This is a genomic window from Paraburkholderia sp. FT54 (assembly GCF_031585635.1).
Lineage (GTDB): Bacteria > Pseudomonadota > Gammaproteobacteria > Burkholderiales > Burkholderiaceae > Paraburkholderia.
The window spans coordinates 395,917-452,697 of the sequence record NZ_CP134196.1; the positions used below are offsets into that span (position 1 = coordinate 395,917).

General features: G+C 63.1%; 55 protein-coding genes (2 of these 55 cut by a window edge). 29 read left to right on the forward strand and 26 right to left on the reverse strand.

What is annotated here, in order from left to right; translation table 11 throughout:
* From RI103_RS21260 to RI103_RS21270, 3 genes are all read right to left on the reverse strand, one after another.
* Positions 1-963, reverse strand: the 5' portion of a protein-coding gene (locus tag RI103_RS21260; RefSeq protein ID WP_310818529.1) for an MFS transporter. 546 nt of this gene lie to the left of the window's left edge; 963 of the gene's 1,509 nt are visible here — the first part of the coding sequence; its start codon is at positions 961-963; its stop codon lies off the left edge, out of view.
* A gap of 313 nt (positions 964-1,276) precedes the next feature.
* On the reverse strand, positions 1,277-1,732 hold the full coding sequence (locus RI103_RS21265; RefSeq protein ID WP_310817408.1) for a type II 3-dehydroquinate dehydratase: 456 nt from the start codon (positions 1,730-1,732) through the stop codon (positions 1,277-1,279).
* Positions 1,733-1,808: 76 nt separating this feature from the next.
* On the reverse strand, positions 1,809-3,185 hold the full coding sequence (locus RI103_RS21270; RefSeq protein ID WP_310817410.1) for an MFS transporter: 1,377 nt from the start codon (positions 3,183-3,185) through the stop codon (positions 1,809-1,811).
* A gap of 235 nt (positions 3,186-3,420) precedes the next feature.
* On the opposite strand from RI103_RS21270, the gene RI103_RS21275 reads away from it, so the two are divergent.
* Entirely contained in the window at positions 3,421-4,203 is a 783-nt protein-coding gene (locus RI103_RS21275; RefSeq protein WP_132378724.1) for an IclR family transcriptional regulator, read from the forward strand.
* Here the strand turns inward: RI103_RS21275 and RI103_RS21280 are convergent.
* Both RI103_RS21280 and RI103_RS21285 read right to left on the reverse strand, forming a co-directional pair.
* Entirely contained in the window at positions 4,177-5,283 is a 1,107-nt protein-coding gene (locus RI103_RS21280; RefSeq protein WP_310817411.1) for an SDR family oxidoreductase, read from the reverse strand. The two genes, RI103_RS21275 and RI103_RS21280, sit on opposite strands and share 27 nt — an antisense overlap.
* Before the next feature lie 257 nt (positions 5,284-5,540).
* Positions 5,541-6,419 (reverse strand): NmrA family NAD(P)-binding protein, encoded by an 879-nt coding sequence (locus RI103_RS21285; protein WP_310817413.1) that lies wholly within the window; start codon positions 6,417-6,419, stop codon positions 5,541-5,543.
* A 116-nt stretch (positions 6,420-6,535) separates the two neighbouring features.
* Between RI103_RS21285 and RI103_RS21290 the strand changes: the two genes are divergently transcribed.
* The 3 genes from RI103_RS21290 to RI103_RS21300 all read left to right on the forward strand — a co-directional run bounded on the left by RI103_RS21290 (position 6,536) and on the right by RI103_RS21300 (position 8,235).
* Positions 6,536-7,432, forward strand: coding sequence for a LysR substrate-binding domain-containing protein (locus RI103_RS21290; RefSeq protein WP_310817414.1), 897 nt, complete (start codon positions 6,536-6,538; stop codon positions 7,430-7,432).
* A gap of 221 nt (positions 7,433-7,653) precedes the next feature.
* Positions 7,654-7,782, forward strand: coding sequence for a hypothetical protein (locus tag RI103_RS21295; protein ID WP_310817416.1), 129 nt, complete (start codon positions 7,654-7,656; stop codon positions 7,780-7,782).
* Between the two features lie 57 nt (positions 7,783-7,839).
* On the forward strand, positions 7,840-8,235 hold the full coding sequence (locus RI103_RS21300) for a hypothetical protein (RefSeq protein ID WP_310817418.1): 396 nt from the start codon (positions 7,840-7,842) through the stop codon (positions 8,233-8,235).
* A gap of 100 nt (positions 8,236-8,335) precedes the next feature.
* On the opposite strand, the gene RI103_RS21305 is transcribed toward RI103_RS21300, so the two are convergent.
* Together RI103_RS21305 and RI103_RS21310 are read right to left on the reverse strand one after the other, a co-directional pair.
* A complete protein-coding gene (locus tag RI103_RS21305) occupies positions 8,336-8,968 on the reverse strand; it encodes a DUF5074 domain-containing protein (RefSeq protein ID WP_310817420.1) in 633 nt (210 codons plus the stop codon).
* Positions 8,969-9,000: 32 nt separating this feature from the next.
* On the reverse strand, positions 9,001-10,221 hold the full coding sequence (locus RI103_RS21310) for a helix-turn-helix domain-containing protein (RefSeq protein WP_310817421.1): 1,221 nt from the start codon (positions 10,219-10,221) through the stop codon (positions 9,001-9,003).
* A gap of 107 nt (positions 10,222-10,328) precedes the next feature.
* Between RI103_RS21310 and RI103_RS21315 the strand changes: the two genes are divergently transcribed.
* The 3 genes from RI103_RS21315 (at position 10,329) to RI103_RS21325 (ending at position 14,259) form a co-directional block, all read left to right on the forward strand.
* Positions 10,329-11,096, forward strand: coding sequence for a DUF899 domain-containing protein (locus RI103_RS21315; RefSeq protein ID WP_310817423.1), 768 nt, complete (start codon positions 10,329-10,331; stop codon positions 11,094-11,096).
* A 209-nt stretch (positions 11,097-11,305) separates the two neighbouring features.
* The gene (locus tag RI103_RS21320; RefSeq protein WP_310817424.1) at positions 11,306-12,943 is read left to right on the forward strand and encodes a methyl-accepting chemotaxis protein; all 1,638 of its coding nucleotides are present in this window, start codon (positions 11,306-11,308) and stop codon (positions 12,941-12,943) included.
* A gap of 257 nt (positions 12,944-13,200) precedes the next feature.
* Positions 13,201-14,259 (forward strand): porin, encoded by a 1,059-nt coding sequence (locus RI103_RS21325; RefSeq protein ID WP_310817425.1) that lies wholly within the window; start codon positions 13,201-13,203, stop codon positions 14,257-14,259.
* Between the two features lie 57 nt (positions 14,260-14,316).
* On the opposite strand, the gene RI103_RS21330 is transcribed toward RI103_RS21325, so the two are convergent.
* On the reverse strand, positions 14,317-15,663 hold the full coding sequence (locus RI103_RS21330; protein ID WP_310817426.1) for a sorbosone dehydrogenase family protein: 1,347 nt from the start codon (positions 15,661-15,663) through the stop codon (positions 14,317-14,319).
* A gap of 330 nt (positions 15,664-15,993) precedes the next feature.
* On the opposite strand from RI103_RS21330, the gene RI103_RS21335 reads away from it, so the two are divergent.
* The 5 genes from RI103_RS21335 to RI103_RS21355 all read left to right on the forward strand — a co-directional run bounded on the left by RI103_RS21335 (position 15,994) and on the right by RI103_RS21355 (position 21,931).
* Positions 15,994-16,701: a dienelactone hydrolase family protein gene (locus RI103_RS21335; RefSeq protein WP_310817428.1), complete on the forward strand. Its 708-nt coding sequence runs from the start codon at positions 15,994-15,996 to the stop codon at positions 16,699-16,701.
* Positions 16,702-17,083: 382 nt separating this feature from the next.
* The gene (locus RI103_RS21340) at positions 17,084-18,670 is read left to right on the forward strand and encodes an alpha/beta hydrolase (RefSeq protein WP_310817429.1); all 1,587 of its coding nucleotides are present in this window, start codon (positions 17,084-17,086) and stop codon (positions 18,668-18,670) included.
* 87 nt (positions 18,671-18,757) lie between these two features.
* On the forward strand, positions 18,758-19,750 hold the full coding sequence (locus RI103_RS21345) for a helix-turn-helix domain-containing protein (protein WP_310817430.1): 993 nt from the start codon (positions 18,758-18,760) through the stop codon (positions 19,748-19,750).
* A gap of 76 nt (positions 19,751-19,826) precedes the next feature.
* Positions 19,827-21,068, forward strand: a complete 1,242-nt coding sequence (locus RI103_RS21350) for a Zn-dependent hydrolase (RefSeq protein ID WP_310817431.1) — start codon at positions 19,827-19,829, stop codon at positions 21,066-21,068.
* Entirely contained in the window at positions 21,050-21,931 is an 882-nt protein-coding gene (locus tag RI103_RS21355; protein WP_310817432.1) for a GNAT family N-acetyltransferase, read from the forward strand. The genes RI103_RS21350 and RI103_RS21355 overlap by 19 nt, the downstream gene beginning before the upstream one ends.
* A 72-nt stretch (positions 21,932-22,003) precedes the next feature.
* Here the strand turns inward: RI103_RS21355 and RI103_RS21360 are convergent, their stop codons facing one another.
* Positions 22,004-22,309 carry a panthothenate synthetase gene (locus RI103_RS21360; RefSeq protein WP_310818530.1) on the reverse strand — a complete coding sequence of 102 codons (306 nt, stop codon included), beginning with the start codon at positions 22,307-22,309 and terminating at the stop codon, positions 22,004-22,006.
* 128 nt (positions 22,310-22,437) lie between these two features.
* The gene (locus RI103_RS21365; RefSeq protein ID WP_310817433.1) at positions 22,438-23,070 is read right to left on the reverse strand and encodes a methylated-DNA--[protein]-cysteine S-methyltransferase; all 633 of its coding nucleotides are present in this window, start codon (positions 23,068-23,070) and stop codon (positions 22,438-22,440) included.
* A gap of 279 nt (positions 23,071-23,349) precedes the next feature.
* Between RI103_RS21365 and RI103_RS21370 the strand changes: the two genes are divergently transcribed.
* Positions 23,350-24,684, forward strand: a complete 1,335-nt coding sequence (locus RI103_RS21370) for a leucine-rich repeat-containing protein kinase family protein (RefSeq protein WP_310817434.1) — start codon at positions 23,350-23,352, stop codon at positions 24,682-24,684.
* 82 nt (positions 24,685-24,766) lie between these two features.
* Entirely contained in the window at positions 24,767-25,756 is a 990-nt protein-coding gene (locus RI103_RS21375; protein ID WP_310817435.1) for a substrate-binding domain-containing protein, read from the forward strand.
* Positions 25,757-25,825: 69 nt separating this feature from the next.
* Here RI103_RS21375 and RI103_RS21380 read toward each other — a convergent pair whose 3' ends face one another.
* The gene (locus RI103_RS21380; RefSeq protein WP_310817437.1) at positions 25,826-26,257 is read right to left on the reverse strand and encodes a PRC-barrel domain-containing protein; all 432 of its coding nucleotides are present in this window, start codon (positions 26,255-26,257) and stop codon (positions 25,826-25,828) included.
* A gap of 282 nt (positions 26,258-26,539) precedes the next feature.
* Positions 26,540-27,082 (reverse strand): hypothetical protein, encoded by a 543-nt coding sequence (locus RI103_RS21385; RefSeq protein ID WP_310817438.1) that lies wholly within the window; start codon positions 27,080-27,082, stop codon positions 26,540-26,542.
* 721 nt (positions 27,083-27,803) lie between these two features.
* On the opposite strand from RI103_RS21385, the gene RI103_RS21390 reads away from it, so the two are divergent.
* Entirely contained in the window at positions 27,804-28,976 is a 1,173-nt protein-coding gene (locus RI103_RS21390; protein ID WP_310817440.1) for a glycosyltransferase family 9 protein, read from the forward strand.
* 153 nt (positions 28,977-29,129) lie between these two features.
* Positions 29,130-29,534, forward strand: coding sequence for an ester cyclase (locus tag RI103_RS21395; protein ID WP_310817442.1), 405 nt, complete (start codon positions 29,130-29,132; stop codon positions 29,532-29,534).
* Between the two features lie 139 nt (positions 29,535-29,673).
* Here the strand turns inward: RI103_RS21395 and RI103_RS21400 are convergent, their stop codons facing one another.
* On the reverse strand, positions 29,674-30,900 hold the full coding sequence (locus RI103_RS21400) for an FAD-dependent oxidoreductase (protein WP_310817444.1): 1,227 nt from the start codon (positions 30,898-30,900) through the stop codon (positions 29,674-29,676).
* Positions 30,901-31,205: 305 nt separating this feature from the next.
* Here RI103_RS21400 and RI103_RS21405 point away from each other — a divergent pair, with 305 nt between their 5' ends.
* A complete protein-coding gene (locus RI103_RS21405; protein WP_310817446.1) occupies positions 31,206-31,667 on the forward strand; it encodes a MarR family transcriptional regulator in 462 nt (153 codons plus the stop codon).
* Positions 31,668-31,809: 142 nt separating this feature from the next.
* Here RI103_RS21405 and msrA read toward each other — a convergent pair whose 3' ends face one another.
* From msrA to RI103_RS21420, 3 genes are all read right to left on the reverse strand, one after another.
* Positions 31,810-32,316, reverse strand: a complete 507-nt coding sequence (gene msrA / locus RI103_RS21410) for a peptide-methionine (S)-S-oxide reductase MsrA (protein WP_310817448.1) — start codon at positions 32,314-32,316, stop codon at positions 31,810-31,812.
* Between the two features lie 180 nt (positions 32,317-32,496).
* Positions 32,497-32,769, reverse strand: coding sequence for a hypothetical protein (locus tag RI103_RS21415; RefSeq protein ID WP_310817449.1), 273 nt, complete (start codon positions 32,767-32,769; stop codon positions 32,497-32,499).
* 87 nt (positions 32,770-32,856) lie between these two features.
* Complete coding sequence (locus RI103_RS21420; protein ID WP_310817451.1) at positions 32,857-33,282, reverse strand: Ohr family peroxiredoxin; 426 nt, start codon at positions 33,280-33,282, stop codon at positions 32,857-32,859.
* 279 nt (positions 33,283-33,561) lie between these two features.
* Between RI103_RS21420 and RI103_RS21425 the strand changes: the two genes are divergently transcribed.
* Positions 33,562-34,710, forward strand: coding sequence for an FUSC family protein (locus RI103_RS21425; RefSeq protein ID WP_310817453.1), 1,149 nt, complete (start codon positions 33,562-33,564; stop codon positions 34,708-34,710).
* 38 nt (positions 34,711-34,748) lie between these two features.
* Here the strand turns inward: RI103_RS21425 and RI103_RS21430 are convergent, their stop codons facing one another.
* Positions 34,749-35,660, reverse strand: a complete 912-nt coding sequence (locus RI103_RS21430; RefSeq protein ID WP_310817455.1) for a LysR substrate-binding domain-containing protein — start codon at positions 35,658-35,660, stop codon at positions 34,749-34,751.
* Positions 35,661-35,751: 91 nt separating this feature from the next.
* Between RI103_RS21430 and RI103_RS21435 the strand changes: the two genes are divergently transcribed.
* Positions 35,752-36,852, forward strand: a complete 1,101-nt coding sequence (locus RI103_RS21435; protein WP_310817456.1) for a nitronate monooxygenase — start codon at positions 35,752-35,754, stop codon at positions 36,850-36,852.
* Between the two features lie 51 nt (positions 36,853-36,903).
* On the opposite strand, the gene RI103_RS21440 is transcribed toward RI103_RS21435, so the two are convergent.
* The 6 genes from RI103_RS21440 to RI103_RS21465 all read right to left on the reverse strand — a co-directional run bounded on the left by RI103_RS21440 (position 36,904) and on the right by RI103_RS21465 (position 41,557).
* A complete protein-coding gene (locus RI103_RS21440) occupies positions 36,904-37,140 on the reverse strand; it encodes a 4-oxalocrotonate tautomerase family protein (RefSeq protein ID WP_310817458.1) in 237 nt (78 codons plus the stop codon).
* A gap of 60 nt (positions 37,141-37,200) precedes the next feature.
* The gene (locus RI103_RS21445) at positions 37,201-37,911 is read right to left on the reverse strand and encodes an SDR family oxidoreductase (protein WP_310817460.1); all 711 of its coding nucleotides are present in this window, start codon (positions 37,909-37,911) and stop codon (positions 37,201-37,203) included.
* A 214-nt stretch (positions 37,912-38,125) separates the two neighbouring features.
* Positions 38,126-39,289 (reverse strand): patatin-like phospholipase family protein, encoded by a 1,164-nt coding sequence (locus tag RI103_RS21450; RefSeq protein WP_310817462.1) that lies wholly within the window; start codon positions 39,287-39,289, stop codon positions 38,126-38,128.
* Between the two features lie 312 nt (positions 39,290-39,601).
* A complete protein-coding gene (locus RI103_RS21455; protein ID WP_310817463.1) occupies positions 39,602-39,985 on the reverse strand; it encodes a hypothetical protein in 384 nt (127 codons plus the stop codon).
* 73 nt (positions 39,986-40,058) lie between these two features.
* A complete protein-coding gene (locus tag RI103_RS21460; protein WP_310817465.1) occupies positions 40,059-40,502 on the reverse strand; it encodes a hypothetical protein in 444 nt (147 codons plus the stop codon).
* A gap of 230 nt (positions 40,503-40,732) precedes the next feature.
* Positions 40,733-41,557 (reverse strand): isocitrate lyase/phosphoenolpyruvate mutase family protein, encoded by an 825-nt coding sequence (locus tag RI103_RS21465; protein WP_310817466.1) that lies wholly within the window; start codon positions 41,555-41,557, stop codon positions 40,733-40,735.
* A gap of 421 nt (positions 41,558-41,978) precedes the next feature.
* Here RI103_RS21465 and RI103_RS21470 point away from each other — a divergent pair, with 421 nt between their 5' ends.
* The gene (locus tag RI103_RS21470) at positions 41,979-43,016 is read left to right on the forward strand and encodes a LacI family DNA-binding transcriptional regulator (protein ID WP_310817467.1); all 1,038 of its coding nucleotides are present in this window, start codon (positions 41,979-41,981) and stop codon (positions 43,014-43,016) included.
* A gap of 10 nt (positions 43,017-43,026) precedes the next feature.
* Here the strand turns inward: RI103_RS21470 and RI103_RS21475 are convergent, their stop codons facing one another.
* Positions 43,027-43,371, reverse strand: a complete 345-nt coding sequence (locus RI103_RS21475) for a non-heme iron oxygenase ferredoxin subunit (RefSeq protein ID WP_310817468.1) — start codon at positions 43,369-43,371, stop codon at positions 43,027-43,029.
* Between the two features lie 33 nt (positions 43,372-43,404).
* A complete protein-coding gene (locus RI103_RS21480; protein WP_310817469.1) occupies positions 43,405-44,481 on the reverse strand; it encodes a fatty acid desaturase in 1,077 nt (358 codons plus the stop codon).
* A 497-nt stretch (positions 44,482-44,978) separates the two neighbouring features.
* Between RI103_RS21480 and RI103_RS21485 the strand changes: the two genes are divergently transcribed.
* Positions 44,979-45,833: a phytanoyl-CoA dioxygenase family protein gene (locus tag RI103_RS21485; RefSeq protein ID WP_310817470.1), complete on the forward strand. Its 855-nt coding sequence runs from the start codon at positions 44,979-44,981 to the stop codon at positions 45,831-45,833.
* Positions 45,834-46,099: 266 nt separating this feature from the next.
* On the opposite strand, the gene RI103_RS21490 is transcribed toward RI103_RS21485, so the two are convergent.
* Positions 46,100-46,972 (reverse strand): LysR family transcriptional regulator, encoded by an 873-nt coding sequence (locus RI103_RS21490; protein WP_310817471.1) that lies wholly within the window; start codon positions 46,970-46,972, stop codon positions 46,100-46,102.
* Between the two features lie 194 nt (positions 46,973-47,166).
* On the opposite strand from RI103_RS21490, the gene RI103_RS21495 reads away from it, so the two are divergent.
* From RI103_RS21495 to RI103_RS21530, 8 genes are all read left to right on the forward strand, one after another.
* Positions 47,167-48,132 (forward strand): sugar ABC transporter substrate-binding protein, encoded by a 966-nt coding sequence (locus RI103_RS21495; RefSeq protein WP_310817472.1) that lies wholly within the window; start codon positions 47,167-47,169, stop codon positions 48,130-48,132.
* A 71-nt stretch (positions 48,133-48,203) separates the two neighbouring features.
* Positions 48,204-49,817, forward strand: coding sequence for a sugar ABC transporter ATP-binding protein (locus tag RI103_RS21500; RefSeq protein WP_310817474.1), 1,614 nt, complete (start codon positions 48,204-48,206; stop codon positions 49,815-49,817).
* Positions 49,818-49,819: 2 nt separating this feature from the next.
* On the forward strand, positions 49,820-50,821 hold the full coding sequence (locus tag RI103_RS21505) for an ABC transporter permease (RefSeq protein WP_310817475.1): 1,002 nt from the start codon (positions 49,820-49,822) through the stop codon (positions 50,819-50,821).
* A 235-nt stretch (positions 50,822-51,056) separates the two neighbouring features.
* On the forward strand, positions 51,057-51,989 hold the full coding sequence (gene rbsK / locus RI103_RS21510; protein ID WP_409077031.1) for a ribokinase: 933 nt from the start codon (positions 51,057-51,059) through the stop codon (positions 51,987-51,989).
* Positions 51,990-52,111: 122 nt separating this feature from the next.
* Positions 52,112-53,215: a nucleoside hydrolase gene (locus RI103_RS21515; RefSeq protein WP_310817478.1), complete on the forward strand. Its 1,104-nt coding sequence runs from the start codon at positions 52,112-52,114 to the stop codon at positions 53,213-53,215.
* A 571-nt stretch (positions 53,216-53,786) separates the two neighbouring features.
* Positions 53,787-55,505 carry a CHASE2 domain-containing protein gene (locus RI103_RS21520; RefSeq protein WP_310817480.1) on the forward strand — a complete coding sequence of 573 codons (1,719 nt, stop codon included), beginning with the start codon at positions 53,787-53,789 and terminating at the stop codon, positions 55,503-55,505.
* Positions 55,502-55,885, forward strand: a complete 384-nt coding sequence (locus RI103_RS21525) for a hypothetical protein (RefSeq protein ID WP_310817481.1) — start codon at positions 55,502-55,504, stop codon at positions 55,883-55,885. Before RI103_RS21520 ends, RI103_RS21525 begins: the two co-directional genes overlap by 4 nt.
* Before the next feature lie 74 nt (positions 55,886-55,959).
* Positions 55,960-56,781: the 5' portion of a M48 family metallopeptidase gene (locus RI103_RS21530; protein WP_310817482.1), read on the forward strand. The gene runs 813 nt beyond the window's last position; only the first 822 of its 1,635 coding nucleotides appear in the window; the start codon lies at positions 55,960-55,962; its stop codon lies off the right edge, out of view.

Here is a 56,781-nt window from a genome sequence, read left to right on the forward strand (position 1 = left end):
AGTCTGCGTGGGCTTCTTCATGTGAATCACGATGCGCGTATTCACCAGACTGCCCAGCGCGATACAGGCGGCGATCGGCGTGGCGAGCAGCCCGGCCTGTTGCGGCGACAGTCCGAAGCCGCCTTGCAGCAGCAGCGGCGCGAAGAAGATCAGTGAGAACATCACGAAGCCCGACAGCATGCCGAGCGTGAACAGCGTGACGAGTTGCGGGTCCTTGAACAGGTCGAGCGGAATGATCGGATGCGTGGCGCGCTTCTCGCAGATCAGCAGTGCAATCGCGCCCACGACCACGCAGGCGGCCAGCATGAGATTGCCGGCGGTCAGGCCGTTTTTCGGCACTGCTTCGATGAAAGCCTGCAGACCGCCGAGCACGGCCGCGACCAGCGCCGCGCCGAGCCAGTCGATCTTCACGTCGCCTTCATGCGGACGCCGGAAGCTCGGCAGATGCGCCCAGATGAAATAGAGCGCTGCCGCGCCAACCGGCAAGTTGATCAGGAAGGTCGAGCGCCAGCCCCAGTGTTCGCTCATCCAGCCGCCGAGCGAGGGTCCGCCCGCGGTGCCGATGCCGTACGCGGCCGCCATCACCACTTGCCAGCGCACCCGCGCGCGCGGATCGGGAAACAGATCGGGAATCGACGCGAACGCCGTGCCGACCATCATCCCGCCGCCGACGCCTTGCAAGCCGCGCGCGATCACGAGAAACAGCATGTCGTTGGCGGCGCCGCAGAGCACCGACGCCACCGTGAACGTGATGACCGCGGCAATCACGAAACGCTTGCGGCCGAAGTAGTCGCCGAGCCGCCCGAACACCGGCACCGTCACCACGGAAGCCAGCAGATACGCGCTGGCGATCCACGCGTAGTACTCGAAACCATGCAATTCGGCGACGATGGAAGGCAGCGCGGTGCTGACGACCGTCTGGTCGAGTGCGACCAGCATATTGACGAGGCCGATGCCGAGCATGGCGAACAGGGCGTTTCGGAACGGCAGGGCAGTGGCAGTCGGATTCACGGATCTGAGGGAAAGCTTTGCAAAGTGGACGCTGCGCGGCCGGCGCAGGTCAGGGTCTTGACAACGGGTGGCCCTCTAGTTGTCTGACCTCTTGGGGAAAGGATTATACGGGTTTCCCCTTATTCGAAACTATTCTCTGGACTCTCCGGCAAAAAAAATGCCGTGCGCAGCCGGCACGGCATGATTGGGGGGCGAGGCGGCAAGCCGCGTTCGGTTTGCGCGCGCGGGCCGGTCGGCCCGCGCCCTGCAGCCTCGGCAAGCAGCCTTAGCCGAAGCTCGGACTTTTGCCGAGCGCCATCGCCATCGCTTGCAGCGCGACGAGATAGCCATTGGCGCCGAGTCCGCAGATCACGCCGGTCGCCGCGCGCGAGATCAGCGAGTGGCGATAGGTTTCATCGCGCTTGTGGATGTTGGTGATGTGCAGCTCGATCAACGGTCGCTCGATCAGCTTCACCGCGTCGAAGACCGGCACCGACGCGAACGAAAAGCCCGCCGGATTGATGATCACCGCGGCGTCACGCTCGAACGCTTCCTGCAGCCAGTCGACCATGGTGGCCTCGCTGTTGGTCTGGCGGAACTCGCATGTGAGTTCGAGTCGGGTCGCGAGCGCTTCCACCTGCTGCTGGATTTGCGCCAGCGTGGTCGTCCCATACAGATGCGGCTCACGCTTGCCGAGCATGTTCAGGTTCGAGCCATTCAGTACGTATACGAGTTCAGTCATTGTTCAGTCGCCTGTTTGCAAAAATTCGGTGATTCAGCGTCACGCCGCGGCGTCGCGTGTCTTACGTGCGATGGCATTACGTGCGATGGCTGTTGCCCACGCCCGCAGACGCGAAGTTCGCCTCACCCGTGACGGCCGCCGTCGAGTCGGTGCGGTTCATGTCGATGCCGAGGGTTTCGCGTGCCGTCAGGATCATCACCAGCGAAATCACGTTGAAGACCACGCACACGGCGACGACGCCCCACGGCGAGCCGTTGCACACGGCAAAGAGCCACACGGCCAGCACCGGCATCGGGCCGCCCGCCACCAGGTTCGCGCCGGTGTAAGCGAGCGCGGAGCCGGAGTAGCGCACATTGGTCGGGAACGCTTCGGCGAACGCGACCGGCTGAATGCCGCTTTGAAACTGCGTGAAGCCGAGGAAGAAGCCCATCGCCGCGAGCATCGGTACAAAGTTTTTGGTGTCGAGAATCTGGAAGTACACGAAGAGCATCAGCAAGGTCGCGGTCGAGCCGATCGCGAGCGCCTTCTTGCGGCCGATCCTGTCGCTCAGCATGCCGCCGGCGAGCGCACCGACGATCGCGCAGACATTGGCGCCCATCAGCAGCAGAAAGCCGGTTTGCTTGGGGATGGCGAGCGTCTTCGTGATGTAGCTGAGCGAGAACACCACGATCAGATAGAAGATCGCCGCGGGTCCGCAGAAGAACAGCATCCAGCGCAGAACGGTTCTCCAGTGCAGGCGCAGTGCATCGCGCAGCGGGCTGCCCACGTGCACGACTTCCGTTTTACGCAGTGCGACGAAGGCGGGCGTTTCGCTGACTCGCAAGCGTATATACACGCCGACGATCACGAGAATGAAGCTCAGTATGAAAGGGATACGCCAGCCGTACGAGTCGAATGCCTGCGCCGACATCGTGGACGACAGCAGAAGCAGCACGCCGTTGGCCATGATCTGACTCAGCGGCGAGCACAGGCCCAGCAGCCCGGAGTACTTGCCGCGTCGGTCGGCGCTGGCGTGTTCGATTGCCATCAGCTGCGCGCCGGTCGACTCGCCGCCCAGCGCGAAGCCTTGCAGAATGCGCAGCAGCACCAGCAGGACCGGCGCCCATACGCCAATGCTCGCGTAGGTCGGCAGCAGACCCATCAGCATCGAGGCGAGGCCCATCACCGTGACGGTGCCGAGCATGAGGTTGCGCCGCCCGAGTTTGTCGCCCAAATGGCCGCAGATGATCGCGCCAAGCGGCCGCGCGGCGAGCCCCACGCCGAAGGTCGCGAGCGAGGCGAGCAGGGCGGACGTCGAGTCCATCGAGGGGAAAAACAGTTTGGGCAAAACCGTGGCGGCCAATGCGCCGTAAAGCGTGAAGTCGAACCACTCGAGCGCGGTGCCGACGGCCGCCGCCGTGACCGCTCGCGTGCGCATCGCGGCATGCGTGCCTTGTTGCGTTTCCTGAATCATGTTGTCTCCTTAACCGTCGCCGCACGGGATGCAGGCCGCGCGCGATGATCGCCGCCAACCGTTCCCCGCTCTCTTGTCTGACCGATGAATTCGGGGCGCTTTTGCCTCGCTGTGAGCCTCGCGCCGCCTTGAGACCAAGGTTATCACCCCTGGGTGGGATGCCGTTCCAGGGTGGAATTTGATCTCATAATGTGCAAAACTGCCAGGCGAACATCTGGAAAAGACGGAGACCGATATGCCCGGCGTCACGGAGCGCACCCTCGCGGTACTCGAATTTCTCGCCACGCAAATGGAGGGAACGCCGCTCGCGATGATCGCGGATGAGCTCGATATTCCGCGCAGCGCATGCCATCGCCTGCTCGTCGATCTGAAGCAATGCGGTTATGTGCGGCAGTTGCGGGAGCATGGCGATTACGTGCTCACCACCAAGCTCGTCGGCTTGGGGCTGGGTTTTCTTGCGACGTCCGGCATCGTCGACATTGCGCAGACCATGCTCGACCGGCTCGCCGAGACATCCGGCGAACTGGTGCGGCTGGCGATCGTGGACGGTGACCGGCTGACGTGGGTCGCCAAGGCGCAGGGCGCGCTGAAGGGTTTGCGCTACGACCCGGATATGGGCATGGACACGATTCTCTCGTGCAGCGCCACGGGCCACGCATGGATGATGACCATGACCGACGAACGCGCGCTCGAACTCGTATCGCGCCAAGGTTTCGGTCAACCGAAGCAATACGGTCCCAACGCGCCGACCACGATCAGCGGACTGCTGAAGTTCGTGCACGCCGCGCGTGAACGAGGCTACGCGACGATCAACGAAGTCTTTGCCCCCGGCATGACGGCAATGGCCGCGCCCGTGCAGCGGCGCGGCTATCCCGCCATGGGCGTGATCAGCATTGCCGGGCCGCTCGTGCGGCTCGACGAAAAACGCATGGCGAGTCTCGGCTCGACACTGCTCGCGGCCGCTTCGGAACTCGCCGCCGCGAGCCACGCGTCACCGCTGTTCAATCGAGGCCGCTAGCCGCGTGCGCGTATCACTGGGAATGATGCGTTCCGCCTTCAACCGGTCGAAAAGTTCGAAGAAGGCGTCGGGCGTGCTTTGATAATCGAGGAAGCCTGCCTGGCGGCTCTTGGTCATGTCCGTGAGTACTTCCATCGGACGGCCGAGGTCCGCGTCCGTGTGCCACCACGAGACGAGCTTGCCGACGTCGGCCTCCTTCAGATCGAAGCGCGCGGCGATATCGGACCATGCGTTGCTCGCATTCTGCATGCGGCCTTCCAGCGGACGTGCTTCGCCATCGAACGGTACCGCTTCGACACCGAAGTAGCCGGCGATTTGCGACCACATCCATTTCCAGCGAAACACGTCGCCGTTGACCACGTTGAAGTCTTCATTGCGCGCGTTTTTGGACGTGGCGGCCCACTCGAGATGGCGCGCGAGCAGGCGCGCGTCGGTCATGTCGGTGAGGCTGTTCCATTGCGCCTCAGAGCCGGGGAAGATGAATGGCTGGCCGGTCTGCTTGCACAGCGTCGCGTAGACGGCGAGCGTCACGCCCATGTTCATTGCGTTGCCGAGCGCGAAGCCGATGATCGTGTGCGGGCGATGCACGCTCCAATTGAAATCGTAGCGCTGCGCGGCGTCGAATAAACGGTCTTCCTGCTCGTAGTAAAAGTTGTCGACGGGTTGGCGGCCTTGCTCTTCGCGAAACGGTGTGATGGGCACCGCGCCGGTTGCATACGCTTCGAACGGGCCGAGGTAATGCTTGAGTCCTGTCACGAGCGCGGCATGTTCGAGCGTGCCTGATGGACCCACGGCGTCCATCACGTGACGCACCATCGCGCCGTTCACGCGAATGTTGTCTTTCTCCGTGGCCTGGCGCGACCACGCGGTGAGGAACAGGTGACTGAATGCTTTGCCGGCCAGTGCCTCGCTGACGGAGTCGGCCGATTGCAGGTCGGCCGTAATCGATTCGATGGCCGGCGACACCGCTGTGCGTCCGCGCGAAAGTCCGGCGACATGCCAGCCATTCGAAAGCAACTGGTCCGCAAGATTGCCGCCGACAATGCCGCTTGCGCCGATGATGAGTGCTCGTTTTTCCATGAGAGTAAAGCTCGGTGAGTGATGGTGGCGGTGACAGGAAAGTGACCCGCGTCACGCGCGTGCAGATGCCGCACGAGGCTCGTGACGATGGTTTTCAGTCGCTCGCCGCTGGCGTGCGCGTGGCCGCCAGAACCGCGTCGGTGATCGTGTTCTCGTCGAGATTGCGCGTGACCGTGGCGTCTGCTTCCTGTCGGTCATGCGATTATCGGCTTGTTTGGAAGCGGGCGCAGGCGAGTGAATTGCGCTGCGCGCGTCGTTCAACTCTTCGCCCAGGCCGCCGCCATCTCCATCGCGAAGTCCCGATAGGATCGCGGCTGCCGGCCGAGCAACGTCGCGAGGCGATCGATTTGCGCTTGCGATGCCACCGCGCCGTCCTGCTGATAGCGACTCATCATCAGACGCATGTCGTAAGCGAGCCAGCCTGGTGCGGCCGCCTTCAGACGCTGTTCCAGCACATCGAGGTCATCGCCGCCGTAGCGCACCGTGCGTCCCAGCGCTTCGGCCCAAATCGACACCACGGTTTCCGACGTGATCGCGTCAGGGCCGACCAGTTCATACGTTTCGCGCGGCAGGCGGCTTGCGGCACGCTCCCGGCGCAGCAGTTCGCGCGCGGCGGCCTCGCCGATATCGCGCACATCGACCATGGAAATACCTTTGGCGCCGATCGGCATGCCGTACACACCGTGCGTGTGCAATGGCTCTTTCTGGCGCACATCGTTCTGGATGAAATACGCGGGACGCAGCACGGTGGCCGGCAGATCGCAGTGTTCGATCATGCGCTCGACCGTATGCTTGCCGGTGAAGTGCGGCACGTCGACATACTCGGCGCCCTTGAACACCGATAGATACACCACGCCTTTCACACCGGCTTCGCGCGCAACGCTCAGGGTCTGCAGCGCTTGTGTCAGTTCGTCCGGGGCATTGGGTGCGAGCAAGAACAGCGTGCTGACGCCGTTCATCGCGCGGCGCAATCCGTCCACTTCGGACAGGTCGCCCTGGACAGCGGTGACGCCATCCGGGAATTGCGCTTTTTCCGGCGTGCGAGTCAACGCGCGGACTTGCGCGCCGCTGCCGCTCAAATGCTCGAGAACCTGCTTGCCGACTACGCCTGTGCTGCCGGTTACGAGGATCGCCATGACTTTCTCCTTGGGTTGGGTGGGCTGGAAGCCAGCCCGTAGACACACAATAGATGTTCCATTTGAGCAGCGAAAGTGCAAAAATTCAGACGCCTCGTCTCATATTTGGAACGAACATGGATTTGACATCGCTTGCCGATTTCAATGCCGTTGCGCTGCACGGCGGCTTCGGCCCGGCCAGCCGGGCGCTCGACCGCCCCAAGGCCACGCTGTCGCGACGCGTGGCGGAACTGGAGGAATCGCTTGGCGTGCGGTTGATCGAGCGGGGTTCGCGCATCTTGCGGCTAACGGAAGAAGGTCTCGTGCTGCACGAGCGCACGCGGGGGCTGATGGCGGAGATTCAGGAGGCAGGTGAAGCAGTGGCGTCGCGCGCGCCGGTGCCGCGCGGGCGATTGCGGATCAGCGCGCCGGTCGTGTTCGCGCACGTGGTGCTGGTTCGGATCGCGACGCGTTTTGCGTTGGCCTATCCGCAGGTCGAACTCGAGGTGATTGCGGAGGACCGCGTCGTCGATCCGGTGGAGGACGGCTATGACCTGGTCATCCGCATCGATCCGCCGCGTGACGAGCAGCTCGTCGGGCGGCGCATTCTCGGCGACGAACGGCTCGTGGTGGCGGCGCCCACAGTGTCGATACCGTCTGGGCCTGCCGGTGAGGCTGGCTCGTTGGCGTTGGCGGTGCCCGCGGTCGTGCTGGCTGCGGCATCGACGGACGCGATCTGGAGCGTGCGCACGGAAGATGGCCTGAGAGCGCTCGCGCCGGTGCCGGTGCTGCGGCTCTCATCGCTGCTGATGGTGCGCGACGCCGTGCTCGACGGGGTGGGCGCGGCGCGCTTGCCCCGGTTGCTGGTCGAGCAGGATGTGGCGGCGGGACGGCTCGTTTGCTGGGGAGCGGAGGATGGGCCGCCGGTTGAGATCTGGGCGCTCTATCATTCGCGGCGTCTGTTGAGCGCCAAGGTGCGGGCGTTCATGGATCTGTTGCAGGACTTGGCGGGGCGGGAGGGGAAGCTGGGTTGATGGAGGCGTCGATCACGGCTTGGTCATGGATGACCGGCGAGCCCGTGCGTGACCGATGACGCACGTTGTCGGAATCGCGTGCGATAGTCGGCAAGGAAATGATCATGAACACCGTCGCCGATATCAGGACGTAGCTCGCCCGTGGTTGGCGTGGTATCCCAAAAACATGAATCAGTGACTTCCTGCTAGCTTTACGCCGTCGTAAGCGACAGGACTTGGTGATGGGCGGCATTGAACTGAAAACAGATTCGTTGCAACGGTGGATGATGTACAGCAAGGACGCCTGCGGCAGTGGGCGAATTTTTCCGACTACTGAGCAGAAGCAGGCGCGATTTTCGCCGCTGCCCTGATAACCAGGCTCTACGACGAGCCAGCCAGCAATCGCACCTATACCGATCCTTGCGCTCATGAAAACAAAACACAACTATCACGATGCCGAACTCGTCGGCTGCGCCTACTCGCGCACCGATTCCGCCCTCCTGCTCAGTTTCGAATGCACTGACGGCACGACACCGAAACTACTGTTTTCTGGCGTTACCTCAATGCGCGCCAACGATTTCAGTCAACAGAACGTGGTGTCCCGTCTCCTGATTTCGCCGACGTATGAGTTCACGCCGGTGGAATCGCGGGCCTATGTAAACTGGGCGAACAGCCGGCACGACTATCAAGCGGCGATGACGGACGAAAAAGCGCGGACGATCGCCGCAGACATTGCCACGAACAGGTCTGTCCTGTTTGTACTGGAGCCGTCCGTCGGAGCGGAGGTCGTTGCGCTATGCACAGGCATGCAGGAGATCGACTGAACTGCGTCGGGCTTGAGTTGCATGCGAGCCGTTGATAACGAAAGGAGCGTGCGAGCCTGCATCAAAGAATGAGCGCCGAATCGGCGCCCACCCCACACCCTCACTTGGGCCGCCGCACCGCCCGCACCTTGCCGCTGCTCCCGCCGCCGCAAAAGAACCGGTCGCCGCCATCGGATTCAAGTCCCGACACGCTGACGCCGGACGGCATCTCCAGCCGCTCCCGAACCTCACCGTTGCGCGGATCGATTCGCCGCAATTCACTTTGATCGCCTTCCCACGTGCCGTGCCAGAGTTCGCCGTCGACCCACGTGACGCCGGTCACGAACCGATTGGACTCGATGGTGCGAAGAATCGCGCCCGTCTGCGGATCGACTTGATGGATCTTGCGCTCCCGATACTGCCCGACCCACAGTGTCCCTTCGGCCCATGCGAGCCCGGAGTCACCGCCGCCGCCCGGCGCGGGAATCGTGGCGAGCACATCGCCGGTCCTGGGGTCGATCTTCTGGATACGGTCTTCGGCGATCTGGAACAGGTGCTCGCCGTCGAAGGCAGTTCCCGCGTGCGCAGCGACGTCGAGCGAGCGGACCGTTTTGCCGCTTTCCGGATCGAGCGCGTTCAACGCGTCGCCGGTCGCGAACCAGACGTGCTGGCCGTCGTAGGTGACGCCATGCACCCGGTCTATCCCCGGAAAGGGCCCGTACTCGTTGATGATTTCGGCGGCCGATTGTTTCATGGTTTATCCCTCGTGGTTATCGTGTGGACATCCTAATCAATCGGCAATGGAGCGGGGAGTAACAAGGTCGTCGTGAATCCAGGCATGGGCGGCGTCATCCAGCGACGCGCCCGTCCTCGTCCGAGCGACTGCACCTTGTCTTGAGCCGCGAGCGTATCGAGGCTTCGCTGCACGGTGCGCTGGCTCGCGCCAAGCGCGAGCGCGAGGGCCGAGCTCGACCACGACTCACCGTCGGCGAGCAAGGCAAGCACGGGCGCATGTTTGTCCTCGACAGGCCGCGCCAGCACGACCACCTCGTGCGCGTGCCGCGGCACCAGCGCGAACCCGCGCGGCGTCGCGCTCACGCCGGCCACCGTGCGAAGCACCGAACGCAGCCGCCCAAGTTCGACCCGCAGGCGCGCGCGATGCGATTCATCGGCGGCCTTGGCCCGGAAGGCTCGCGCAACGAGCTCGTCGCGCGACACGTCCTCCGGCCACGCTTCGGCCAGCACGCGTGCAAGCACGAACAACACCGGACGGCCGGCCAGCGAGATCGCCGCGCCCGCGTCGCGCACGACGTGGCGGCACGCGTCCACGATCAATGCCTTCGATGCCAGCAGCGCTTCCACCTCGTCGAGCAACAATGGGCGCTCTTCGCCACACGCGAGCAGTCGTGCCGCGGGTGCGTTCAGCACGAGCGTGGCGTTGTCGACCTCCGCGGTCAGTGCGTGGATACCCGCGAGACCCGCGGCGCGCCGGGCTCGCTCGAGCGCGGCGCGTGCCGCTTTGGTCTGAAGACGGCGCAGCGCGACACCCGCCACGACCAGTTCGTGCGCGGTTCTCAAGGCCGGTGGAAACGGCGTGGGATCGAGCCCGGCAAGTGCGCGTTCGGCTTCGTCGAGACGCCCGATCAGCAGCAGGCGCCGCACCGCGAGATAGCGCGCATGAGCGGCGTTGAGCCGGTCGCCGTGCGCTTCGAGCGTGGCCCGTGCGGCTTCCAGCGCTTTAGTCGGCCAGTTCAGATCGCGCGAGACGAGCGCGATCTCGGCCTCGGCGACGACACAGCGCGCGCGGGCCACCGGCTCTTTCGCGCCGAAGGCGCGCGCGGCGCTTCGCACGAGCGCTTTCGCCCGAACCAGATCGCCGAGTTGCGCCATGGCGATGCCGCGCAACGCGAGCGCGGGCGCGTCGTCGCGCAAAGCGACGCGGTTCAGCGCGCCGAGCGGATCACCCGCGGCGAGCGCGCGCGCCGCCGCTGTCACTAGCGAGTCCATGGTCCAGGCGAATCACGCCACACTTGTCACTCCCGTCGTTCGAAGCCCGGGGCTAATCTAGCACGACCAACCCACAGCACTTCGCATAGCGAAGCAAGGAGGCAAGCATGACGACGAAACACAGCATCGGCACACGGGAAGAATGGCTGGGCGCGCGGCTCGAACTGCTCGAAGCGGAAAAGGCGCTCACGCGGCAGAGCGATGAACTGGTCCGGCAGCGCCAGGCACTGCCCTGGGTCCGAATCGACAAGGCATACCGGTTCGAGACCGATGAAGGCAGCGCCTCGCTGGCCGATCTCTTTCGGGGACGCTCGCAGTTGCTCGTCTATCACTTCATGTTCGGCCCCGACTACACCGCGGGCTGCCCGTCGTGTTCGGCGGTCGCGGACGGGTTCAACGGCTCGGTGGTCCATCTGGCGAATCACGACGTCGCAATGACGGCGATATCGCGGGCGCCGCTCGCGAAGCTGCAGGGGTACAAGCGGCGCATGGGATGGACGTTTCCGTGGGCATCGTCGGCCGGCAGCGACTTCAACTTCGACATCAACGTCTCGTTCACCGAGCAGCAGCAGCGCGAAGGAAGCGTCGAATACAATTTCCAGCGCGGCGGCCATGCGATGGATGCGGCGCCGGCGCCGGCGCCCGTGGTCGAGTTCGCGACCGCCTGCGGAACCGACGCGCCGACGTATTCGCTCGACCGGCCCGGTATGAGCGCATTCGTGCTCGAAGACGGCGTCGTGTACCACACGTATTCCACTTACGGACGCGGTGTGGACGCGCTGTGGGGCATGTATCAGTGGCTCGATCGCGCGCCCAAAGGACGCAACGAAACGGGAGTGTGGTGGCGCAGGCATGACGAGTACGAGAAGCACTGACACTGCGCACGAGCACACCGCGCGTTGGCGAACGGGCAAACCGGCGCCGTATCCCGGCAAAGGGTTTGTCTCTACACAAAACATGCACGCGCTTGCCGATAAGTGAATCGGGTGGTCGCATTCATGCAACGGCGCGCCGATTCCAATATCGGCCCTGTTGCCTTGATGAGACCCGGCTCGATCATTCGATATCGTTGCGAGGCGCGTGCATGGTCCGATTCAGTTTCACACAGAAACTCTGGCTGCCGCTGGTCGTCAGCCTCGTGGCACTTCTCGCGGTGTCGGTGTCGGCGGCGTGGCTGTCGCGGCAGACGCGCATCGAGGAGCGTAAAAACGATCTGGTGAACGTGGCGCATGTCGGGCTCAGTATCGTGACGGAATATGCGGCGCTGGCGCAAAGCGGCGCGCTCAGCGAAGCGGACGCTCGCCGGCAGGCGCTCGAACGGCTGCGCGGCATACGGTACGGCGAGGACGGCTATTTCCTCGTGATCGATTCGACACCGCGCATGGTCATGCATGCGATGAAGCCCGCGTTGAACGGCAAGGATCTCGCCAGCACCGCCGATGCCGACGGCCGTCACCACTACGTGACCTTCGCCGCGGTCGCGCAGGCGCCGAACGGCGGCTTCGTCGATTATGTGTTCCCGCATCCGCAGCAGCCGCCCGCCGCCGCGGTCGGCAAGATCGGCTACGTCGTGCGCTATGCGCCGTGGGACTGGATCATCGCAACGGGCGCTTACGTGGACGACATCGACGCCGCGTTCAAGGAGTCGCTGTATTTCGTCGGCGGAATCTTTGCCGGTGTTGCGCTGTTGCTGTCGGCGCTTGTCTCGCTGACCAATCGGAGCATCCAGCGCACAATCGGCGGCGATCCGGCCTACGTCGCGCAAGTGGCCGGCGAAGTCACCCAGGGCAACCTCGCGATTCCCATCGACATTCGCCAGGGCGATGAATCGAGCCTGCTGCATACGATGCAGCGCATGCGCGACGCGCTCGCCCACACGATCGAACAGATCAAGGGCGCAGCCGACAAGGTGGCGACGGGCGCGCGCGAGATTGCCGGTGGAAACGCGGATCTGTCCGCACGCACGGAAAATCAGGCGGCGTCGCTCGAGGAAACCGCGGCGAGCATGGAGCAAATGACGGCAATGGTCCGACAGACGGCGGAGAACGCGCAGACAGCGAGCCAACTGACCACCGGCGCGGAGCAGATCGTCAATCGCGGCGGCGAGATGGCGGCGCAAGCAGTATCGACGATGCAGGAGATTTCGACGGAATCGCACAAGATGGTGGAGATCATCGCGGTCATCGAAGGCATCGCTTTTCAGACCAATATTCTCGCGCTGAACGCCGCGGTGGAAGCGGCCAGGGCCGGCGACACAGGGCGTGGTTTCGCGGTCGTCGCCGGCGAGGTGCGCACGCTCGCGCAGCGCAGCGCGGCGGCGGCGAAGGAAATCCGGACGCTGATCAGCCGCGCGGTGGAGAAGGTCGGGAGCGGCGCCGAACTCGTCGGACAAACCGGCGCGACGATTGACTCCGCCCGCGAGGCCATTGCGAAAGTGTCGGGCGTCATGCGCGATATCGCGGCGGCCGCCGCCGAGCAGAGCGCCGGCATCAATCAGGTCGGCGACGCCGTCGCGCAAATGGATAGCGTAACGCAGCAAAATGCGGCGCTGGTCGAGCAGGCCGCGGCGGTGGCGCAGACGCTGACGGAACAGGCGAGGCTGCTGCAGGTCTCGATCAGTCAGTTCAATCTGGATCCGCAGGGTGCCGGTGACGAAGGCGGGCCGCTGCGGGTCCACCGCTCGCCAGCGACAGAAGCGCGTGGATTCGCGGCCGTCGTCTGAGTGTTATCACCCATCGGCGCGCTTGAACGCTTCGAATTGACACACCTGAAAATTGCAAACCGGCTCAGGTCTGTTATGTTCGCTGCTGAACCGTTCAATGCCTGTTCACATTCCACTCGCGATGCGGCGGCAGGCGTCGTGTCTGAACATGGCGGATTTTCGTTCCCGGAACACACGTTCGACGTGCCTATGGAGGACTGCATCTGGCCGGCGCAGCGCAAACTTCACTCGACAAGCCGCGACGAAAGTGCAATCCGATGGCGCAGGTCGCGGCCTGGAGCCGCCGCGTGGGCTGGCGCGCGGGCGTAGGCGGCGCGGGGCTGCTATTTTGCTTGCAGAGCGTGGCGGCGTCCGATGGCGGCGCGGGCACCGTCACACTGTATGGCGTGCTGGACACCAGCCTTGAAATAACCGACCCCGGCTCCGGCTGGACTCCACGCCTGGACTCGGGCGCCTATCGCGGTTCGCGGTTCGGCTTGCGCGGCAGCGAGCCGCTCGGCAACGGCACCGATCTGATCTTCACGCTGGAAAACGGCTTTAGCTCGGCCGACGGCACGCTTCAGACGCCCGGTGTTCTATTCAACCGACAAGCATGGATCGGCGCACGGAACGCGTGGGGCGAGGTGCGTTTCGGCCGGCAATATTCGCCGATCTATATCCCGTTCAAGGGCGACCTCGACGCGTTCGGCGCGGGCACGATCGCCTCCGGACTGAACAACCTGTCGAAGATCACGCCTTACGCCAGCAACGCGATTGCGTATTTCTCACCGGTCGTCGGCGGATTCAGCGCAACCGTCATGACGGCCATTCGCGATCCTTCAGAGAACGATGGCAACGGCATTGACGGATACTACGTCACCGCCGCCTATCAGATCGACAACCTCAGACTGTTATACGCGCGTCAGCAGACGCACGGCGCGGGCGCGCTGCGGGCGAATCTCGGCGGCGCGACCTACGCGATCGACAAAGTGCGAGTGTGGCTCGCGTTTTTCAACGGCGATGGCGGCACGCCGCTCTATCACGGCGCGGGCGGCTCGCTCTCGGCGCAATACAGCCTTTCCGCGAATGCCCGCGCGTCGCTGGGCTATGCGCACGTGCGCGACTATACCGGCGCCGGCGCGAGCGCCGACCAGTTCAGCGTGGCGTTCGAATACAACTTTTCGCGCACCTTGCTGCTCTATTTCAGCGCGGCCTATCTCGCGAATCACGACGATGCCAGCTTCACCCTGCGCGGCGTCAATGTGATTGGCCTGCCGGTTGCGTATCCTGGCGCGCCGGTCAAGGGCGTGCAGCTCGGCGTGCTGGAGCGGTTCTAGCATGCGCGACTGGCGCGGGCCGTCCGTTGTGTGATGAGGCGGATCGCGGAGCGAGTGTCATCGAGCCGGCGGCGTCGCAGCTGCCGCGCCGGTGTCGGTGCGCGGCGTCACCCGCCACACTGCATTGCCGACGTCGTCCGCCACCAGCAGCGCCCCACGCGTATCCACCGCGACGCCGACTGGCCGGCCCACGGCGTGACCGTCGGTAGTCAGAAAACCGCTCAGGAAATTTTCCGGAGCGCCAGCGGGTTGGCCTTTGGCGAATGGGATGAACACCACCTTGTAGCCGCTGAACGGCTTGCGATTCCATGACCCATGCTGACCGACAAAAGCGCCGCCGCGGTAATGCGCCGGGAACAGCGTCCGGTCATAAAAAGCCAGACCGAGTGATGCCGTATGGTTGCCGAGCGCATAGTCCGGTGCGATTGCCGTGGCGACCAGGTCGGGTCGCTGAGGTTTGACGCGCGTGTCGATATGCTGGCCGTAATAGCTGTAGGGAAACCCGTAAAACGCGCCGTCTTTCACGGCCGTCATGTAATCCGGCACGAGGTTGTTGCCCAGATCGTCCCGCTCGTTGACGGCCGTCCATAGCGCGCCGCTTTCCGGCTGCCAGGACAATCCGTTGGGGTTGCGCAATCCTGTCGCGAAGGGCCGCATCTGGCCGGACGCCACGTCGAATTCGAGAATCCGTGCGCGTCCGTCTTCTGCCCCGGCGCCGTTTTCTCCGGCATTGCTGTTCGATCCCACCGTCACGTAGAGATGTTTGCCCGAACGGTCGGCGAGGATGTTTTTGGTCCAGTGATGGTTGATCGGGCCAGCCGGCAAATCGGCCACCTTAACGCCAGGCGTGTCGACCTGGGTCGCGTCGGGGGTGTAGTCGAATCGCAGAATGGCGTCCGTATCGGCGACATAGAGTTGCTTGCCGATCAGCGCCATACCGAACGGCGAGTGCAGGCCACGAAGGAACACGGTCTGTTGATCGGCGACGCCGCTGCCGGTCGTATCGCGCAACAGCACGATACGGTCGGGGCTCGGCGTGCCGGCTCCCGCGCGTTTCATGACCTGCCGCCTGATCCAGCCGAACACGCCGCTTCCTTCGTCGTGTTGTTCGGGCGCGTTGCTTTCCGCCACGAGCACGTCGCCGTTCGGCAACGAGTAGAGCCAGCGTGGGTGAGTCAGCCCGCTCGCGAATTCCGTCACGACAAAGCCGTGCGGGGCGGTGGGACGAAAGTCGGTGGTCCGCGGCTGAACGGGCGCGACATTGACCGTGGTGATCAGTGACGATTCCGGCGCGGGCAGCGCTGGTGACGGCCCAAAGCCGGTATCGGTGGAACTCGACGGGCCTGCTGCGCACGCGGCCAGCGGCAGCAGCATCAATAAGGCAAGGCGGTTTAACTGACGCATCCGGCGCTCCTGACATTGAAAATGCTCGACTCATCATTGTCAGGCACAGCAAGATGCTTGCCCGACACCTGCGTGCCGGCGAGCATTGCCTCTTGAGCGGCTTGTTCTGTTAGTGCGTCTACCCCTAAAACGTCACCAGTTCACCTGGGAAGGAAACCCGCCGACAGTCGCCCTTCGTTTTCCACTGGAGATCCTTACGATGCGCTTGGCGGCAAATTCCTTCCCTGCGGCGCGCCCCGTTCGCATCGATCGGCCGGCCGCGGCGGCGGCTCTGCACAACTGCGGCGCCGAGGCTATGCTAGCGCTTTCGTCTACTTCGAGGAGCAACTGATGAAACAGGCAGCAGGTTCGATGATCACCTTTAGCCGGCCCGACGGCCAGCAAATCCAGGGCTATCTGGCCAAGCCACAGAAGCTGGAGGGCGCGCCCGCCATCGTCGTGATTCAGGAATGGTGGGGCGTCAACGACCAGATTCGCGGCGTGGCGGACCGGCTCGCGCAGGCCGGCTATCTGGCGCTGGTGCCCGATCTCTTTCGAGGCAAAACGACGGTGGAAGAGGAAGAAGCCCACCATCTGCTCGACGGGCTCAATTTCGGCGATGCGGCGACTCAGGACGTGCGCGGCGCCGTCCAGTATCTGAAGCAGCACGCGGCGAACGTCGGCGTGACGGGCTTTTGCATGGGCGGCGCTTTGACCTTGCTCGCGCTGTGCAATATCCCCGAAGTGTCGGCCGGCGTGGTCTGGTATGGCTTCCCGCCGCTGGAATATATCGACGCATCGAAAATCAAGGCGCCGCTGATCGGTCATTGGGCGACGCAAGACGAGTTCTTCGTGTCTGAAACGGTCGACGCACTGGAAAGCAAGTTGAAGGACGCGAATGTCGACGTCGAGTTTCACCGCTATCTCGCCCACCACGCGTTCGCGAACGAAACGGCGGTCGGCCCGGGCCGTATCGCCCGGACGCAGTTCGATCCGGTGTGGGCGCAACAAGCCTGGGATCGCACGCTGACGTTTTTCGGCCGCACTTTGTGGAAGTGAGCCGCGCGCTTGCCGCTTGAGACGCGCTCTGTCCGGCTAACCGCGTGTCACGCACCGGGTCGCGCCGGCGCGGACTGACGGAGTGCCGCCATGCATGGGCGGCATTCCGGAAACCTTCCACGCCGGGATCACAAATAGAAATGGGCGGCGTCGGAGGCGAGAAGACGTGGCGCCGAAAATCTCCTCAGCTTCAGGCGTGAGCGAGTCCATCGCCTCGCCGTTGCGCGGGCCGGTGCCGACCGGCATCACATCGCGCACCAGTGCATGTTCGGCGATCGCCGGCGTCTGCGCGATGAGGCCGCCGCCCCCACCCGTTTACCTATACTCCTCTCACTCTGCAAGGCCGCCCAATCGTCGTCATACCAACAAGACGGAGCCTCACATGTCTGTAGCCATGCGAAGCGCGGCCCTCGGGCTGCTGACATGTTTTGCCCTGGGTGCCTGTGTCGGCGCGCCTGCCGACTCCCGATGCGGCGAAGGGTGCAAAGCGCGCGGCCAGCTTCTCGATCACCGCGTCACATTGACGCTGAGCGCCGCGGCGTTTGCGAAATTGCTGGCGTCGAGCACGGGCGGCCAGCAGCTTGCGCGGATTGCCGGTGCGCCCACGTGCGGCATCGAGATCGTAAGCTTTCGCTACCGGACCATCGGCGGCGCGGGCGAGCCTACAAACGCGAGCGGCGCGTTGATGATCCCGTCAGGAAGTTCGGCGGCATGCAGCGGACCGCTTCCTCTGATGCTCTATGCGCACGGCACCACCGCGTATCGCAATTACAACCTCGCCGATATCACGCAAACGGACCCGGGCAACGGCGACGGTGCCGGGGAAGGCATTAGCGTGGCGGCCATGTATGCGGCACAGGGCTACATCGTGGTGGCGACCAACTATGCGGGCTACGCCGGCTCCGATCTTCCGTACCACCCGTATCTGAATGCCGACCAGCAATCCGCCGATGTGATCGACTCGCTGCGGGCGGCGCGCTCGGCACTCGGCGAGGCGAAGCCGGAAAGCGGGACGCGCGAAAACGGCAAGCTATTCGTCACCGGCTATTCGCAAGGCGGCTTCGTTGCAATGGCGACGCATCGCGCGTTGCAGGCGGCCGGCGTCAAGGTGACCGCATCCGCGCCGGGTTCGGGTCCGTACGCACTCGCCGCCACCGCCGACGCGCTCATCCAAGGCGAGGTCAACCTCGGCGCGACGCTCTTCTCGACGCTGATCGTGACGGGTTATCAGCATGCTTACGGGAATCTCTACCGCCAGCCCGGCGATTTCTACGAAGCGGCTTACGCGTCGGCTATCGAAACGTTGCTGCCGAGTCTGCAGCCGCTCAACACGTTGTTCACCACGGGCAAACTGCCGTCCGCGCATCTTTTCAGCAGCGAGTCGCCTGCACCGCGGTACGTCTCGATGACGCCGCCTGTTTCGCCGCCTTTGACGCCGCTGGCCTTGAAACCGCTCTTTGCCGCGGGCTTCGGGAATGCCAACCTCGTGCGCAACGCCTATCGCCTGACACTGCTGGAGGACGCCGCCGCCAATCCCGACGGCGCATTTCCCAGCCCGACCCTTGCGATGGAACCGGCCGCGAATCCGCTGCATCCGTTGCGCCAGGCGTTCAAGCGCAACGACTTGCGCAACTGGCTGCCGCGTGCACCTGTTCTGATGTGCGGCGGCAAGTCGGATCCCACGGTGTTCTTTTTCAATGCGCGCATCGAGCAGGCGTATTGGCAGAACGCCAACGTGCCCGCGGGGCTTACGTCCGTGCTGGATGTGGACTCTCCCGTAGTCGGACCCAACGATCCGTATGCGCGCGTCAAGCAGGGATTCGCGGGCGCGAAAGCAGAGGTCGCGAGTCAGGCCGCGGCCGGCGGCGCGACCGACGGTGGCGCGTCAGCGGTGCTGCGGGCCTATCACGGTGAACTGGTCGCGTCGTTCTGCATGGTGGCGGCGCGGGCGTTCTTCGCCCAGTTCTGAGCACGCGCAAGGCCGAAATTTCGCAGCGAGCGATGTTCGCAAAGTGCGGCTATCATGCGCAGACAACGAATCTGGCTGGGAAAAACCGTGACCACCGAGTCCGTGACGAGAGATACGGCTCCTGCGAACTGCGTCCATAGCCACTTTAGTACGCGTCACGAAGCGCCGCGCGCGCAATTGCCCGCGTGGCGCGACCGTCTGGGCCATTTTCTCGATGTACCCATTTCGCGCCGGCAACTGGCCGATGGCTTCAGCGGCCAGATCGACAGCTACCGTGTGGCCGATCTGGCATTCATGGACTGTCATACCGATCCGGTCTCGCAGACGCGATCCGTCGCGCGCATATCCACGGATTCGGTGCGCCAGTTCGTATTCCACGTGGCCGTGGAAGGCACGATCGAAACCCGCACCGGGCCGCATCCGAAACGCAAAGCCACGCAGTCCACGCCGGGCATTCTCGCGCTCGATATGAACCAGCCCATGCAGATGGACCGCAATGCCTGCCGCGTGCAGGCGTTGTTCCTGCCGCGTGAGCTGGTGGAATCCGTGGTGCCGGAAGCGGAGTCGATTCATGGCAGCGTGATCGACTATCACTCGCCGCTTGCGCGCATGATTCCCGGGCAGCTGGCCGACCTGCGCCGAAGCTTGCCCGCGATGAGCGGGCCGGCGGCGTACGAGGCCATCCAGAACTGTGCATTGCTGATCGCGGCGGCGTTCGGGAAGGCGACCGGTTTGAGCGGCAATGCGCACGCCGCTGCTCGCACCGCCATGTTTGCCGCGGCGCGCCGCTATATCGATGCCCATCTCGATCAGACGGATCTGACGCCCGACAGCGTGCTCGCCGCGTCGCGGCTTTCGCGGTCCACGCTGTACCGATTGTTCGAGCCCGAGGGCGGGCTGGCCGCGTACATCCGCAACCGCAGACTGCGTGAAGCCGCCGACGATCTGCATCGATACCGGGATAGAGCGATCGTCGAGATCGCTTACGGCGTCGGCTTTGGTAGCGCGTCGGATTTCACCCGCGCGTTTCGTCGGGCTTACGATATGTCACCGAGCGACTTCCGGGCGCTGACGCGATAGGGATGGCGGCCTCCCCGATCAACCTGCCCTACGTGCGGCACGGCATCATGAACCGACAATCGAAGGAGATGAGAACGTGGTGAAGATCGATCCGGACCGCTTGCTGTCCGATCTCAAGCAACTGCGCAGTTTCGGCGCCACGGGTCCGGGCGTCGTTCGGCTGGCGCTCTCGCCGGTGGATCTGGCGTCGCGCGAATGGCTGGCCGGGCGCATGACGCAGGCGGGACTCGAGGCCGTGATCGACGGTGTCGGGACCGTGTTCGGACGCTCGCGCAAAAGCGGGCCGGCCCTCGTGATCGGCTCTCATACCGACACGCAGCCGACCGGCGGCTGGCTCGACGGCGCGATGGGCGTGATCTACGGCCTCGAGATTGCGCGAGCGCTCGCGGAAAACGAGGCGACGCGTCACTTCGCGGTGGACGTGGCGTCGTGGATCGATGAAGAAGGCACGTTCTCCGGCCTGCTCGGCAGCCGCAGTTTTGTGGGCGAGAGCGTCGACGAGGCGATCCACGGCGCCTCCAACAGGCAAGGGCAACGTCTCGAAGACGTGCTCGCAAGCGCGGGTCTGAGCGGGCGGCCGCGTGCGCGCTTCGAGCCGGGCCGGCAGGTCGCCTATCTCGAACCGCATATCGAACAGGGCGGCCGGCTGGAAGCGGCCGGGAAGTCCATCGGTGTCGTCACCACGATCGTCGGGCTGCGCGAATTGCGGCTGCGTTTCACGGGGCAGCGCAACCATGCCGGTACGACGCCCATGGCGATCCGGCGCGACGCGGGCGCGGCGCTGGTCGCCTTTATCCCGCAGATGAACGCGGCGTTCGCGCAACTCGCCGATGCCGATACCGTCTGGACGGTGGGCCGCATCGACCTCGACCCGGGCTCGCTGAGCGTCGTACCGGGCGCGGCCGAGTTGTGCCTGCAATTCCGCGACGCGAACGCCGCGCGTTTGCAGGCGATGGAAGACACGCTCGCCGGTCTGGTGCGGGACTTCAATGCGCGCGGCTCAGTGAGCGTGGAGCTGACGACCATCGACGAACCGATGCAGCCGGTGAGCATGCACGCGGCGCTCGCGGACCATCTCGCCCGCGCCGCCGACGCGGTGGCGCCGGGCCAATGGATCCGCATGCCGAGCGGCGCCGCGCACGATGCGCAGGTCATCGCCCGCTGCATGCCGGCTTGCATGATGTTCGTGCCGAGCATCGGCGGCGTGAGCCACGATTTCATCGAAGATACGGCCGAGGCGCACATCGTCCTCGGCTGCCAGGTCGCGGCCACGGCTGCGGCGGCGATTCTGCAGGAACAATGGGCGAAACGATCGTGACAAACGTGAGCGAGCAGGGCGATTTCGTCGTGCGTACGATGTCAGCCGAGGACGTCGCGTTGGCGGTCGAATGGGCCGCGCAGGAAGGATGGAACCCCGGCCTGCACGATGCCGGCTGTTTTCGCGCGGCCGACCCGGACGGGTTTTTCATCGGCGAATGGCGCGGCGAGCCGGTGGCGTGTCTATCCGCTGTCGCCTACGGCGAGAGCTTTGGCTTTATCGGCCTATATATCGTGAAACAGGCGTTTCGCGGTCGAGGCTTCGGCGTGCGCGTCTGGCAGCACGGCATGGACTATTTGCGAAACCGTAACGTCGGTCTGGACGGCGTGGTCGCTCAGCAGACGAATTACAGGAAGTCCGGATTTCAGCTTGCGTATCGCAACATCCGCTTTCAGGGCATCGCGCGAGGCATCGCTCAAGGCGAGCCTTATCCGGACTTGCTGAATGCTTCGGCGCTGCCCTTCGAATCGTTGAACAGCTACGATCGGCAGTGCTTTCCCGCAGCGCGCGAGCGCTTTCTCGCCGCATGGCTCGTGCAGCCTGGCGCGGTCGCGCGAGTCGCGGTGCGCGACGGCCGGGTGGTGGGCTACGGCGTATTGCGACGTTGCCGGACAGGTTGCAAGATCGGCCCGCTCTTCGCGGATAACGACGAGATTGCCGGCCGTCTGTTCTCCGCGTTGACGTCGAGCATTGCCGGTGAGGTGTTTTTCTTCGATGTGCCGGAGATCAATGCGGATGCAGTTGCATTGGCCGAACAGCACGGCATGACGAACGTGTTCGAAACCGCGCGGATGTACACGCAGGCACCGCCCGTCATTTCCATTGAACGCGTGTTCGGCGTGACTTCGTTCGAGCTGGGCTGATCGCCTGGCGATTGCGCTTTTCTAGTTGCGTGATCATCGGCGGTGCCGGTCGCGAACCGCCGACGGCCAGCACTATTTCCATTTCGAGCCGAGATTCTCCAGGCCGGCTTTCTGCAGGTCTTCCGGCAGCATCGCAATGCGTATTTCGCAGTCGGCGTTGAATTTCAGAAACCACGGCTCCGCGAGTGCGGGAATCGACGATGCGCTGTCGATATCCACCACTACCACTGCGCCGCGAGCCCCGCTCTGCTCGGTGAAGTACACGGCTTCCGGCTTTGTCTCTTCCAGTATTTTTCCGACCACTTGCCCGACGGTGCCTTCGCGCACCAGGGTGTTGAACGGTTCGTTTGGGATTCGTATGTTGAGAAGCATGCGCATGTCGTCCTCCTTGTTGACGCCCAAAGGGCATCTTAAGGATAGGTGCTTTATGCGGACCGCAATGTGATCTGTCACGCAGCGTCAACGCGACGCAGTGAGCTCGCGGTCATCGCCCGTCATGCATCCGGTCAATTTCCGAAGAGCGAGGCTTGCGTGCCGCGGCTCGGCGCGTGGCGTGTGGGTTTCGTCTCAGCTTGGGACTTCACCTGAGCCTTGATCCCGGCCCTTGCTTCGAGCGCGAACATGTCCGTTTGCCCGTCCACCCCCGCTTCGAGCGATGTCTGTCCGGCCTCGAGCGACAGCAGAAGCATCTTGTTCGCCAATCCGCCGGCAAACCCGGTCAATTCACCGGACGCGCCGATCACCCGGTGGCACGGCGCCACGATGGAGATCGGATTTCTGCCGTTCGCCGCGCCAACCGCCCGCACCGCGTTGACGTTGCCGATCTGCATTGCGATTTCCGCATAGCTGCGCGTCTGGCCGAACGGTATGGTCAACAGCGCGGCCCAGACCTGCTTCTGAAAGTCCGTTCCCTGGAAGGTGAGCGGAAGGTCGAATTCGTGCCGCGTGCCGGCGAAATACTCGTTCAACTGCCGTTCGGTCTCGATCAGCACAGGCCGGTCATTCGCTTCGACCAGCTCCCCGAGACGCACCCGGTTCGGCTTGTCGTTCTCCCACAGAATGGCGGCGAGGCGGTCGCCGAGTGCGACGAGTTTCAACTGGCCGACGGGCGAGTCCATCAATTTGTAGGCGTATGTCACTTTGCTTGCTCCTGACTGGTTGGAGGCACCGATGCTGCAAGGCGAGTCTGCGATACGCGCGCCAGCTGCGCCGATATTCAACAGTGTGGGCCTCGTGCTCGCTGAAGGCGCTCCGAATCTTGCTGTCCAAGTCCGCGCGACCGATGACGGCCTGCGGCTCGTTGTTCTGGACGGGACGATGCATCACTGTACAGCGCTTTTCGCGCCAGGCCCGCGACTCAGTAGAATTGATACCCTTGATATTGAAGCGCACCGGCAACCGGACCTCTTTCCACGACTGTGACGACGACACTTGAACAATTGCGGGCCGGCCAGCTCGCGGGCACGCGCCGGCTGAAACTGGCCTGCGGCCTGACTGAATTTCCGCGCGAGATTTTCGACCTCGTCGACACACTGGAAGTTCTTGACCTGTCGGGCAACGCGCTCACGTCGCTACCGGACGATCTGCCACGGCTTACCAGGCTGCGCATTCTCTTCGGCTCCGACAACCCATTTACCGAGTTGCCGGAAGTGCTCGGACAGTGTTCGCAATTGAGCATGGTCGGCTTCAAGGCCAACCGCATTCGGCGCGTGTCGGGCAAAGCGCTCCCGCCGCGATTGCGCTGGTTGATCCTCACCGACAACGAGATCGAAGCGTTGCCCGCTGAAATCGGCGGATGTACGCAGTTGCAAAAGCTGATGCTGGCGGGCAACCGTCTGCGGACGCTTCCCGAAGCATTGGCCGCCTGCTCACGGCTCGAATTGCTGCGTCTCGCGGCGAATCAGTTCAGCGAACTGCCGCCCTGGTTGCTGCGCCTGCCACGGCTGTCCTGGCTGGCGTACGCCGGCAATCCGTTTAGCGAAGCGCTCGAAGCGCAGGCGTTGATCGACACACAGATCGCCGCGATTCCATGGCATGACCTGAAGCTCGAAGCGCCGTTGGGCGAGGGCGCCTCCGGTGTCATCTATCGCGCGAAGCTTGCTGGACAGCGCGGCGACTCCCGCGCTGTCGCGGTGAAACTGTTCAAGGGTGCGGTCACCAGCGATGGCTTGCCCGACTGCGAGATGGCAGCCTGCATCCGTGCGGGCGATCATGCGAACCTGATCCCGGTGACGGGGAAAGTGAAGGATCATCCGGCAGGCACGCACGGCCTCGCGATGGAACTGATCGATCCTCAGTTCAGAAACCTTGCCGGTCCTCCGAGCCTCGAATCCTGCACGCGCGATGTCTATGGCGCCGACGTACGCTTCGCTGCGGCTTCGGCGCTGGGCATTGCGCACGGTATGGCGTCCGCGGCGTGTCATCTGCATGAGCAAGGCATCATGCATGGCGATCTGTACGCTCACAATATCCTGTACGGCGGACAGGGTCGCGCCTTGCTGGGAGATTTCGGTGCGGCCTCGTTCTACGCTTTGGGCGATCGGAACATGGGCCTCGCGCTTGAACGCCTGGAAGTTCGAGCCTATGGTTGTCTGCTCGAAGAGTTGCTCGAACGATGCGACTGGCCGGACGCGCAGGCGAACACCCGGGCGCTGCTGGTGGAGTTGAAGGACAATTGCTTGAGCGAGGCTATCGACAGCCGGCCGTCGTTCGACGAAATCGCCGCGCGTTTGCTGACGCTGAAGGGCGATTGATGAGCGGCAGACGGTATCATGGCCGCCTTTCGCGCGAGTGTAAAACTGCGATTCGTCGGGCCGGTCCAGAAGGAGAAATTCGATGATGCAGAAGACGCCCCGCAGGACGTCCTCTTGGGGAATGCGCCGCCGTGTGTTGCTTGCCGGCGCGCTGGCCGCGGCCGGCATCAGCGGCGCGGCAGATGCAGCGGTCACGCCGGGCAGCAAGCTCAAGATCGCGCTCGTGCTGAAGTCGCTGGGCGATCCGTTCACGGTGGCGATGGCGAACGCCGCGCAGAACTACCAGCAGCATTACGCATCGCAATTTGGACTGACGGTGCGCGGCACGGCCACCGAAAGCGACACGGCTGGGCAGATCCGCATGGTCGAGGAGATGATCAAGGCGAAGATGAACGCGATCGTCATCGCACCTTCCGATTCGAAGGCGCTGACGGCGGTCGTCGCGCGCGCGGTCAAGGCGGGCATCATCACGGTCGCCATCGACAATCCACTCGACGAGGCGTTTCAGGGCGCGGCCGGCATTACCGTGCCGTTTGTCGGTCCGAACAATCGCAAGGGTGCGCAGGAGGTGGGCAACTATCTGGCGCAGCGGCTCAAGGCGGGCGATCAGGTGGGCATCATCGAAGGCAGTTCAGCCGATCGCAATGCACAGCAGCGCACGGACGGCTGCAGGGACGCGATGAACGCAGCGGGTATCAACATCGTCGCCGTGCAAGCCGCCGATTGGGACTACGGGAAGGGCCGCGATGTCGCTTCGAAGATGCTCGGTGAGCATCCGCAGATTCGCGGGCTGCTGTGCGGCAACGACAATATGGCGATGGGCGCGGTCGACGCGGTTCGCGATGCGGGCAGAACCGGCGGCGTCTACATCACCGGCTACAACGATATCGATGCGATCAAGCCGTTGATCGCCGATGGCCGCGTGCTCGCCACGATCAATCAGTTCGCCGCGCGGCAAGCCGTATTCGGCCTCGACGTGGCGTTGAAGGCGGTCACTGAACAGAAGAAGCAGAGCGAGTTGTCGAGCGTGATCGAAACACCGCTGCAACTCGTCACGGCCGCGAATCACTGACCGCGCGCCTTTACACGGCTGCGCGGAAAGTGAGCCGTCTCGCTCTCGTTGTACGGCCTGCCGCCTCGGTTATTCCACTTTGACCTTGTGCGGCTTGGTTGCTTTTTCGAGTTTGTTGTACTCGAATTCAGGTACTGACTTCAGCGCATCCTTGGTCGCGCCGGCGAGGAACAGATTGCCGTCGCGGATCTCGAAGTGATCGACCGGGATCGCCACATAGTGCTTGCCCATGCCGAGGAAGCCGCCCACCGACACGACCGCATACGTCGCCTTACGGTCCGGTGAAATGATCACGTCATAGATGCTGCCGACCTTGTCGTTCAAGTCGTTGTAGACCGGTTGGTCGACAAGTGCGCGCCGCACGCTCCAGCCTTTCAGCAGCGCATTGGTTTGCTCGACGGTGCCGCCGAGCGGTTGCAGTCCGGCAACCTGCGCATAGGCGCCTTGCGATGCGCAGATCGCGGCGAGAGCGGTCGCGCAGATCAGTGTTTTTGCTTTCATTTTCGGCTCCAGGTTGTCTGTCGAACGGTCAGCTTCGTACCACGGTATGCGGAAGCACGTGACGTGCCCGGGGTCCGACGGGGTGCCGGCGGGGTCCTGGATTGGGGCCGTGCCGATCGCCGGCGCGGTGCTGGCCTGATGCCAGTGTTCACCGGACGCGCGAATCGTCTGGCAGTCGAGACTTGCAGATAGCGATGCTTCGATCACCTGCACCGGTCGCCTTTCATGTCGCGAGCATCGACCGGCCAGGACGGATGAAGCGTAGCGACGCCACGGCTTCGCTCAACGGAAACTGAAGTTGTCCACCTTGCGGCCTTCCATGTTCACCTGCACGGCCTGCTGGCAGCTCGATCCGCACGGCGTGCCGTCGATCGGCTTCGTGGAAGAAGGTACGGTCTCCGTAGCAATCAGCGCTTTGACGACCCTGCCGTCGTCGGTGATGATCATCTCAAGGGCGAGGATGACGCCGCTGTCGTACGTGATGGTCATGGTGCCGGTGCAATTGCTGTTGACCGTGTAGGTGCCGTGCTGGTTCGAATTGAAGTCGCTCGTCTTCGGCACGCCGTTAATGTTGCCGAAGTCGGTCCGTGAAAATTGGCCGGAGCCGTCGAACGACAGGATCGCGACGTCGTTGAGAATCGATGGCGTCTTGAACGGATGGAAGCCGTCCTGATCCAGCAATCCGAGAATCCGCCCCTCGGCGCTGAAACCGTACGCGCCTTTCAGGGTGGCCGCCGAGCATCGGCCGTCGGCGAGTGCTGCGTCGCTGAGCGAGAGAAGTGCCACAGCCGCTAACGAAATCAGCCGCAAACGCTTGCAGTTCATGTTCATCTCCTTGTCATCGATCGGACTCTCGATCTGAATGAACAGACGCAGGGTCCGCGTTATCAATCTGAATTGAGAACACCGTTCGGACAAAACGTCAGACGCAGTGATACGCCGCTGCCGCCTCGTGGGCGCGCAGCGCTGCGTAAGCGGAACCTGTCGAGAGGGCCGTCTGTTTTCGGACAAAAAGGTGGCATGCCCGGTTGTCCTCTTGCGACAACAGGCACGGCAGAGGCCGCACGTTTTAGATCGGGAACGACTTCACCGGGGGGATGATTGATTGCCGGTGTCGGCAGGCGCGTGCTGAGCAACCGCACGGCAATCCGCGCTTGGATGACTTTGTGAGTCGATCGCGAACGCATGAAGGGCACGTCGCTCATCCCATTGTAGGCCGGGCTTGCGCAAATATCGGACAAGAAGTAGGCGGGTTCCCTTTCATGTTTCTGACTGCGGACAAAGGCGGCAGGATCCTTGCGCGGCTCGAATCCGGTTCACGTCCCGCGTGATATCCCTTAGCAATACGACAAGATCGAGCGGTCGCTTTTCGATTCAACGGACGGACACGCAGTCAGCGGCTCTGTACGCCTGGCCACAGAATGCGATCTGGCAACCATGCACAATCGGAACGATATCCGGGCGGCGCCCGCGGCGCACCGACGCCCTGCGCGCCGGGCCGCCTGCCGGGGGCGAGGGCACCGCCATCTGCCGCATTGGAGAAGCAATGGGTTGGAAAAGTCTGCTGATCGAAACGCCGGTCTGGTTGATGGGCCGCTTCTATCCGCCACGGTTCGATCCGAATCGAGACACGCCGCGCGAGATTCTCGTGCTGCGTCCGAACGATTTCGGCGAACTGCTCACCACCACGCCGCTCTTCGAGGCGCTGCGCAAGCGCTTTCCGACGACGCGCCTGATCGCCGGCGTGGGCAGTTGGGGGCGTCCGATACTCGAGAACAACCCCTTCGTCGACGAGATCGTGGAGATCGACGCGCCCTGGAACAACAAGCTGGTCGAGGATCGCTCGCACGGCAACGTATTGCGTTTTTTGTGGAAGTCCCCACAGGTCGCCGCATTGCGCGCGCGCGGCGGCTTTGATGTGGGTATCGATGTGCTCGGCAGCTACATGGGCGCGCTGCTGATGATGCGCACGGGCGTGCGGTATCGCATCGGCGTGCGCGGCTATCGCGGCGGCTGGAGCGGGTGTCAGGCGTTTATCGAATTCGCCGCCCGGCCATGTGGACGTGCCGCGCTCGCGCAGGGCGAACTGCTCGGCGCAACGGCGCTGCCGCATGCGCGCCCCCAGCTGTTCCTGACCGACGACGAGCGTGCAACCGCCGCGCGGATCTGGCATGCGGGTAACGTGCCGGGCCGCCGCACCGTGCGGCTGATCGTCGGCGTCGGCGCCGGCGTTGCGACCAAGGCATGGGACGCACGCCAGGTCGGCGCTGCGCTCGCGCAGATCGCGCACACACTGGAAAAAGCCGGCGCCGCGTGCGATATCGTGATTGTCGGCAGCACTGCGGATCAGGCGCGCGCAGCCGAAGCGATCGCCGCAGCGGGCCCGGGAGTGCCCGTCCGCTCGCTGGCGGGCGAGGTGCCGATGCGCGTCATGTTCGCTCTCACCGAAGCGGCCGGCTTCGTGCTGACCAATTCGTCGATGTTGATGCACGTTGCGGCCGCGTTTTGCCGCCCGACTGTCGCCGTGATCGGCGGAAGTGTGACCAAACCCGCCAGGCACGACGCCATCTGGGGCTATCCGCCGCCGTACCGCAGCGTGTCTCCCGAGCAGTATGTCGCGGGCGAGCACGCGCGGAACTGGCCGAGCGTCGAGCGGGTCGTGCAAGCGGTTCTGGAGGCGGCCGACATACAGCGGGCGCAGGTCGACGCGGCAGCCTGACGTCGTTGCCCGAATGCGCAAGGCGTTGCTACCAGGGAAGGCGCCGCATGGCGGGGGCCGCCGCTGCGATTTCCGCCCGGCTATTCCCGGCGGTAGAATTTCAATTCTTCCTGCCTTGCAGCACGGACCTTGTACAAGGACGGGGCAATTGCCATGGACACGCCTGACCTCTACAACCTCTACCGAGATTACATTGCCTGCCTGAATAAACAGGACTGGCCGAATCTCGGGCTTTACGTCGACGACGACGTGCACTACAACGGTCAGCGCATCGGCTTATCCGGTTATCGTGAGATGCTGGAGAGAGACTTCCGTGAAATTCCCGACCTTTATTTCAACATTCAGTTGTTGATTTCAGATCCGCCTTTTATAGGCAGCCGGCTCGGCTTCGCCTGTACGCCAACGGCAACGTTCCTTGGCCTCGCCGTCAACGGGAAGCGTGTTTCCTTCTCGGAGAATGTGTTCTATCAATTCCGGGGTGCAAAGATCGAGCAGGTATGGTCAGTGATAGATAAGGCGGCCATTGAAGCGCAGCTCGAATCCGATGGCGACGCTTGAGCCGTAGATCGCTGGTTTTGCGGACTTCGCGTCACATTCAGATTCGTGTCGAAGAACTTCAGCGCCGCATTTCCCGTGTACTTGTGCAGTTTGATGCGATCCACGCCGGGCGCATCGGTACACACTTCCAGCCATGTCTTCAGCGGGCGGCGGCAGTCGGCGGCGGTGTCTGCACGACGGGCGCGGCAGCTTGCAGGATGTCCTCTCGAAGGCCAGTGCGCGGCGGGTAGATGCGCATGCAGTTGATGGTTTGCTTGGTCGCTTTGGCCGCTTCGCCTTCGGACACCAGATGCCGGTCCCAGCCCTCCGTGTACACGGCACCCCAAGGACCGAGATCGAGAATGGTCGTGTACCAGTCGATATGGAGCGGCAGCATCTCACCGCCGAGCAGGTCGCAGACGACGTTGTGACCGGCATAGCGTCCCATCGGCCGGCTGTGCTGGCATGACATGACGGACGGCCGCGCACCGTCGATCAACACGCGCGCGCAATCGCCGGCAGCGAATACCTTGGGTACGTTTTCCACGCGCATGAACGCATCCACCGGGAGGCGTCCGAGAGGATCGAGTGTCGCGGGGATTTGCGCGGTCAACGCGTTCGCGCGCATGCCGCCGCACCAGATCACCGTGGCCGCTTCAATGCGTTCGCCATTCGTGAGTTCGACGCCGTTGGCGTCCACCGACTGCAAGGACACGCCGGGGAGCAGCTCGACGCCGAGGGTGTGCATGGCGCGCTCGATGACAGGCTGCGCACCGCCCATGGCCTGGCCGATCTTCGCCGAGCGATCTGCCAGTACGACGCGCACGGCGTCGCCATGCGACTCGCCCGCGATGCCGCGCAAGCGTGCCGGCAATTCGGCCGCCAGCTCGATGCCCGTCAAGCCTGCCCCGACCACCACCGCCATAAACGGACTCGCCGCGCTCGCGAGCGAAGGCAAGCCGCGCAGATGCGCAGCGAGTTTCGTTGCGCCGGAGAACGTATCGACGTCGAACGCATGCTCGGTTAAACCGGGAATATCAGGGTGGACAAGCTGGCTGCCCGCTGCAATCACGAGCCGGTCATAGGCCAGCGTCTGCGTTTGCTCTTGGGTCTGAAGCGTGATGCCGCCGTTCGCCGCATCGATGCCGGATACCGTGCCTTCGACGAGCCGCACGCCGATCGGGCCCAGAACATCGGCTAGCGGCACGCGCGTCTCGTCCAGATTCTGTTCGTAATTCCGCACGCGAATGCTGTGATACGGCGTGCCGTTGATGACGACGACTTCCACCTGCTCAGCGGGAACGCGCAATTCGTCGAGTTTGCGCGCCGCGCCCACCGCGCTCCACAGTCCGGCGAAGCCTGCGCCGATCACCACGATCCGCTTCAAGACGTTCTCCCATGGAAAATCCGTGCGAACCTTCAAGGCCATGGCGCGGCGGTCGAATTCAAGGTCATGATTGTCTGCGCAGCTAGGTTACTCGTGCCGAAGAGGACGGTGAAGCCGATCGTCAGTGCTCCTCCGCCAAATAGGCATCGCGTCGATCCGCATGCGTTCGACGCGGGACGGGTGTTCGAGTTGCGAGGCCTTGATTGCCGCGCAGTGTCACGCCAAATTTGAGCGATTACGATATAATCGCATGCGATGTATAATGTGGTAAGCGAGGCGCGAGCCTCTACCCAACGAGGATGCAGATGAAATCGACCGACCAACCCGCTTCCGCGAATGTGAAGCTCTCCGACTTCCTGTGCTTCGCGGTCTATTCCGCGAACCTGGCGTTCGGCAAGGCATACAAGCCGATTCTCGAAGAGCTTGGGCTGACCTATACGCAATACATCACGATCATCGCGTTGTGGGAGGAAGACAATCAGACCGTCAGCAGTCTGGGCGAGAAGTTGTTCCTCGAGTCCAACACGCTCACGCCGATCCTGAAGAAGCTGGAGGCGGCGGGTTACGTGCAAAGGCAGCGCGACCCCGAGGACGAGCGTCAGGTGCTGGTGGGTCTGACGAAAAGCGGTCGGCGGTTGCGCGAAAAAGGCCTGAACATGGACCTCGTCGAAGCGACCGGCCTCGCGCCGGACGACTTCGCGAAGGTGCAGAAGGCAATCGTGACGCTACGCAACAATCTCGTCAAAGCGGTTCAGAACGGGCAATGAGCGGCGCGGCCGCGCAGACCGATGCGATCACGCGGCCCATGCTTCAAAAATCGCTTTTCCAAAAAAACGGCCGGCGGACGATGTACGCGGGCTTTTCTTTTGCGCCACCGTGTTGCAGGACCGTTGGCGCTCGACTTCACCTTCAGCCGCGCTCGGGCAGCTTCCAGTTCGGCCGGACGAAATGGCATGTGTATCCGTCGGGAATGCGCTCCAGATAGTCCTGATGTTCCGGCTCGGCCTCCCAGAACGGACCGGCGGGAGCAAGCTCGGTGACGACCTTGCCAGGCCAGAGATCGGATGCGTCGACGTCGGCGATGGTGTTCTCGGCGACTCGCTTCTGCTGATCGTCGAGATAGAAGATGGCCGAGCGGTAGCTCATCCCGATGTCGTTGCCCTGGCGGTTCTTCGTCGTCGGGTCATGGATCTGGAAGAAAAATTCCAGGATCTTGCGATAGCTGATCTGGCTCGGGTCGAACACGATCTCGAGCGCCTCTGCGTGCGTGCCGTGGTTGCGGTAGGTGGCGTTGGGCACGTCGCCGCCCGTGTAGCCCACGCGCGTGGACAGCACGCCGGGGTAGCGCCGCAGCAGGTCTTGCATGCCCCAGAAGCAGCCGCCGGCCAGGATGGCAGTTTCGGTTTGTGTCGTCATTTCAATCCTTTTCGTCAGTGGCGCTGCGTCACTCGTTGGTGGTTAGCTCGCGGTTATCGAATGCGATCGCGTAAGCATGCCAGAGATTGGCCTGGGTGGCCGACCGGCACCCAAATCCCATCTTGCCGCCATTGCCATGCGTGTAGCCGGCCGAGCCTTTGCTGCGGCCGGCTGTGCGCTCTAATGACGTGCATAAAGATTGTCGTGGGGCGCGACGGCCGCACGGCTCGCGGATTCTGCGTGACCGGAGACGACACCGCCGTACGCCGCTTGCGAGCCGGCTGCGTCGTCGGCGCTCGCCGCGACGGTTTGCGCGCTCTGGCCGCGTTGCGACGCCGGGGCGCCGACCGAGGGCCGATAGAAGGGGGCCGGGCCATAGCCGCTGGCGAACGCGGGCGCGGCGGCGGAAGCGGAAAGTGCGACGAGCAATGCAGCAACGAGTTTGGTTTTCATGATGGTATGCCGATAAAAGATGTTCGATGAGCGGCGCGAGCCTTGCCGGAGCGCGCCCTGAAATGCCGGTTCAGTGACCAATACGGATCAAACGAGGTTGACGACGACGTCGATGTTTCCCCGTGTCGCTTTCGAGTACGGGCAGATTTCGTGCGCTTCATGCGCGATGGCCTCGGCGACTTCGCGCGCCACGCCCGGCACGCTGACGTCGAAGCGGGCCTGCAGGAAGTAGGCGTCACCGGTCATGCCCAGATCCACCTCGATATCCACGGACAGATCGGCCGGAAGCGCCACCTTCTTCGACTGAGCCACGAGGCCGATCGCGGAGATGTAGCAGGCCGACCAGGCGCCCGCGAACAGCTGCTCGGCGGTCGGATGCGCCTGGACGGCCGGGAACGCGATGTCATCGCCGCCGCCCTTGGCTGCCGACAGATTGAGGTCGACGCGGCCGCCGCGGCCGCTGAACGTCGTGTGGGTTTTGCCGGTGAGCAGGACAGTTTCGATCTTGGTCATGATGGATTCCTTGGTGGAGAGAGGTGTCAAGTTGCTTTAAATCGCATGCGATGTAATCGCATGCGTCGAATAATGATGGAGAAGTTTGGTCTTGTCAAGCGCATGAGATTAAATCGCATGCGATTTTTGAGGATCGGAGCCACGATGGGTCCGATGGCCGTCACGACGCGGTCGTCGAACCTGGCGGGTGATTCAGCCCTTTGACAACGATTTCCGGCCGCTCCGCGCCGTTTCGATCGACTAGACTACGAGGTAGCCCAATTCGACGCGCACAACGCCGTGAAGCGAAAGGTGATCCTCGAGGACGACAAGGAGATCGGCGCCGACGCACGAAGTCGCGCGGCGAGCGATGGCATTCGAGGTGAACCGGGCGACGCGGACCGGCGCGGCGTGTTAGCACCGGTGACGGCATGGCTGGAGCAGATCGATCCCGGCACGCATCGCCGGATCAAGGGACTGCGGCTCATCACCGCCTACGGGATCGCCGCCGCGCTCGGGACCTTGCAGGACGTCACGCACGGCTTGCCCGGCGCGACGCTGGTGGGTTCGTTGGCGGGCAACTTCGCGCTGTGGGCCAGTGTCTCGGAAGCGCGCATCTCGCGGCCCGAGTCCAGCCGCGACCTGGCATTCCTGTGTGCCGCCGCCGTGCTCGGCGCGGCCATGTTCATCGGATTCGCGCCGCTCCTGCAGACAATCGGCAAGTCGGGTCCTGAACTGACGCTCGTGACGGGCGCCTTTCTGGTCGGCTACCTCAAGCGCTTCGGCATTCTGGGTGCGGGAATGGGCTCCCAGATATACATCGGCCAATTGCTGGCCTACAACGTTCATCTGACGCCGGTCGATCTGCCGGCAGTCGTGGTGGCGGGACTGATCGCGATGCTCGCGTCGATTGTTCCGCGCCTGCTCAGCGGCCCGGCGGAGCGTCCGGCCACGACGGTGCTTTCACCGGTCAACGTGCCGGATCGCTGGAAACTTTCGGCTGAACTCATCATGGGCCTGCAGGCGGCGAGCGGCGCGCTGGTCGTCGTTGCCTTGAACGAGACGATCGGACTCAAGGAGTCCGCCTGGGCGATCACGGCGAGCACATACGTGGTTGCGGGCTCGGCGAGCGGCACGGCGGAGCGCGTGCGCCGACGGATCATCGGCACCCTGGTCGGTGTTCCGCTGGGTCTGGCCTGTCTGCCGCTTGTCGAGCACGCGCCGCTGCTCGCCTGGGCCGCCGTGGCGGCCGCCATGATCATCTACGCGATGACATTGCCCGATCGCTACGACATCGCTTGCGGGGCGTTCGCCTTCACATTGATCGTGACATTGGCGATCGGCGGCGTGCATTCCATTTCGGTTCTAGGCGCGCGCGCCTGGGAGACGTTGCTTGGCGGGGTGCTCGGACTGCTCGCGGCGAAGTTCATCTTCCCGCTGCGCCTGTGACGCCCGTCGTGAAGAGCGCGGCGTGCAACCTCGCAAGCCTACGATCCCAGCTTTTCCATCAGGAAGTCGACGAAACTCCGCACGCGCGAGGACAGATGCCGCGCATGCGGGTAAAGCAGAACGAACGGCCGCGAACAACCACCGTAGGGAATGAGCAATTCCTTGAGCGTTCCCGCGATGAGGTCTTGCTCGACGATGAACCGATAGGTTTGGAAAATGCCCGCCCCGTGACGCGCGAGCGTTGCGCCGGCCAGCACGTCGCCCGAGCACATGTATGCGCCGCTCGTCATCGTCTCGACTATATCGTCTTCATGTTTGAACACCCAGGGGATGTTGCGGCCGGTGCTCGGCAACGCGAACTGGACACAGTCGTGATGAATCAGATCGTCCGGGGTTTTCAGTTTGGCGGCGCCACGCAGATAAGCGGGCGCAGCGACGACCACCAGTTCCGCGTCCTCGATCTTGCGCGCGATCAGACCGGAGTCGCCCGGCGCCTTGCCACGAATGGCCAGGTCGAAGCCTTCATCTCCAAAGTCGATGTTGCGGTTGCTGAGGTGCGTTTCGACGGTGACGCCCGGATAGCGCTTGCGAAACTCGGCCAGCAAGGGAAGTACGCGATAGTGCCCATACGGTGTCGGCATGCTGATGCGCAGCACGCCGGTGGGCGCCGTCTGCTGTCCGGTCGCTTCGCGCTCGGCTTCGGCGAGCTGGGCCAGCGCTTCGCGGCATTGTTCGAAGTATCGTCTTCCGGCGTCCGTCAACCGGATCTGTCGTGTGGTCCGCACAAACAATCGTACGCCGAGGCGTTGCTCGAGACGCGCGACCGTACGACTGACGGCGGCCGGTGTGACGCTCGCGGCGTTCGCGGCCTCGGTGAAACTCTCCAGTTCGGCCGCTAGACAGAACAGTTCGATACTGCCCAGAAGGACATCTTCAAATTGACGCTGCATGGTCTCTGGGCGATGTGCCTGATCGCGTTGTCTTGAAGGTTCGTGCGGAACATCAGGACTATATTGTAGTGAGACTTTATGAGGAAGCGACATGACCAATCAGACGGACAACCGTGCCTTGCTGCGCTTGCTGGGCATCGACAAACCGATCATTCAGGCGCCGATGGCCGGTGTCAGCACGCCCGCACTGGCCGCGGCAGTTTCCAATGCAGGCGGCCTTGGTTCGCTCGGCGTCGGCGCGATGAACGCTGACGGCGCGCGCAAGGTCATCAGGGAGACGCGTGCACAGACGGACAAGCCGTTCAACATCAACGTTTTCTGCCATCAGCCTGCGCAAGCAGACGCGGCGGTCGAGCAGCAATGGTTGAACTGGCTTGCGCCGCATTTCAAAAAGTATGGAGCAACGCCGCCGGCCAAGCTGTCGGAGATCTACACGAGCTTTCTTGCGGACCCCGCCATGCTGGCGGTTTTTCTGGAGGAGAAGCCGCCGATCGTCAGTTTCCACTTCGGCTTGCCTTCGGCCGATGTCATCGCCGAACTGAGGAAAGCGGGCATCAAATTGCTTGCCAGTGCGACAAATCTTGACGAGGGGTTGCAGGTCGAAGCGGCGGGCGTCGATGCGATCGTGGCGCAAGGGATCGAGGCCGGCGGGCATCGCGGTGTCTTCGACCCGGATGCATCCGACGACCGGTTGGGCGCGTTTGCGCTGACACGTTTGCTGGTGAGCGAATGCCGGCTGCCGGTGATCGCCGCGGGCGGCATCATGGACGGCGCCGGCATTGCAGCGGCGCTCGCGCTCGGCGCTCAGGCCGCGCAGCTCGGCACGGCCTTTGTGGCGTGTCCGGAAACGTCGATCGACGAGGGTTATCGTCGCGCCATGCTTGGCGACGCGGCACGTCACACGACTTTTACGGCGGCGATCTCCGGGCGGGTGGCGAGAAGCATGGCGAACAGTTTCACCGCGCTCGGCACCGGCGCGCGGTCACCCAGGCCGCCCGCGTATCCCATCGCGTACGATGCCGGGAAAGCGCTGCATGCCGCGGCGAAGGCGAAAGGAGAGTTCGGCTACGGCGCGCAGTGGGCGGGTCAGGCCGGCGCGCTGGCGAGGTCGATGCCCGCGGCGGAACTGGTCGCGCAGCTGGAACGCGAACTGAAGCAGTGCGTCGAGCAGTTGCGGCAGTTCGCGGACTAAAGGACTGGAGAGCCCACGGATCGACGGGTTGAACGATGCGCGTCCCGACGTTCAACCCGGCTTCTGGGCTAGCTGCTTGCGATAGGCTTCGACCGGCAATCCGCCCCAGCCCCAGTTCTCGGTATTCACTTCTTCGATGACGACGAAGGTTGCTGCGAGCGGCTTGTTCAACACGTCCAGCAGCACCTGACTGACGCCTGCGATGAGCCTAGCTTTTTCGTCGGCCGTGACGGCATCGTTGCCGGGCTTGGAACCTTCGCGGGTCACCTGAATTGTCACGATAGGCATGGCGTTCTCCGTAATCCTCGGTTGACGTGGAGGGCGCCGGCAATCGGCGCCCTTGCGTGATCAGTGGCCTGCGCTCTGGCCGCCGTCGACGTGCAGGATTTCGCCCGTCACGAACGGCGCCGAATCCAGATACAGGACAGCGTTCACGATATCGCTCATTTCGCCCATATGCCCGACAGGATGCAGTGCGCCGAGCGCCGCATGCGTTTCTGGCGCATGCATCGGCGACTTGATGATGCCCGGCGAGACGGCGTTCGCGCGGATGCCCCGCTTTGCGTATTCGATCGCGAGAGACTTCGTGGCCGCGTTCAGGCCGCCCTTGGTCAGCGAAGCCAGCACCGAGGGCACGCCGTCGATTGCATGGTCGGTCAGGCTCGTCGTGACGCTGACCACGTGTCCGCTCCCATTCTTTTCCATCTCGGCGATGGCGAGCTGCGTGATGTGGAAGAAGCCGTTGAGGTTCACGGCGGTGATGGTCGCGTAGTCTTCGGCCGTATAGGTGGTGAAGGGCTTGGCGACGAAGATGCCGGCGTTGTTGACCAGCGTGTCGATGCGGCCAAAGCGGGCGATGGTTTCGGCAATCACGCGCTGCGCGGTGGCCGGGTCGGCGATATCGCCTGCGATGGTCAGGATGTTCGGATCGTCCGAGGGCTTGACCGAACGCGCGGTGGCGACGACGCGGTAGTCGAGCTTGCGAAACGCGTTGACCAGTTCCGCGCCGATGCCTTGCGATGCGCCCGTAACGACGATGACTTTTTGTGACGTGTCCATGACTAAATCTCCGGATAAGTAACCTGGGATCAAATGCTGATCGGGCCAGCGGCTCCGATGGGTATGAAATCTAGGCGCATCGGCGCCGATTTCGAACACCCGCCATGGACAAACAGTCTTGCGTGCGAGGTACAAATGGGTTCCGCGGTCGGCGGCCGCGAAGGCTTACGCCGCACCCGACGTCGCTGATCGCTGCTTGCGGCGTCAACGCGATTTATTGTGGGCTTTCCGCCGAGGCCATGCGAAAGACCGAAATGCCTTCCATCGGATCCAGCGTTTCTCGCCAGGGCGCGCGCTTCAGTAAGCGGACCGTGTCCTCATAACCGGCAAGCCAGCGCCGCTCGATGCCCGCCGACGAAAAATCGATATCCCTGTTCAGGTCATCGTTATCGAATGCCGGTGCGTCGAGTTCCAACACTTGCATGGTCGTGCCGCAACCCCAGCCGAGGAGATCGCGCACCTCCGGATCATTGAGTATCTCTTTAGGCAGGTGCTGGCCGAGTTCACGGATTACGTGACGCAGGCGGTGAATCTGTTTCTGCCGATCGAGATGACTTTCCGCGCGGCTCGAATACTGAATGTCGCGCTGCCGGCTCATGACCTGCAGGATCGATTCAGGCTCCGGACCGCTCGAAGGCCACAACTGCACCGAAAAAATCACCGAGTCGCGCCGCGGCCGGTCGTCGAGCACGGCTTCGAGCGGCGTATTCGAATAGATGCCGCCGTCCCAGTACGATTCACCTTCCAGTTGGACCGCCGGGAAGCCTGGCGGAAATGCGGCTGACGCCATCACATGTTCGACGTCCAGTAGTGCATCGCGATTGGTGAAGTACCGCATGCGTCCACTGCGGACATTGACTGTGCCGACAGTCAGTCGCGTCGTCTTCTGATTGAGGTACTCGAAATCGACCAGCGAGGACAAGGTTTCCCGCAGTGGTCCGGTTGAATAGAATGCCGCCTGATCGGAACGAACGCGTGCCTGAATGCCCGCCCAGGACTGCAGCTGTGGCGTGAAAAACGACGGCACGCCTTGAGTAAAAGTGGTGAAGTCGCGCAGCCAGTTCGCGAGTCCCGGCAGCCAGTTTGCTGCCGACTCAACGCCATGCCGCGCCACGCCGTTCCAGAACTGGGTCAATCGCGCCATTCGGTTCTCGGGCCGATTGCCGGCGATGATCGCGCCGTTTATCGCGCCGATCGACGTGCCGATGACCCAGTGAGGTTCGACTTTGCCGTCGTGAAGGGCCTGATACACGCCGGCCTGGTATGCGCCGAGGGCGCCGCCGCCCTGAAACACCAGCACAATCTGGCCGGGAATGTCCGGTGCGTCCGACCCGCTGGCTGCGTCGGTCGGACGTTCGGCGTACGTTTTGTTACCCATGGCAAACCTCCGGACACATACTGCGGTGCCGCCGATTCTGCCACGGTCCAGTCGACGCAATGGTAGAACCGATTGGTGTTCAGAAACAGCATTGCGCGAAGTGGCAATGGCATCCGGCCCGGCGATCGCACCATGCGAGCGGCGGTGATTTTAGTCAACCTTCCCTTAACTTCGGAACGATACGTGCCGCGGATATATAGTGCGGCAATACGCATTGACCTGATCCAAGGCGCTCGGCTATGGCTGGACTGTCGACACTGCGTCGCGGGCGCAAACGGGCGGGTGATCCGCTCATTCGAAAGGCGTGACGCTCTACGTTTTCGGCAGCTTGGACTGCTTGCCGCGCGCTCGCGGCTTCGGCTCGACGCCGACGCGCGGATCGCGGGCGAGCACCAGCGCCGTCAACTGTTCGGCGACGGTTTCAAACGCCGGATCGTCTTGTGGTATGTAGAGCCATTTGCCGAGCACCGGATGCGGCCGCAAAGCCGGCATTTCGTCGATGAGCGCGGCGTGCCGCTCGTGCGACGTGCACACCAGCAGGCCATTCCACGGCTTGTCTCGATCTGCGGCAATGAGGCACAAGAGTCCATCGAGATAAGCGGCGTCGCTGCCGAACATGCGCTTGCTGATGTAAGTCGGATCGCGCTCGAACGCGTCGAAGATCCAGATGAGCGAGTTGCGCACGGATGAGGGCATCGGCGTGAAGTCCTTGGCGACATGGGCGATGAGGAGCGAAAAGCATAGCACCACGTCGCCCCGCCGCCCCGCGTCAACCGGTGCAGATCACCGCGGTCAGCAGCAACGGAATGACCGAGTGCACCTGGGCGGTGCTGCCGGCCGCGCGCACGCGCTTTTCGACCGACTCGCTCGGCGCGGACAGCACGGCGCCGTACAACGGGCCCGCGAGTGCCTGGCCGCGGCCTTTCTTGAACATGCCGTCGTCCGGTTCGTAGCCGAGCACGGCGTAGACGCGAAAGCCGAAGGCGGTCATGTCGCTGCCGCGTACGGGACGAAACGCGTTGACGGAGTTCGTGTCGACCCGCATGGGATTGGACTCGATGTACTTGGCGTCGATGAGTTGCGTGATGAACGCGTGAGGACGCGTCTGACAGTCGAACTCCGCGTCGAGCGCGTAGGCATGCGACGCCAGCGGGCAGAAGCCGACGCTTGAGACGAGGAGTGCGGCAAGCACTCTGAAGGGACGAGATTCCATGGCTGACGTGCCCGAACTGCGGGCGTCGGCAGGCTGAACGCACGCTAGCCATCAGTCTCTCATGGCTGCGCGGAGAGCGTACGTGCGTCAGCGAACGATGGCCGCATCGTGCATCCGGGACGCAAGCCGCGGCGCTCTTCAGCTTGCGCGATGCGAGACCGTCCAGGAGGAACCCGACCGCGGCGCTACGAGTTGCCTTCGCCGGCTGCCGCGCGCCGCGTCACCGCGCTTCACGCGCGGTCCTGAAACAGCTCGTTGAGTTGCGAGCCGGGTGCCGCGCCGGCAAAGCCGTCGAAGCGGCCTTGGGCCAGCGCTTGCGCCGCCTGCATGAAACCGCCCCACGCCGCGCGCGCGAGCGCCCCGCCGACGCTGATGCGCCGCACGCCGAGCGCGGCCACGTCCTGCAGCGTCAACGCCGATGTCGAACCGATCAGCAGATTGACGGGCTTCGGCGCCACGGCGGCGACCACGGCTTCGATCTGCTCGCGCGTCTGGATGCCCGGCGCGTAGAGACAGTCGGCGCCGGCCGCGGCATAGGCTTTGAGGCGCGCGATCGCATCGTCGAGATCGGGCGAGCCGGCGAAGAAGTTCTCCGCCCGGCCGACCAGCAGCGTATCGCCACCGTTTTCGTCGATGGCGCGGCGTGCAGCGCGGATGCGCTCGACGGCGACCTCGATAGGGAAGAGCGGCGCGGCGGCGTTGCCGGTGGAATCTTCGATCGACAGGCCGGCAATGCCGGTTTCGACGGCGAGCCTGACGCTTTCCGCGACCTCGTTCGGCGTGCTGCCGAAGCCGTTCTCGAAGTCCGCGTTGACGGGCAGGTCTGTTGCTTCGACGATCTTGCGCAAATGCGCGAGGATGGCCTCGCGGGGCAAGCTGTTGTCGGCGTGTCCGGTGGACCAGGCAAAGCCGGAACTGGTCGTGGCGAGCGCCTGGAAGCCGAGCGTATGCAGATAGCGCGCGCTGCCGGCATCCCACGGATTGGGCAGGATGAAACAACCGGACGCATGCAGGGCTTTGAACGCGGCGCGCTTCTCGACGACGGTGCGGGACATGGCGTATCTCCTGAAAACGGACGAGCCTGAGCCGCCCGTACTGATTATGCGATCTCGAGGTCCACGACCCGGAAGCCGGTTTCGGTATCCGCGCCGCAACGCATCGCCGACGTGGCGATGCGGGTTGTGCTGGTGTCATCATCCGCGAAATTTGTCCGTTTGTGTGCGACATACGTATGCTCGGACAGGCACGGCGGGCAGCCTCAAGCTGCGCGTGAGCGGGCGCCGCGCCGCCGCCGTGATGACGGCGGCTTTTCCATCGAAGTGTCCCATCAACGTTTCCTCCCTCGGTGTCGGTTCACGGCGGATCGGCGACTCCTTCGATCGATGTTTGCACAACCGGCGGCGCGGCTTGATACGCCCCAGCCTGGGTGCGATGATCCGGTGATCGTCGCTTCCTCTTCCTGTCAGGCTGCCGCGAATGCCCCGTCCCACCCGCCGCAAAACGAGCATGGCCGACATCGCCAAAGCCGCTGGTGTCAGCGAAGCGACTGTCGACCGTGTGCTGAACGGTCGCGGCGGCGTCTCACGCGCAAAGGAAATGAGCGTGCTCGAATGGGCGCGCAAGCTGAAGATCGACCGCGCGCTCGACTCGGTGTCGGTACGTTGGCTGCGTATCGCGATCCTGTTGCAGCAGCCGGTTGCGCCGTACTACGTGTCGCTGAAGCAGGGCTTCGAAGTCGCGCAAAAGACGTTCGAGGCGCAGCGTGTGATCTGCGCGGTCACTTACTTCGAAAGCCTGGAGCCCAAGCGGGCCGTCGAGACCATTCACCGCGCCACGCAGAAGGCCGACGCTCTTGTGATCGTTGCGTACGAGCATCCGGACATCACCGCGGCGCTGCGGCAGATCAGCCGCACCATTCCGGTCGTGACGCTCGCGAGCGATTTGCCGGGCACGGGGCGGCTCGCCTATGTCGGCATCGACAACCGCTGCGCGGGACGCGTCGCGGGCGAGCTGGTCGGACGATTTATCGGCGATGCGGGCGGTAAGGTGCTCGTGCTGACGGGCATGCATGATTTCCTCGGCCATGAAGAGCGCGAAAGCGGCTTTCGGTCCGTGCTGCGGCGGCGCTTTCCGAACTGCGACATCGTGGAAACGGTGGAGAGCCGCGAGCAGTCGGTGATCACCGAACGGCTCACTCGCGACGCTTTCCGGCGCTATCCCGAGTTGCGCGGGATCTACAACATTTCAGTCGGCAACGAAGGCGTCGGCGCGGCGCTCGTGGCGCTCGAGCGCACACGCTCGACAGTGTTCGTCGGCCACGAACTCAACGAGAGTTCGCGACGCCTGCTGATAGACGGCACACTCGACGCTGTGCTCGATCAGAATCCGGCCGGCGAAGCCATGCGTTCCATCGAAATCGTCCTGCGGCACTACCATCGTGATCCGGGCGTCGCCTTGCTTCACCAGATTCCCGTCACCGTGCTATTGCGCGAGAACCTGCCGGTGAGCGACTAGCGTCGGCTAGTCACGAGTCGTCTTTGGCGGGGACGCCCAGCAGCACTTCGCCGTTCTCAACGCGCACCGGATACGTTTGCAGATGCACGCACACCGGCGGGCTTTTCGGCTGGCCGGTGGGAATGTCGAAACGTCCCTGATGCAGCGGACATTCGATCTCGCGATTCACGACGAAGCCGTCGGCGAGATGCGCGCGTTCGTGCGTACACCAGCCGTCGGATGCGAAGAAGCCCTGATCGATCCGGTACACCGCGTAGCTCGCTCCGGCGTGATCGAAGCGGATCACGTCTTCTTCATCGATATCGTCAGCCGCGCAGGCCACGACCCACTTGATGTTGTTGGTTTCGACAGTCACTAGAGTCTCCGTTGTGCGCCGAGGTTCAGGCGCTCAGGTGTTCGATTGCGCGGGGAATCCGCCGCGCGGTCCATGCGGCATGTCCTTGGCCGGTATCTTCCGTTCGATCACGTGTGAAGGATCCGAGCGCTGTTTCCACAGCGCGGGCAGCATCTCGCGATACGCCGCGAAGAGACCCGGATAGGCCGGCGGCAACTGGTCCTTGATCGCTTCATGCAGACGCGGCAGCGCGTGGAACGGCACCATCGGCAACAGATGGTGTTCGAGGTGGTAATTCATGTTGAGGTAAAGAAAGCGGAACACCGGATTGATATGCACGGTGCGCGTATTCAGGCGATGGTCCTTCACGTTGACGGCGAGTCCCGCGTGTTGCGTAAGGCCGAGCAGTTGATGCAGCCAGCCGCCGTAAAAGCGCGGCGTCCAGACGAACATGAGCGGCAGGAAGCTGCGCATCGCGATTGCGAGCACGATCGTGCCCAGCACGACGGCGAGATAGATGCGGCAGGACCTGATCATCTTGGGTTTCTCGGAGGCAGGGAGAAACGCGTCGGTCGCGGCGTCGACGCGGCCGAACGCGTGCCGCACGACCTTGCCGATTTCGAGCGAGCAGCCCATCAGGCCGAGAAAGTCGATGACGATCGGCCAGACTTTTGTCGGCCGCGCAACCTGGATCTCGGGGTCGCGCGCCTGGAAGTAAGTATGAGTGTGGTGCCGCGCGTGGCTCCAGCGCCACCAGTAGCCTTCGCGAATCGTCATGAACGACGACAGGTGATAGAAGAAGTCGTTGACGTGGCGGCTTTTGAACGGCGTGCCGTGCGCGAGTTCGTGCCAGCGCGCGTCGCTCGACGAATAGATCGTGCCGTACACGAAGAACGCCGGAACCGCCCACCAGCTTCCCCATGTCATCGCCGCGACGACACCTGACGCGATCAGCAGGACCAGCCACAGTCCGAAGTTGCGCCAGCCTTGGGCGTCGCTGCGCTTCATCAATTCCTTGAGCACGGCGCGCGCAATGACGGGCTGATACCACTGCTGGCCGATGCCGTCTTCGAAGGCTGTGTCGGTGACGCGAGGCGCGGCCGCGCCGCCGACGCCGGGGGGCGAGGCCATGGTGTCTCCTGCTATCGGTGACTGCTTCTGTGTTTGCGGGCTTACCGTCAGGGCGATTGGACAGACGCGCTTGTCGTTGGGTCAACGATAGAGGATGGGACCAACGGGTTCACGTTTAAAAATGATGGATTTCCGTCAAATTTGCGAACGTGCGGCGCCTGATCGCGTAGTCGAAATGGAAAATAAATTCCATGGTGGTTTGGCGTAGCAATTTTTCTTGCATTTCGCTCCGATCGTCCTCTATGCTTGACGGCAGATGCGGCGACAACGCCGCGCGGCTCACCGCAACCGCTTTTGCATGGAACGAGAGTAGGCGCTAAAGCGCCAATTCGGGTCGACAGCTTTGCATGGGACCAGAGTAAGCGCTGAAGCGCCAACTCTGGTCGACCGCTTTGCATGGGACCCGAGTAAGCGCTAAAGCGCCAACTCGGGTCGACAGCTTTGCATGGGACCCGAGTAGGCGCTAAAGCGCCAACTCGGGTCGACAGGAGACAGTCGTGGACAGGATCGAAACGAATGACGCCACACCGGCCGTGGTGGTCGAGGCGCTGACGCGCGGCCCCGGCGCGATTTGCATACGCGGACTTTTCAGCGCAAGTCAGATCGCCGAAGCGCGTCGCGTGGTGATGGCCCATTCGGAGGGTCGCGCGCAAACCGTCACACACTTCCAGGGACAGGCCGCGGAGGAGCAGCGGCTTCATCTGCAGCGGCGCGTGTGGAATCTGCTCGCCAAGGGCGATGTGTTCACCGAAATGTCCGAGCAGCCGGTAATCGTGGAGGCGATGCGGCGCTTTCTGGGCGACGACTTCATCATGGGTTCGATTGCGGCCAATCGTATCTTGCCGGGCGGACCGGGGCAGGAACCGCACATCGACTATCCGTACTGGGACTACCACATGCCGGGCACCTTTCCGCTCGGTATCAATACGTCGTTTCCGCTCAATGCGCAGGTGACCATTCCGCTCGATCCTTTTACCGCTGAAACAGGCGCGACGGCCTTTGTGCCGCATACGCAGCATGAATTGCGCTATCCGGCTGAAGGCGACCGCTTCTTCGAACGTTGCCAACGGATGACGGCCGAGCCGGGCGATGCCATCGTGTTCTTCGGCGCGACCTGGCATTGCGCGATGCCCAATCGCAGCACGCAGGATCGCAGCGCCGTGCTCATTCAGTACTTGCCGAAGTTCGTCAAGCCGATGGAAGACCTCCGCGCGATGGTCGGCGAGGACTTCGTCAAGCGGGCGAGCCCGACGATGCGTCAATTGCTCGGCCTCAATTTTCCCTACCCGCAGAACCTCGACGAGATTGCCGTGGCGACCAATGCCGAAGGCCGTAAGAACGCGATGCGTTGAGGCTCTTCGATCGCACGCGTTCGCCGCGTGGCAACGGACCGGCCTGGCGATTCAAACGGAGTTCAGATCGATGTAGTGGAATCGGCTCGCTGCGACTTCTTCGCCGCACGAGCGAACGCGACAAAATTCGCCACCACGGGATCATTGCCTGTGGCCTGCCATGCGAGTCCCACACGCTCGTTGTGTCCATCCGGTCGTGAAGATGTCCTCCACTGTTCCATTGTTTCGCGTTGCCGATCTGGAGGCGCGCCTGATCGACGATGACGTTAGCGGAAAATCTCCGCAATCAGGTTCGCCACGGTCCGGATCCTCTCACTGTCGCGCAGAGCCGGATGCAGTACCATCCACACGTCCTGGTCGAGCGCCTTGATATGCTTCTCCACGCAGACGAGATCGCTGGTCGTGTCACCGGCTAGCTGGGCCAGTATGCCGAGCCCGGAGCCACCCAGAACGCCGTCGAACACACCCATGCCGTAGCTGCTGCGAAGCGACGGCGCCGGAGCGCCGGGCAACGCCTTCAGCCATTGCGTCGCCGGGTGGTCGGGCTGACGGTCGTCATAACCGACGAACGACAGCTTGTCCCACTCCTTCTTCACGATCGCCGCCTTGTGGCGGAGATAGTAATCGCGCGAGCCGAACAGCCCGAAGCGGATCCTGCCGATCCGCCGGACGTACAGGTCACCCTCTTCCGGACACTCGGACCACAGGGCGATGTCCGCCTCGCGCCGCGCCAGGCTGTAGGGGCGGCGCGAAGTCAGCACTTCGATCGCGAGCCCGGGGAGCCTGTCCTGAAACGAGCCGAGCAGCTTCAGCAAAATGTACGACGGCCACTCGACGGCGTTGATCCGCACCGTTCCGTGCGCGGCGGCGCCGCCGTTCACGTCCGCGGCGCGTTCGATCTGGTGAGCCAGATCTTCCATCTGCTCCGCCCAGGCCAGCACACGGGCGCCGAACGCGGTCACGGTACAACCCGACGGCACCCGGTCGATGAGCGGTTCGCCCAGGCGTCTTTCAAGCTCGGTAAGGCGGCGCGACAGGGTCGGCGCGCTCAGGTCGCACGCCGCGGCGGCCGAGCGCATGGTTCCCTCGCGCGCGATCGCCACCAGAATCCGCAGGTCGTCCCAGTCTACGTGTTCCATTTTTGAAACGATAGGTTTTGAAATTTGGCATAGCATAACGCAGTTCGCGAGGATAGGATTGGATCTGGCCATACTTGCCCGGCATCACGCGAACAGACCCGAAGGGTTGAGCAAGTGGTGGCAAGTGCGGCGTTCCTACCCATCACACGACTCAACGGCTCTCAGTAGACCGAACGAGCGATACGGAGACATCAATGATTCGCCATTTCCTACCGGCGCGGCGTCGCGCCATCGCAGCCGGCGCAGCTTTCCTCGCTGTGTCGATTTTGCCGATGCCCGCGGCATTCGCCCAGGCCGCCCATAAACCGAAAGTCGCGCTCGTCATGAAGTCGCTGGCGAACGAATTCTTCCTGACCATGGAAACGGGCGCCAAGGATTATCAGAAGCAGAATCCGGCGAAATTCGACCTGGTCACCAACGGCATCAAGGACGAGACGGACACCGCGAACCAGATTCGTATCGTCGAGCAGATGATCGTGTCGAAGGTCGACGCGCTGGTGATCGCGCCGGCCGATTCCAAGGCGTTGGTGCCGGTCCTGAAGAAAGCGGCCGACGCCGGCATCATCGTGGTCAATATCGACAACAAGCTGGACAACGACGTCCTCAAGTCGAAAGACCTGAACATCCCGTTCGTCGGGCCGGATAACGCGAAGGGCGCGCAGAAGGTCGGCGACTACCTGGCCAAGCACCTGAAGTCGGGCGACAACGTCGGCATTATCGAAGGTGTCACGACCACGACCAACGCGCAGCAACGCACCGCCGGTTTCAAGCAGGCCATGGAGTCGGGCGGCATGAAGGTCGTCGCGCTGCAATCGGGCGAATGGGAAATCGACAAGGGCAACGCCGTCGCGAGCCAGATCCTCAATGCGAACCCGGACGTCAAGGCCTTGCTGTGCGGCAACGACAACATGGCGATCGGCGCCGTGTCGGCCGTGCGCGCGGCCGGCAAGGCCGGCAAGGTGCAGGTGGTCGGCTATGACGACATCAACGCCATCAAGCCGATGCTCAAGGACGGCCGCGTACTCGCCACCGCCAATCAATATGCAGCCAAGCAGGCGGTGTTCGGCATCGACACGGCTTTGAAGGCGCTCTCCGAACACAAGAAGCAGTCTGAATTGTCTGGCGTCGTCGAAACGCCGGTCGATCTGGTCACCAAGTAAGTTTGGTGCAACGCGTGGCCCGCTCCGCGTAGGGGCCACGCGCCTGATTTACGTCCAGCCTGATCATTCTGATGTCCACTCCCATTTCATCACTTGCTGACGCCGCGCCCGTGCTGCGCGTTCGCGGCATCGGCAAGACCTATGCCGAGCCCGTGCTTGCCGACGTCTCGCTGGAATTGCGCGCGGGCGAAGTGCTGGCGCTGACCGGCGAAAACGGCGCGGGCAAGAGCACCTTGTCCAAAATCATCGGCGGCCTCGTCACGCCGACTACCGGCTCGATGACCCTCGGCGGCTCGGCCTACACGCCGTCCAGCCGCAAGGACGCCGAGGCGCTCGGCGTGCGCATGGTCATGCAGGAGCTGAACCTGCTACCTACGCTCTCAGTGGCCGAGAACCTTTTTCTCAACCGTTTGCCGCAGCGCGGCATGTTCGGCTGGATCGACCGCGCCAGGCTGCGCGAGGATGCGCGGCATGCCATGGCGCAAGTCGGCCTCGACGCAATCGATCCCGACACGCTGGTCGGCACGCTGGGTATCGGACATCAACAGATGGTCGAGATCGCGCGCAATCTGATCGGCGACTGCCGCGTGCTGATTCTCGACGAACCCACCGCGATGCTGACCGCGCGCGAAGTGGATCTGCTGTTCGAGCAGGTCGAGCGGCTCAAGGCGCGCGGCGTGGCGCTGGTGTACATCTCGCACCGGCTGGAAGAGCTGAAGCGTATCGCGAGGCGCGCTGCCGTGTTGCGCGACGGCCGGCTCGTGCATGTCGACGAGATGGCCAATCTCTCGACCGACCGGCTCGTGACCTTGATGGTGGGGCGCGATATCGGCGACAGGATCGATCTCGGCGAACGGCGGATCGGCGACGTGGCTTTCAAGGTCAGCGGGATGACCCGAGAACCGGTGGTGCGCGACGTGTCCTTCGAGGTCAAGGCCGGCGAGATTTTCGGCATCAGCGGGCTGATCGGCGCCGGTCGCACGGAGCTGATGCGGCTCATCTATGGCGCGGATCGCGCGGACGCAGGCACGGTGTTGATCGGGCGTGAAGGCGGCGCGCTTGAGCCCGTGACGATCGCCTCGCCGTCGGACGCCGTGAAGCACGGCATCGCGCTGATCACCGAAGATCGCAAAGGCGAGGGACTTCTGCTGACCCAGCCGATTGCCGCCAACATCTCGCTGGGCCACTTGCGCGCGGTGTCGAGCAAGGGCGTGGTGGACGGCCGTCGCGAGGCGGCCCTGGCGCACCAGCAGATCGACGCCATGCGCATCCGCAGCGCAGGGCCGTCGCAACCGGTATCGGAGTTGTCGGGCGGCAACCAGCAGAAAGTGGTGATCGGCCGCTGGCTCGCGCGCGATTGCACGGTGCTGCTGTTCGACGAGCCGACGCGCGGCATCGACGTCGGCGCGAAGTTCGACATCTATGCGTTGATGGGTGCATTGGCTCGCGAAGGCCGCGCGCTGGTGGTGGTATCGAGCGATCTGCGCGAATTGATGGCGATTTGCGACCGGATCGCTGTGATGTCGGCGGGACGCATGACGGGCCCGTTCGAGCGTGGCAACTGGACTCAGGACGCGTTGCTGGCAGCCGCATTTGCGGGCTACGCGAAACGCGAGAGCCTGCTGCACGAGCCGATCGAACCCGACGCAAAGGCGCCCGACGAAAACAGATTAGTGGAGTATTGAGCATGACCGTGGAAACCAGCCTGCCTACGCTGCAGAACGAACCACCCAAAAACGCGAAGCCGCTCGGCACGCGCCTCGGATTCTCGAACTACCTTGGATTGCTCGGCGCGCTCCTCGGGATGATCGTGTTGTTCTCGCTGCTGAGTTCGCACTTCCTGACCTACGACACGTTCAGCACGATCGCGAACCAGATCCCCGATCTTGTCGTGATGTCGATTGGCATGACCTTCGTCCTGATCATTGCCGGCATCGACCTGTCGGTCGGCTCGGTGCTGGCGCTCGGCGCGGCGCTCACGAGCGTCGCGGCCTTGCAGTGGCATTGGCCGGCGCTGCCCGCCGCGCTGCTCGGCATGGCGGGCGCGACCCTGACCGGCTGTGTGACCGGCGCGATCACCGTGGCGTGGCGGATTCCGTCGTTCATCGTGTCGCTCGGCGTGCTGGAAGCGGCGCGCGGTCTCGCGTATCAGCTGACCAACTCGCGCACGGCTTATATCGGCGACGCGTTCGACTTTCTCTCCAACCCGGTCGCCTTCGGCATTTCGCCGGCGTTCATCATTGCCATTGTGGCGATGGTCGCCGCGCAGTTCGTGTTGACGCGCACGGTGTTTGGCCGCTATCTGATCGGCATCGGCACGAATGAGGAAGCAGTGCGGCTCGCGGGTGTCAATCCGCGGCCCTACAAAATCGCCGTGTTCGCGATGATGGGTGCGCTGGCCGGGCTTGCTTCGCTGTTCCAGATTTCGCGGCTCGAGGCCGCGGACCCGAATGCCGGACAGGGCATCGAATTGCAGGTGATCGCGGCGGTGGTGATTGGCGGAACGAGTTTGATGGGCGGACGAGGTTCGGTGACGAGTACCTTCTTCGGCGTGTTGATCATTTCGGTGCTGGCCGCCGGTCTCGCTCAGATCGGCGCGACCGAGCCGACCAAGCGCATCATTACGGGAGCCGTGATCGTCGTGGCTGTCGTGCTGGATACTTATCGAAGCCGGCGTCGCGCTGGGTAATTGGACTATTTGGTGAGTGGTCGGCGGCTCTGCGTGGGACCAGAGTGAGCGGTAAAGCGCTAGCTCTGGTCGACCGCTCTGCATGGGACCAGAGTAAGCGCAAAAGCGCTAACTCTGGTCGACCGCTGTGCATGGGACCAGAGTAAGCGCTAAAGCGCTAGCTCTGGTCGACCGCTCTGCATGGGACCAGAGTAAGCGCAAAAGCGCTAACTCTGGTCGACAGGAGAAAATGAAAGTGTCGAAAGAAACGAAGCAGGGCCGGGTGCTGGTAGTGGGCAGCATCAATACGGATCTTGTCGCCCGCGCGCCGCATTTGCCGCGCCCCGGCGAGACGATTGGCGGACATGAGTTCTCGCAGGTTGCCGGCGGCAAGGGCGGCAACCAGGCTGTCGCCGCCGCACGCATCGGCGCGCAGGTGGCCATGGTCGGCTGCGTCGGGAAAGACGCGAACGGCGCGCAGCGGGTCAAGGATCTGGAAGCGGAAGGGATCGACTGCAGCGGTGTCGAGGTCCATCCGGGCCAGCCAACCGGTGTCGCCATGGTGACGGTGTCGGACGACGGGCAGAACACGATTGTCGTGGTCGCCGGCAGCAATGGCGAACTTACGCCGCAGAGCGTGGCTCGGCATGAAGCGGCCATCAAGGCTTGCGATGTCGTGGTCTGCCAGCTGGAAACGCCGTGGGATTCCGTTCACGCGACGCTCGCGCTCGCCCGCCGGTTGGGCAAGATCACCGTGTTGAACCCGGCACCGGCAACGGGACCGTTGCCCGCGGAATGGCTGCCGCTCGTCGACTATCTCGTGCCGAACGAGGTCGAGGCCGCCATTCTGGCCGGCCTGCCGGTCGAATCGCAAAGCGGCGCGCGGCGCGCGGCGACGGAGTTGCAACAGGGCGGCGCGCGCAATGTGATCGTCACGCTCGGCGCGCAGGGCGCTTATCTGCTGGTGGAAGGCGGCGAGGGAACACATTTCCCCGCGCCGCAGGTGCAAGCGGTCGACACGACCGCAGCCGGCGACACTTTCATCGGTGTCTTTGCCGCGCAACTCGCCTCACGGCAGCCGCTGGAAGGTGCGATCAGCCTCGCGCAACGCGCGGCGTCGATTTCCGTGACGCGCGCGGGCGCGCAGCCGTCGATACCGACTCGCGCGGAAGTCGAAAACGCAGCCTGACACGGATGCCGCTCGTGACATGAGGCGGTCCGTATTGCCACTTTCGGTGGCTCGACGTTGATTTATCGGCACCATCTCATGATGGTGTTCCCTTGTTAATCACGCTCTCGAATGGACGAAACATGAAATCACAATGCATAGGCATACTGATGATGTCGTTAGGGCTGGCTGCGTGCGGAGGCGACATATCGACCACTGATCCTCTCGCCAATGCGACGAAGGTCATCATCGATTCAGACTTCAACACGATGGGCGACGACGGCCAGCTTTTCGCCATGACCACGCAGTTGATGGGGCAGGGCAAGGTCAATCTGCTCGGGCTCACCGTTGTCACCGGCAACGACTGGCTGCTGCAGGAAGAATCGGATGCGCTCAAGGCGGTGGAGCGCATGGGTCTGCAGAACGTCGTGGGTGTATACGGCGGCGCCGACTATCCGTTGCAATACGATGTGGCGAGTATTCGCGCGCAGCAGGCGGCCAATCCGCAGGGCTATTTTGGCGCGTGGAGCCGGCCGGAACCGACCCAGCAGTCCCAGCTTGTTGCGCCGCCGGATGGGTTCGCCGTGTCGACGAAACTGCAATCGCAGAGCGCCGCGGATTTCATGATCCAGACCATCAAACGTTATCCGAACCAGGTCACCATTCTCGAAGTCGGGCCACCCACCAACCTTGCCACGGCGATCATGAAAGCGCCGGAGATCGTGCCGCTGATCAAGCGGATCGTCTACATGGGCGGCGCGATGGCCGTGCCGGGCAATGCGAACGCCGTGGGGGAACTCAACTGGTGGTTCGATCCGCTCGCTGTGCGCACCGTGTTGCAGACGTCGATTCCCCAAGCCGTGATTCCGCTCGACGTGACGAACACGGTGCCGCTGACGCAAAGCGTGTACGACCAGATCGTCAATAATCCGAGCAAGCAGACTGCAGTGACGAGGGCGTATGGGATTGCCAATGCGGGTGCGTTCGCGAGTAATACCGATCTGTTCGATACTTTGACGATTGCGTATTTCCTCGACCCTACTTATGCGACGCAAACGAAAAGCGCGTATCTGGATATCGATACGACGAGCGGTGAGGATCAGGGGCATGTGAAGGTGTATCCGGATCAGCCGGCAGCGGGTGCTTCGCCGCAGAAGATCACTTACGTTACGCAATTCGATAACAATCGGTTTTTCAGTCTTTATGTTGATCTGCTGACGCGGCCTGTGCCGATTACGTTGCCGTGATGGCGCGCCGTGGCTCCCGGTCGAACTCGATGGACGAGTTCTTCCGGGAGGCGTGTCTTAGTTTTTATTCGACTTCCAGTGCTCCCGGCAAAGTTGGTTCTTCAATCTGGCCCGTGGCGGTTTATTGGCTTGACGCGCGCCATTACTCAAGATCTGTTGCCACTTCCGGCCATTCGACGGCCGCGACAGCGCGCGTTTGTCCAACCGGAGTGCTGCGGACCGCAACTGAATAGTCGTTATCCGCCACGTCTGCGCTGTTGGAAATATGGTTTGAGCGTCTGGATAGCAATCGAGATACCAATGGCGGCGAATTACTAGCTATCGGCTGATGTACCCAGCGAACACTCTGACAAAGTGGACGGTAACAGATGGCAAAATCTTAGTCATCCATACGAAAAATAGCCGCCGCGTTTCGTGATTGTCTTTGTTCATATGTATGCTGCTCGCGCCCAAATGGCCGATAGTGGCTGCGCTTCGCGTTTACCCGATAAAAATTAAACTAACGCAAAGATTGAGGATTTTCTAGACTCCTTTCTGTCGTTTCGTTCCACTGAGATTCCAGGCCGGAAAAATGGCGACGCAGAACGAAAATCAAGGACCGGGGACCGAAAAGCACGAAGGATTCGGCTGGTGGCATGTGCTCGGGCGCGCTGCATTATCGGTGGTGTTAGGCCTTCTCCTCGCTCTCGTGGTGCCAACCCGCTTTACCGAGGAAATGGGCGCACAGACAATTGCGCGCTACGCAGCGCCCTTCTCAGGATATTGGTTCGACCACGAGCGTCAGCGTGAAATCGCGTCTGGGCCACCGAATGAATGGAGTGACAGGGATATCACCGTACTCGTAATCGACTCCGACGCGCTCGAGGCGCACGGGGAACGTTGGCCAGCTCACTATTCGTTTTACAGCTGGCTCTTGGGCTATCTGAACAAGTATCCTCCGAAGGGGCTGTTCATTGACGTGATTCTCTCCCAGCCCGCACATCACGAGAGTGATGGCTGCGACAAAGCCGCGAAGTCTACCGGCGTCAAGAACGCCAAGCCTTGTCATGTCGTCAATGACTCGGAGGACATTGTTGGCTTCAAGAAGGCGCTTACGGGTTTGATACGCAACGGCAAACCGGTATTTCTCGCTGCATTCCTAGACGAAGACAACAACTTCCGCACTAACGCAGACCTCGACGGCGATCCTGAGTTGAGCACCGTGAAGCGCGTCGGCATTGAATTTTCGGCACATGCGGTGGACCGGCTTGCATGGACCTATCCGCTGGTCTATCCGAAGAAAGTGCACTGCAACGAGCAAATACGTGGCGACGCTCAACGCGAGGAATGCCGGGGAGAAAAGCGAAACACTCCGGCGACCGACTGTGTATGGAGCGCGGCCTACTCAATCTTCAAAGACGTGTACGAGGAAGGCACGAAGCTCGACGTGCCATGCGATAAAGCCAGCTTCATGTCGGTTACGTGGCCGCTCGACACGGCGGCGTACGGCTTGCGATGGGTCGAGTCAGACGACGAAGAAAGTGAGATACGTCACAAGTATTCGGCCCTGCGAACGGACACGTTCGATCAGGACTTGCAGATGTACTGTACTTCGAGCGACAGCGAGTTAAAGCTGCTGTGGCGTGCGGAAGCACGCGCGATCCTGCGCCTGACGAGCCGCCCGCTGTGTGTGCACTATCGGACTATCCACGCAAGTCAGCTCGATCACATGCACGATGATGAACGGGACGCCGCATTCAGGGACCGTTTTGTGATGATCGGCACAGCGTTCGCATACTCCAATGACCTCGTGCTGTCGCCTTTGCAAGACCGTATTCCGGGTGTGTTTTTGCACGCTGTTGCGCTCGATAATCTCCTGAGCCGTCACAGCAAATTGGAAGACATCGAGGCTTGGGAGCCTGCACTCTCCATGGACGCCAGTCGGTGGTGCAAGCTCCTTATCTTGGGGGCACTCGGCTTCGTGGCGATGTTGATCATCGTGGCCGGCAAAAAAAAGACCAGGGAGAAATTCAGGAAGTCATATCGCGAGCGCAGGCATTGGAAGACGCGCCGTTCTGCTGCCTTTTGGCGTGCGAAAGGAGCGACAGCCATTTTCAATGCTGTGTTTTTTGCGATCAGTGGACTGGTGCTCGTGATGTTCGGCGTGGCGATGATCGTGATCGGCACATGGATGCAAGTCCCATTTTTGGTGGTTGCGCATGTCCTCGCCTGCACGATCGCAGTCGAATGGCTTGACTGGAGCGAAGACCTGTTCAACTGGATCACGGACAGCAAGGAGAAGTCATCGTGAAACAGGCTCAAAATGTCTGGCGGCGGGTCACTAGTGCTTTTCTGGCCGCAACGACAGTCGTAGCGCTAACTGCAACGGTCGGCAGCATGGCCTCAGATCAACCGGCGACTTATGTCGATTCGCAGAAACCAGGTGGCACAGTGAAGCTCTACAGCGCGCCCGACATACATAGCGTTGTGATGGATGCTCCGACTTTGCCGCTTCTTGTTCAGGGCGCTTCCGATCACGGCTTCTATCCCGTGAAAGTCAATGACAAGCCCTATTGGGTGGACGGCATGGCTGTCAAGGTCGTTCGCGACGTGCAGGCTGCCCGCTGCAGTAAGTCTGCCGGCGTTCAGGCCGCCGGCACACTGGGCGCCGCCACCAACCGGTGCCAATGATCATGCATACCGGACGGCGATACTTCTGTGGTGCATGCGCAAGCCTTCTACTCGGTGCATGCGCGGACGTCAAAATGCCAGGCGCGCTGTCGAACCTGGGCATTGGCGGCGGTTCCGCGAAAGGACCGACGCTCGACACCGTCGGTTCCATTCCGCCGCCACCCACTCGCGAATGGCCCGATATCAAACTTGACCTGATGAACGCGCGTGCCGACGGCTGGGGCCTCGTGCCGATGCCCGAGATGGAGGCGTATCTGAACGGCCTGCTCGCGACCATCAAAAGAACCGCGGGCACGCCGAACTATCCAGGCTCAGTGCATATCATCTCCGAGACCGGACTCAATGCGAATTCGAGTCCAGGCGGCAACATCTTCGTCTCGATCGGCTGGTTGCAGTCGGCTGAATCAGAAGACGAGATATTTGCGATCCTCTCTCACGAGTTCGGCCATATCTACCTCAACCATCACGCGATTTTCGACGCGCGCACGGCCGGCGATACGTCGCTTGCCATCGTGTCGCTCGCCTGGACAGTGACCAACAAGTCGCCGACGTCCAACACATGGAGCGGCGTCGACAATATCGCCGTGGTGCAGACACTCGGCACACGCGTACTGTTTCCTGCCTGGCAACGCAGTGTCGAGGAACAGGCGGATCGGTTCGGCGCGACGATCAGCCTGCGTTGCGGCTATTCGTACGTCGACGGTTTCAAGGCTTTCTTCGAGCGCGTCATTGCATACGACCAGGACGCCAAAGCGCGCCGTCAAAAGCTGCGTGAGAAGCAGCTTCAGGCCGGTCGAGAGAAGGCTGGGCAGCAGGCTGCGGCGCAGGCGCGCACTCAGCCGCTCGCACCGTCTGTCGGCGGCAGCGCAGCGCAAACGGTAAATCAACTCAGCAGC

What these genes read in the sequence shown, in the direction of transcription:
- RI103_RS21265 (WP_310817408.1), bottom strand. Translation starts at nt 1,732, where the DNA reads ATGACTGAACTCGTATACGTACTGAATGGCTCGAACCTGAACATGCTC.
- RI103_RS21270 (WP_310817410.1), bottom strand. Translation starts at nt 3,185, where the DNA reads ATGATTCAGGAAACGCAACAAGGCACGCATGCCGCGATGCGCACGCGA.
- RI103_RS21275 (WP_132378724.1), top strand. Translation starts at nt 3,421, where the DNA reads ATGCCCGGCGTCACGGAGCGCACCCTCGCGGTACTCGAATTTCTCGCC.
- RI103_RS21280 (WP_310817411.1), bottom strand. Translation starts at nt 5,283, where the DNA reads ATGGAAAAACGAGCACTCATCATCGGCGCAAGCGGCATTGTCGGCGGC.
- RI103_RS21285 (WP_310817413.1), bottom strand. Translation starts at nt 6,419, where the DNA reads ATGGCGATCCTCGTAACCGGCAGCACAGGCGTAGTCGGCAAGCAGGTT.
- RI103_RS21290 (WP_310817414.1), top strand. Translation starts at nt 6,536, where the DNA reads ATGGATTTGACATCGCTTGCCGATTTCAATGCCGTTGCGCTGCACGGC.
- RI103_RS21295 (WP_310817416.1), top strand. Translation starts at nt 7,654, where the DNA reads ATGGGCGGCATTGAACTGAAAACAGATTCGTTGCAACGGTGGATGATG.
- RI103_RS21300 (WP_310817418.1), top strand. Translation starts at nt 7,840, where the DNA reads ATGAAAACAAAACACAACTATCACGATGCCGAACTCGTCGGCTGCGCC.
- RI103_RS21305 (WP_310817420.1), bottom strand. Translation starts at nt 8,968, where the DNA reads ATGAAACAATCGGCCGCCGAAATCATCAACGAGTACGGGCCCTTTCCG.
- RI103_RS21310 (WP_310817421.1), bottom strand. Translation starts at nt 10,221, where the DNA reads ATGGACTCGCTAGTGACAGCGGCGGCGCGCGCGCTCGCCGCGGGTGAT.
- RI103_RS21315 (WP_310817423.1), top strand. Translation starts at nt 10,329, where the DNA reads ATGACGACGAAACACAGCATCGGCACACGGGAAGAATGGCTGGGCGCG.
- RI103_RS21320 (WP_310817424.1), top strand. Translation starts at nt 11,306, where the DNA reads ATGGTCCGATTCAGTTTCACACAGAAACTCTGGCTGCCGCTGGTCGTC.
- RI103_RS21325 (WP_310817425.1), top strand. Translation starts at nt 13,201, where the DNA reads ATGGCGCAGGTCGCGGCCTGGAGCCGCCGCGTGGGCTGGCGCGCGGGC.
- RI103_RS21330 (WP_310817426.1), bottom strand. Translation starts at nt 15,663, where the DNA reads ATGCGTCAGTTAAACCGCCTTGCCTTATTGATGCTGCTGCCGCTGGCC.
- RI103_RS21335 (WP_310817428.1), top strand. Translation starts at nt 15,994, where the DNA reads ATGAAACAGGCAGCAGGTTCGATGATCACCTTTAGCCGGCCCGACGGC.
- RI103_RS21340 (WP_310817429.1), top strand. Translation starts at nt 17,084, where the DNA reads ATGTCTGTAGCCATGCGAAGCGCGGCCCTCGGGCTGCTGACATGTTTT.
- RI103_RS21355 (WP_310817432.1), top strand. Translation starts at nt 21,050, where the DNA reads ATGGGCGAAACGATCGTGACAAACGTGAGCGAGCAGGGCGATTTCGTC.
- RI103_RS21360 (WP_310818530.1), bottom strand. Translation starts at nt 22,309, where the DNA reads ATGCGCATGCTTCTCAACATACGAATCCCAAACGAACCGTTCAACACC.
- RI103_RS21375 (WP_310817435.1), top strand. Translation starts at nt 24,767, where the DNA reads ATGATGCAGAAGACGCCCCGCAGGACGTCCTCTTGGGGAATGCGCCGC.
- RI103_RS21380 (WP_310817437.1), bottom strand. Translation starts at nt 26,257, where the DNA reads ATGAAAGCAAAAACACTGATCTGCGCGACCGCTCTCGCCGCGATCTGC.
- RI103_RS21385 (WP_310817438.1), bottom strand. Translation starts at nt 27,082, where the DNA reads ATGAACTGCAAGCGTTTGCGGCTGATTTCGTTAGCGGCTGTGGCACTT.
- RI103_RS21390 (WP_310817440.1), top strand. Translation starts at nt 27,804, where the DNA reads ATGGGTTGGAAAAGTCTGCTGATCGAAACGCCGGTCTGGTTGATGGGC.
- RI103_RS21395 (WP_310817442.1), top strand. Translation starts at nt 29,130, where the DNA reads ATGGACACGCCTGACCTCTACAACCTCTACCGAGATTACATTGCCTGC.
- RI103_RS21405 (WP_310817446.1), top strand. Translation starts at nt 31,206, where the DNA reads ATGAAATCGACCGACCAACCCGCTTCCGCGAATGTGAAGCTCTCCGAC.
- msrA (WP_310817448.1), bottom strand. Translation starts at nt 32,316, where the DNA reads ATGACGACACAAACCGAAACTGCCATCCTGGCCGGCGGCTGCTTCTGG.
- RI103_RS21415 (WP_310817449.1), bottom strand. Translation starts at nt 32,769, where the DNA reads ATGAAAACCAAACTCGTTGCTGCATTGCTCGTCGCACTTTCCGCTTCC.
- RI103_RS21420 (WP_310817451.1), bottom strand. Translation starts at nt 33,282, where the DNA reads ATGACCAAGATCGAAACTGTCCTGCTCACCGGCAAAACCCACACGACG.
- RI103_RS21430 (WP_310817455.1), bottom strand. Translation starts at nt 35,660, where the DNA reads ATGCAGCGTCAATTTGAAGATGTCCTTCTGGGCAGTATCGAACTGTTC.
- RI103_RS21435 (WP_310817456.1), top strand. Translation starts at nt 35,752, where the DNA reads ATGACCAATCAGACGGACAACCGTGCCTTGCTGCGCTTGCTGGGCATC.
- RI103_RS21440 (WP_310817458.1), bottom strand. Translation starts at nt 37,140, where the DNA reads ATGCCTATCGTGACAATTCAGGTGACCCGCGAAGGTTCCAAGCCCGGC.
- RI103_RS21445 (WP_310817460.1), bottom strand. Translation starts at nt 37,911, where the DNA reads ATGGACACGTCACAAAAAGTCATCGTCGTTACGGGCGCATCGCAAGGC.
- RI103_RS21450 (WP_310817462.1), bottom strand. Translation starts at nt 39,289, where the DNA reads ATGGGTAACAAAACGTACGCCGAACGTCCGACCGACGCAGCCAGCGGG.
- RI103_RS21455 (WP_310817463.1), bottom strand. Translation starts at nt 39,985, where the DNA reads ATGCCCTCATCCGTGCGCAACTCGCTCATCTGGATCTTCGACGCGTTC.
- RI103_RS21460 (WP_310817465.1), bottom strand. Translation starts at nt 40,502, where the DNA reads ATGGAATCTCGTCCCTTCAGAGTGCTTGCCGCACTCCTCGTCTCAAGC.
- RI103_RS21465 (WP_310817466.1), bottom strand. Translation starts at nt 41,557, where the DNA reads ATGTCCCGCACCGTCGTCGAGAAGCGCGCCGCGTTCAAAGCCCTGCAT.
- RI103_RS21470 (WP_310817467.1), top strand. Translation starts at nt 41,979, where the DNA reads ATGCCCCGTCCCACCCGCCGCAAAACGAGCATGGCCGACATCGCCAAA.
- RI103_RS21480 (WP_310817469.1), bottom strand. Translation starts at nt 44,481, where the DNA reads ATGGCCTCGCCCCCCGGCGTCGGCGGCGCGGCCGCGCCTCGCGTCACC.
- RI103_RS21490 (WP_310817471.1), bottom strand. Translation starts at nt 46,972, where the DNA reads ATGGAACACGTAGACTGGGACGACCTGCGGATTCTGGTGGCGATCGCG.
- RI103_RS21495 (WP_310817472.1), top strand. Translation starts at nt 47,167, where the DNA reads ATGATTCGCCATTTCCTACCGGCGCGGCGTCGCGCCATCGCAGCCGGC.
- RI103_RS21500 (WP_310817474.1), top strand. Translation starts at nt 48,204, where the DNA reads ATGTCCACTCCCATTTCATCACTTGCTGACGCCGCGCCCGTGCTGCGC.
- RI103_RS21505 (WP_310817475.1), top strand. Translation starts at nt 49,820, where the DNA reads ATGACCGTGGAAACCAGCCTGCCTACGCTGCAGAACGAACCACCCAAA.
- RI103_RS21515 (WP_310817478.1), top strand. Translation starts at nt 52,112, where the DNA reads ATGAAATCACAATGCATAGGCATACTGATGATGTCGTTAGGGCTGGCT.
- RI103_RS21520 (WP_310817480.1), top strand. Translation starts at nt 53,787, where the DNA reads ATGGCGACGCAGAACGAAAATCAAGGACCGGGGACCGAAAAGCACGAA.